We start from the raw sequence: 44,123 nt of genomic DNA, 5'->3' as shown, positions 1-44,123 counted from the left end.
TTTTCCATGAACCATAGCGTTCTTCCGGTAGATCCCGCCAGGCAGCACCACTTCGAGCGATCCATAGAAAAGCGTTAAACATGGTTCGTTCATTTGATTTTGACGGACGTCCTGTTGTGTAGGGTGGAAACATATCCTTAATTTGATCCCACTGTTCATCGCTTAATTTGTACCGTCTTTGAATCATGTTTGCTGCTCCATTCGTTTTTCTCAAATCTTACCATAATATTTAGTTTTCAGACACATTCTAGTTTTCTTATGTATCACATAATACATTAAAGATCATTGATTTCTCAATAATATTTTGAGAGAAATCAAACAGTTTGCACTCAGATGCTAGTTACTAGTCATAAACCACGGCCTGAAGTAAATGTGCGTGGGGCTCAGCACCTCTGGACGCACTGTTTAACTCCATACTCCTCTCCATACTCTGACAATCTTATTCAGTATTACTCCTCTCTCACAAGTACATAGAAAATTCTGCATCAGACCATATATCCCCCTTATATTCCGAAATCCTAATAACATATGTGAGATGTTCAATTTGCGGATATATTAAAATAAGCAACTTCTCTCTTCCTGTTATAAGGAATAATAAAGTAAATTGAAGTCTTGTATAAGATTGAGATCCAAGGACCTACAGATATCTGTACTGTTACTAAACACCGAGGTGAACTGAAATAACTCCCCAACTTCCTAATGCAAGGCGGGAAGACAAGTCACTTGATGATGTTAAATATCAGGAAGTTCATAGTAAACCAACAGATGGTTCCTTATATACAACAGGACTTAATTATAAAAAATTCTCTTCATGTTCTACTTGCTCGATCATGCCGATGGAGATAAGAACCTTCATGTCCTCCACTGTATTGTCGATTTTTTTTGTAATTTGGTATGTTAATAGCGATGTTGCCCTCTTTGGAGAAAAATGAGTGAAGGTGCTTTCTATAACCCCAGGTGATTGCGCCCCCCAACAAGAAGAAGCTATAACTTATATGAAACATAATACCATCAAACGACTGGGGCACCCTAACGAAATTGTCGCTCTACATGCAGCTTGTGCAGATGGATCGTCTACACTTAGTTGGACATAAAAAATAAGGGCTTGTAGAATAAACCTATCAAGTTAAGGAGCGGAACTCTACAATGCCAAAACAACAACGACGTACGTTTACAGCAGAATTCAAGAATCAGATGGTACAACTCTATGAGAATGGAAAATCACGGGCTGCGATCGTGGAGGAATACGACCTCACAGCTTCTGCTCTGGACCGCTGGATCAAGCAGTCTAGTAGCACAGGTTCCTTCAAAGAGAAAGACAATCGGTCCCAAGAAGAAAATGAACTCCTGGCTTTGCGAAAAGAGAATCAACGCCTTCAAATGGAGGTTGACATCCTAAAGCAAGCCGCGCTGATCATGGGACGAAAGTAGCTATCATCCGGAATAACCGCGATAAATACTCGGTATCAGCAATGTGCGAAGTCCTGCAAATCGCAAAAAGTACGTTCTACTATGAAACGAAGGACGAAAAGAATGAAGATGAGCTGAGTGCGGCGATTGTGGAAATCTTCCACAAGAACCGTAAAGCCTACGGCACACGCAAAATCAAAGTAAAGTTGAAGGAACAAGGATTGGTGATATCCAGACGCCGTATTGGGCGAATCATGAAAGAGCAGGGGTTAGTCTCGACCTATACTGTCGCGCAGTTTAAGCCCCATAAGACAGCTTGTAACGACGCAGCTACAGCGAATGTACTGAACCGTGAATTCGAGCAGACGAAGGCTAGGCGCTTTGTCGTAAGTGATCTGACTTATGTAAAGGTTCAGAACAAATGGCACTATATTTGCGTGCTCATTGACCTGTTCAATCGAGAAATTGTGGGACACAGCGCAGGGCCAAACAAGGATGCGGCTTTGGTTTCCCGCGCCTTTGCTACGGTAAACGGCGATCTGAGCCAAATCGAGTGGTTCCACACGGACCGTGGCAGTGAGTTTAACATGAAACGATGGACGAGCTTCTACTAACCTTTGAAATCGGCCGCTCCCTCAGCAAGAAGGCTTGTCCCTATGACAATGCCGTGGCCGAAGCGACATACAAAGTCATGAAAACCGAGTTCGTTAACCAAATGGAATTTCATAGTCTTCGGCACTTGGAAATCGAGTTATACGATTACGTCAATTGGTTCAACAAGCATCGTATTCATGGGACATTGGGTTACCTAACGCCTGTTCAGTATCGCCAAGAAGCCCTTAAAAAAGTTGTCTGATTTACTGTTGACAATCCAATCACTGATCCGTATCATGCCAAATTAGTGGGGTTCTTTTTAAAGAGTGAATGAAGCAGAGGGTGGAAGAACTTAATTAAAGTTCTTGCACCCTCTTTACTTTTTATGGGTGAGTATTTACCAGTTCCCCATTTCGCTCGATCACTTGGGCAAAATGACCATGGATATGAATGGGATGGTCTACTGTATCGTCATTTTGAAGCGTCAATTGGACATACTCCCCCGTCTTGACCTGAAGAGCCGTGCGAGCGATATCCGGCATTTATCAAACGTAAGCGAATCGTATCCCAAGACACTGGCCGTCAAGGGATCGATTAAGGAACCCGGTTTCCCATTAACCGTATAAATGTTATACATCGTGGCCATCATCTCTTCTTCGCTCATCGCTTGAGATGAAGAACCGTGGCGCTGTGGCTGGAGGTTTCCTGCTCTTCCATCCATTCGTCCAAGAGGAGGGTCACATCAAACGAACAAATCGCACAGCAACTCTGTTAAATCGACATTATAATCCAAGATATGATTTAAGTATGGAGGCGATCTCGACATGAACCGAGAGATACAGCAGCTTATTCTGGATTATAAATCTGATCTGGAATCGGTATATCACACCTGGTTTTTAAACAACAGCGATCGGTTAAAGGCTTTTCGGACCATTAAAACCGGTGTGAACGATGTTATAAAAGCAATAGAGACACAGGTTTTTGGAAACGACTTTAAGGGCTCACCACTGGAGGATGTTCTTGCGGCGATTTGTGAACAAAAACAAGTTTTTGAAGGTGCTGCACATGCGTTTTACTGGAAACCTAAACTGCGCATACCCGACATTTATGAAAATGAAGAGAACCAGCTGGCTTTTGGCCGATTTTTGAAGGCCGTGCTACAGGCCTCTGATGAAAAGCAAATATTGACTGAGATCGTAAAACTGGATCAATACCATATCAAAGGCCTTGGTCCTGCAGTAGCTAATATCTTGTATTTTTTGCATCCTACACTTTTCCCCCCGTTCAACACAGCTATCGTGAATGGGTTTAACTCCCTGCTGGATCGTAAGATAAAGCTCGGCTCCTGGCCGGCTTACTTGGAGATGCGCGAGACATTGCTGGACATCAACACGGCTTACCGCTCATCCTTATCCAAGGACCTGGGCGCCATTTCCGGCTTATTGTTTGAAATAGGCTCCGGGCGCCTGATTGTTAGCGGGAATGCTGAGGCGTTTCTTCAAGAGGAGGATAAGAAACGGGAAAAGGGGCGGTATAAGCGGCATCTGGAGGTGCTGAATGATACTAACGAAGAAAGTGAACATTCCGAAATGCAGCTGTATTTGGCGAGACTGGGACGGTCCTTTGGGTACAACGTCTGGATCGCCCAGAACGATCATCAGAGACAGTGGCAGGACGAGACTTTAGGGCGGTATTCCCTGTCTGCTTTTCCAGCCATGGATCTCCCTAAATCTGTTACGGATACGATCGCTTTTATCGATGTTCTTTGGCTCAATGAACGTAATGAGATTGTTTCGGGGTTTGAAGTTGAGAAGAGCACCTCCATCTACTCCGGAATTCTCAGACTGCATGATTTATCATTATCCATAGGAAATGCAACGTCCAGGCTGTATCTGATTTGCCCGGATAAACGGGAAAAAGAAGTGCGTGCACAACTGCTCCGTCCTTCTTTGCAGCGAACGCAGTGTGGCCCTATCTCATACATTCGATTTTCGGATTTACGAAACGACTGCAGCGCCATCTGCAAATACGGAAAATCGGTTGAAGCGCTCGACCCCATTTCGAACATCTGTACTTGCTGAGTTATTGCTTAGGATAAATCGGATACATTTTAATCCTTTTTATACTTGTCCATTTTCGGCTTAAAACAGAAAACCCGCGCTGGGCGCGGGCTCTTGTGGAACTATATTTCTTGTCTTTCTGCATATATCTGCGGCAAACCTCATAAAGAACGTTCCCTGAACACTTTTAACCCTTTGTAGCTCCCGCCGCAATGCCCTTCACGAAATATTTCTGCAGGGCGACGAACACAATCAGCACCGGCACAACCGACATCGCCGTTCCGGCAAAGATCATATCCCAGCGTGAGGAGAACTCTCCTATATAGCGGTATATTTCCACCACCATCGTCTTCGGCTCGCCTGAAGGCAGCACCAGCATCGGCATCAGGAAGTCATTCCAGATCCCCAGCCCGTTCAGCACCACCATACTGGCCGTAACCGGACCCATCAGCGGGAACACGATCCGCCAGAAGATTCCGTAGCGCGAGCAGCCGTCAATTTCCGCCGCCTCTTCAATTTCCTGCGGAATGCCTTTAACGAAGCTGGTGTAGAGCAGGCAGCCAAAGCCGACAGCACCGGCGACATAGACCAGAATCGGACCGGCCAGACTGCCGTACAAGCCGAACATTCTCAGCTCCTTGAACAGTGGAATCATGTAAGCCTGGAACGGAATCATCATCCCGGCCAGGAAATACAGGAACATGAACCTGGTCCAGCGGGCGTTACGCCGCTCAATCGCATAGCCGGCCATCGGAATAATCAGCACCTGGGCCACGATTGACACCAGGGTCAGAATCAGGCTGTTCAGAATGGCGCGCGGAAAGTCCGTCTCGGTCAGCAGATATTTGAAGCTTTCCAGGTAAAGCCCTTTGGGAAAGGCAATCGCGTCCCGCATGATTTCGGCGTTGCTTTTGAAGGCCGACATCAGATTGAAGAAAATCGGGAAAAAGAAAATGACAGCCAGCATCAGCGTGACTATAAACATCAGGATTTCAGCAATTCTTTTTTTCGTCTGAAGAGTCATGCTACATCTGCACCTCCCGTTTCCGGAGGAATTTCACTTGAATGACCGTGATTAGCATAATAATCAGGAACAGCACCATGGCCAGCGCCGTACCAAAGCCCTGCCGCAGCTCGCCAAAGCCGACTTTATAAATAATATAGGTCAATGTCTCGGTCTCAAAGCCCGGGCCTCCATCCGTCATGACCGCAATCTGGTCAAAAATCTTCAGCGCGCTGATCATCGACAGTACCATACATACCGTCATTGAACCGGCCAGCAGCGGGAAGGTAATGTGCCGGAACTGCTGGAAGCCGTTCGCCCCGTCAATGCTGGCCGCTTCATTCAGCTCAGGCGGAATGCCCTGCAGCCCGGCCAGATAGATAATCATGTAATAACCCGCGCCTTTCCAGACTGTAGACAGAATAATCGAAAGCATGGCGTATTTCGGATTGCCCAGCCAGTCAACGACCCAGCTGCCCAGTCCGACCGCATCAAGAATCTGATTGAACACGCCGAAATTATAATTCAGGATCATTGCCCACACAAAACCCATTACGATCCCGCTCAGCAGTGTCGGGAAATAAAAAATGCTTCTGAACAGATTACGGAACCAGCGGACCTTATCCACCAGGATTGCCATGGCAATCGCTGCGATATTTTCCAGGACAACGAGGCTGATGGTCATGACCAGCGTATTTTTCAGCGCATTGTGTACGCGGGGGCTATGCCAGATTTCCACGAAATTGGCGAACCCGATATATCGCATGTCTTCACTGATACCGTCCCATGAGGTGAAGCTGAGATAAATACTGCCTGCTGTCGGTACAATGACAAACAGCGTATAGATAAGAAATGACGGCAAAATAAACATCAGCGCATAGGACTGCCACCGCTTCTTTTTCTTGGGCTTCAGCGCCGCAAGCGGCTTGTCTGTCTGTTGCAATGCTGTAGACATGGATGCTCTCCCTCCCGGAGCCGCTCCCCGGCAAGAGGGTCTGCTCAAGTAGCAGGACTTCCCTCCCCCGGGCAGCTTTTCTTTTTTTACTTATAATCCGGTGCTGCTTATTGCTGGTTCGCTTTCACCTGTGTGTCATATTCGGTATCTGCCTGCTTCATGTAATCACTGACGTTCTCGTCCTTCACGACCAGATCCTGCAGCAGCTTGTAGAACCAGTTGCGGAACTGCGGAGGAATCAGGTTGTCACCCCACCAGTTATTGATTGCCAGCGATTTGGTGACATTCGGGTCGGCTATCAGATCAAGAGCTACCTGCATCTGTTCTCCAGTTTCATAAGTAACCTTCTCTTTCGTGGAAGGAATGGCGTTGATGCTGGCCAGATATTTAGCGTATTGCTCTGGTGCAAAGAAGAAGCGGATAAAATCCTTGATTGCCTCTGTTTTGTCCGCATCCTTGGCAGCTTCAGCAGAGAGCGACCAGCCGGCCGGCGACGAAAGACCGATTACGTTCACTTTGCCTTCGCGGTCAGGAATGGCATAGAAGCCGAATTCAAAGCTTGGATCTGCCTCCTGAATCTGTGTAAACATCCAGGTGCCGGAGTAGAGCTGGGCCGCTTTGCCTGCTACGAGAATGGAAGCCGTCTGGTTATCCCCGGTACTGAGCCAGCCTTTGTCCACATAGTTAGTGAACAGGTCTTTAAAGTCTGTCATCGCCTGTACAACATTGGCGTCCGTGAAGCTGACGGTCTTGGCCGTACGCTTGGAGTTCCAGTCCGGGTCCTTCGAGTACACATCATCAATCAGGAACTTGTTCACCCAGAAGCCCATATGGAAAATATCCTTGCCGCCGACAACAATCGGGGTGATGCCGCTGGCTTTCAGCTTCTCCTGGATCGCGAGAAACTCGTCATACGTTTTGGGAAGCTCGGTAATGCCGGCATCCGCATACGCTTTTTTGCTGTAGATAATGCCTTGCGGCACGTTTACCGACATCGGCGCATTCCACACCTTGCCGTCTACCTGCGGCGGATTGTCGAACAGCTCAGCCAGATCGGCAGGCAGCTCGACGATTTTGCCGGCATCTGCAAACACCTGGGTGTCACGGATTTCAACGAGATCCGGGAATTCACCGACGGCATCTTTCGTTTTGAGCCAGTCCAAATATGCTGCTGAAGACGTTTCGCTGATGTCTTTGATTTTGACGTTCGGATTGGCTTCCATGAAAGCCTTGACGGTTTCTGCAATCGCCTCTTTGGTCGCCGGGTCGCCGGACGCATAGCCGATGGAGAACTGTACTTCTTTTTTCGTATCGGTGGTTGCCGCCGGTGCATTGGTTACGGTTGTGTTATTTCCGTTGTTAGCAGTATTTGAAGCGTTATTGTTACCTCCGCAAGCTGACAGAATGGCCGTTGCGGCCAGAAGGGTTGCGGACAATCCGGTTACTGATTTCTTATACATGTGAACAAGACCCCCTATGTGACTGAAGATGGATTATAGCGGGAAACAGTATCCGATGTGCGCATCATCTTAGAAAGCGTTTCCTTGTGATTACAGGATAGCATTCTGCACTCAAGGGTTGAATGCAGTTTTTTAAGCTCTGTATGCGGTAATTTTAATAGATCTCTATGACAAAAAAAGAGGGAGATCCGCAGATCTCCCTCACGCGACCGCTATTCAGCTGAATTTCTGCTATTCCTTCAAGCCCTCTTCCCGCGCCTGCCGGTCGTATTCCCGGTCCGCTTCTTTCATTGCGCTGCTTACATCTCCATTGCTGACCACGAGCTCCTCCAGCAGCTTGTAGTACCAGTTGCGGAACTGCTGCGGAATGGTATTGCCGCCCCACCAGTTGTTGATCATCCTTGATTTCACAGTCTGCGGGTCGTCCAGAATACGCAGAGCCTCCTGCATCGGTTCACTTACTGGATATACCGGTTTGATTGTGGTGGCGGGAATCCCGTTAATCGCCGCCAGAAAGGTGCCGTACTGCTCAGGACTGAAGAAGAAGTGCAGGAAATCTGTGATTGCTGCCGCCTTAACCGGATCACCGGCGGCTTCCGCCGAGAAGGACCAGCCGGCGAGCGAAGGAAGACCGGTCACCTTCACCTGCCCGGTGCGGTCCGGCACCGCATAGAAGCCGAATTCAAAAGCCGGATCTGCGGCAGCAATCGGCGAGAACATCCACGGTCCCGAGTAGAGCTGGGCTGCTTTACCTGACACAAGGAAGGATACAGTCTGGTTATCGCCGATATTCTGCCAGCCCGGATCAACATACCGGGTGAACAGCTGTTTGAAGTCGCTCACTACCTGGATTACATTGGCATCGGTAAAGCTGGCTTTGCCGGCCGTTTTCTGTGCGTTCCAGTCCGGATCAGCAGCATACACATTATCGATCAGAAATTTATTGATCCAGAACCCCAGGTGAAACAGATCCTTTCCCCCGGCCACCAGCGGTGTAATGCCGGAGGCCTTCAGCTTCTCCTGCACGTCCAGAAACTCATCATAGGTTTGCGGCAGACTGGTAATTCCGGCTGCCGCATAGGCTTTTTTGCTGTAGATGATGCCCTGCGGCGGGGTTTCATACAGCGGAGCGTTCCACACTTGTCCGTACACCTGTACAGGATGGTCCAGGAGCTCCACCAGCTCCTGCGGGAGCGGCGCAATTTTGCCTGCAGCGGCGAAAGCCTCTGTATCACGCATCTCCAGCAGATCGGGAAACTCGCCGACGGCATCCTTTATTTTCAGCCAGTCCAGATAGGCGCTGGAGGAAATTTCACTGACGTCCTTGATCGTCACATGGGGATGAGTCTGCATATAGGCGGCAATAACCGCCTTCAGTGCCTGGGTCGTCGCCATATCTCCGGCAGCATAGGCAATGGAAAAGGTGACCGGCCGGAGAGATTCTTCCTCTCCCCCGCCATCATCCCCGGAGCGGCCCGTGCTACAGGATGCAAGGATTACGAGGGTGAGTATAACCGTTGCCGTTTGTCTTTTGCTAATCTTGTACATACCCCGCTTGCGCTCCCTTACAGTAGACTACGATCTTTGTTCAATAACAGGAAACAGCAGGGTAACGGATGTTCCGATATGCTCCCGGCTGCTGACGGTAAGGCCATACTCATCCCCGAAGCTGGAACGGATGCGTTCATGGACATTTTTCAGGCCTACATTTTTGCTGGGGGCGGCGGGGTCTTCCAGATTCCTGTGAAGCTGTGCCAGTGTCTCCCGGCTCATGCCGATGCCGTCATCATAAATGGTGACAGCCATTATCTGCCCTCTACGCTCAACCGTGATGCCTATTGTTCCTTTGCCCTTCTGGCGCAGACCATGCTGGACAGCATTCTCGACCACCGGCTGCAGCGACAGCTTCAGTACCGGCCAGTTCAAATCAATATCCTGCGGAATCTCCTGCTGAAGCGTATACCTGTTTTCATACCGGACGGAAATAATGTAGAAATAATTATGGAGATGCATAAGCTCGCTGCCGAGGCTGACCCGGTCCTCCCCGTAATCAATCACATACTTCAGCTGATCCGAGAGTGCCAGAATCATATCCGCCACTTCCCCGGCCTCCTTATCCACTGCATTCATGCGGATAACTTCCAGGGTGTTGTAGAGATAATGCGGCCGGATCTGGCTTTTCAGCGCGTTCAGCTCGGTCTGCTTCTGCTTGATCTGGGCCACATAGGCTTCGTCGATATGAATTTTGAGGCGCTCCACCATCCGGTTAAACCCATGGGCCAGCCTGCCCATCTCATCGTTGCTGTTCACTGTCAGCTGGGTATCAAGGTTGCCGGACTCCACCACCGTCATCTGCCTGATCAGCTCCCGGATCGGTGCCGCCAGGCGGCGGGAAAACCACGCCCCCATTACAATCATCACAACCGCGCAGATTGCGATGGCGGTATATACGGTCATCCTTGCTGACAGCAGCTGCTCGAACAGGCTGCCGCGGTGGATTCCGGCGATAATCTGCCCGTCCAGAAAAGGGATCTCCTGACTGAGTGTGATCCGCTCCTTATCATCCAGCACGGGCTGTACTACTGCCCCCGGAGTCATATCCTGATTGCTGAAATACACCCTGCCCTTGCCGTCCAGCAGGTACAGCTCATCCTTGGCGCCGAGGCTGAGCTCCCCGATAAACTGCTGGAACAGCGAGGTGTCGATGTCTAAGAAAAGGGTCCCAACCACCTTGGGCTCCCGGGACACTCTGCCCGAGGTATCGATCAGGTTGCGGCCGATGGTAAACACGGTTTTGTGTGAATCAAAAAAGTAATCATCCGCATGTGCCGGAAATACCGCTGCTTTGGCCGGATCTTTAGCCATGGCTGCCAGCCACTCAGGCCGGGCGAAGTCGCCCTTCACCAGCGAGCGGTTCTCCTTCTGCTGCGAGTATACCTTGCCGTCCGCACTCCTTACAAACTGCACACCGGTAATATAGGAATCGCTGAACAGCAGCGTTTTGAGGAAGCTGTCAATCGGGATGGCATTAATCTGCCCCAGCTCATTGACATTCGCAGTCTGGTTGCGGCTGTAGCTGTCGATGTATCCGTCGTAACGGCCGGTGTACATCAGCTTGGAGATTTCATTGTACTGGTTAAACGCCGAATTCAGATTATAGCCCATATACAGCACCATCTGCTGCAGATTGCTGGCCGTATAGCGCTCCACATAACCGGAAAAGGTCTTAACGGAAAAAAAGCTGAGCGCCAGCAGCGGAATCAGCCCGACCAGCAGAAAGGATGCCGAAAATTTGACGAAAATACTGCTGCTCCTCCCCCGGTTCAGCACGCTTACTCCCCCTTATACTCTATTATCATGCCGTCAAGGCTTCCAGGACTGCTTATACTCCTGCGGCAGCCTGCCGAATTTCTTCTTGAACATATCGCTGAAATGACGGGCATTGTTATAGCCGACCAGCTCGGCGATTTCATAGATCATCAGATTGCTCTGGAGCAGCAGCCGGCGGGCATGGTTCAGCCTTACCTCCGTTAAATAGTGCTTGAAGTTCTGGCCGGTATGCTTCTTGAAAAAGCTGCTGAAATAATACGGGTTCATGTACAGCATCGCGGCCATGGATTCTAGCGTAATATTCTCGGCGTAATGCTCGTCTACATAAGCTTTGACCTGGAGCAGCTGAGGCATTTCTTTGCCGCTCAGCCTGCCGGCCAGCTGGTCGAACAGCTGCTGTACCACACTGCAGAAAGCGGCCCCCAGCGCGGCATAGGTCGGAGCTGCAGTAAGCTGCTCCAGCAGCAGCGGGCTGGGGCCCTGCTGGGCGGCTGCATCTGCACTGTATTCGGCAAGCTCCTGCTCCAGCTGGAGCACCGTATTGTAGATGTGCGATACCGCCTGGGCGGGGCTGCCGCCGGAGAGCTGTTCCACCTGGTCAAGCAGCTCTTTGCAACGGCCGGCGGCAGTCTCCTTCTCCAGCATCTTCAGCGCTTCTATCAGCGACAGCTGAGTATCCGCCAGGATGGCCGGCGAGGACAGGGTAGTCGGAGCCCCAGCTGCGCCGTCATCAGCGATAACCCGGTTCAAGCCGCAGAAATATTTCGATTTGAGCGCTTTCAAGGCGCTGCGGTATGATTCGTCCGCCTCCTCCATTCCGCCTCCCGGCAGGCCCACGCCGATGGTCACCTGCAGCTTGAGATAGCTGTTGATCTTCTGGTGCAGATCAATCATCAGAGCAAGCGGCTGTTCAGCCTGCTCATGCTGCAGCAGCATACACAGCCGTTCCCCCTTGCGGAACACATATCCGCTGCCGCTGCTTTCGACCGTCTCTTTGATAATATTGCTGAGCGCGAATTCTACCAGCTTGCGTTCATGCTCCTCCCAGCGGGAGGAGCCGCCGCTGTATTCATCGATCTCCACTGCACAAACGGTAGCAAAGCGGGTAATGGCCGTGTTCCCCAGCCGGGCCAGCGTGACTGCAGCCCCCTTGTTGCCGTCCGTCAGCTGCTCCAGCAGCTCTTCAATCGTGCCGGAGACATTTTTGCGTTCATAGGATTTCAGCCTCTCCTTGTTCCGCTCCTCCTCTGATTCCTGGCGGATCAGCGCGGCTGCCTTGCCTGCCGCCTGCTCCAGCTGACCGGTATTGACCGGTTTAAGCAGATAGTCCACCGCACCGTACTGCAGCGCCTGCCGGGCATAGGCGAACTCCTGATAGGCACTGATGAACACTACCTTGATGGAGCGGCCTGATTCATGAATCCCGCGTATAATATCAATGCCTGTATAACCCGGCATGCTAATGTCACTGATGATCAGATCGGGAGCAGCGCTGTCAATCAGCGTCTTCAGCTCAATTCCGTCACTTGCTTCCCCGACGATTTCAAGGCCGAGCGACTCCCAGGCGATCAGTTTTTTGAGCCCGCGAAGAATGACCGGCTCATCATCGGCCAGTACAACACGTATGCTTCTGTTCATGCTTGTTCCTCCGTGTATATGACATCTTGCTGCCGCTTCCGGGATTGCCCCACCACTACTGTACCACAGAAACCCGGCAGGGCAGATGCAGCTTTTTAATGGAAAACCGCAGTTTTTTAAGCGGGCTGTCCGTAACCGTCTGTTCCCCTCTCCTTGCGGCCGCATGGCACAATCAAGCTGCAGCTTGTATACTTGTACCAAAAAGGAAAGGCGGTCATCTTTCTGATCTATTTCATTAAATTCCTCTACAGCTTCATTCTGCCGCCGGGCCTGTTCGTCCTGCTGCTGACTGCGGCTGCACTCTGGATCTGGCGCAAAAACCGCCGTCCGGCCGTCACTATGCTGATTATTACCGTGCTGCTCTACCTGTCTATGACACCGCTGATGTCAAATCTGCTGATGGGCAGCCTGGAACGTAAATACAGTCCGCCCTCCCGGATCGACGGCGATGTGATCGTCGTCTTGGGCGGCGGGGCGACAAGCGGAACGCCGGATATTGACGGTGAGGGCAATCTGTATGGGCCCGCGGCTAACCGGCTGCTGACCGCAGCCCGGTTATACAGGGAAACCGGCCTGCCGCTGCTGTTCACCGGCGGCCAGGTGTTCGCCGACAGCGGCAATGAAGCGGACATTGCGAAGCGCCAGCTGATTGGCCTTGGCATTCCGGCAGAGGATATCCTGACCGAGAACCAGTCGCTCAACACCGAGCAGAACGCCGAGTTTACCGCAGCGCTGATGAAGGAGCACGGGCTCAGCCGCCCGGTGCTGGTCACCTCCGCCTTCCATATCGCGCGCGGCATGGAGGAATTCCGCAGCGCCGGGTTATCTCCGCAAGCTTACCCTAGCGATTATAGGATCAGCCGCACGGGCTCTTTCTCCCTCGCCAAGCTGTTTCCTTCACCCGGATCGATGGAGTCTACCGGAGTCGCGCTGAAGGAATACCTTGGCCTGCTGGCAGCCAGGTTATAGACAGCCTGACTCGCATCCGCCCCGGAAATATGGCTCCGGCAGCGGGCCAAATAAAAAGCAGTGGCCAAAGGAATTCCCCCTCGCCACTGCTTTTTTGTGTCCTGCGTCCTATTTGACCAGATCGTAAAATACGGCTTCTGTCATGCCGGCCAGCTCCTGCGGGTCCAGCTCCATCTGCATGCCGATTTTGCCTGCACTAACCGCAATCGTATCATATAGCTCCGCGCTTTCCTCAATAAAGGTCGGATACAGCTTCTTCATCCCGACCGGCGAGCAGCCGCCCCGGATGTACCCTGTCCACTTCAGCAGATCTTTCATAGGAAGCATCTCAATCTTTTTCTCTCCCGCAGCCTTGGCTGCCTTCTTCAGATCCAGCTCCCCGCCTACCGGAATGACGAACACATACAGATTGGGTCCGTTGTGTGCCACCAGAGTCTTAAAGACTGTGTCCGGATCAAGACCGATCTTCTCGGCCACTGCGGTTCCGTGAATCGCCCCGTCCTCGTTATCATAATGATGCACCTCATAGCGTATGCCCTTGGCATCCAGCATCCGCAGCGCGTTGGTTTTGCCGGTCTGCATGTTCCCCTCCCTTTTCTGCCCTGTGACATTTTATAGATTAGTAACCCGCTGATTATGTATAAAAGCTATTATAACACGTACCGTTCACAGTCTATAATAAAACCAGACTCTGCCTATCTCCGTTTCCCGCTTATTGAGAATCAGGGCTTTTTACCTGCGTCCTTCACCTGCTGCTGCCGGACAATAACAAAAACCCTTGGTTGCCCAAAGGTTCAGTTATTGGAATCGTCATCCGGTTAAGCTGTCTTTCCCGGCTAATCACGCGGATAATTCACTGCCATAATATCCATAAACGGAACCTTGTGCAGTTCCCCGTTAGAGCTGACATGCACCTTCCCGGTCCGTGAGTCCATGCCGGTAATCTGTCCGCGCACCTCTTCTTCTTTTCCCCATACGGTCAGCAGAATGACTGACTCCTCCTGCATTGCTTCTGTCAGCTGGTTGCCTAGCTCCTCCAGCACAAACTCATCTCTCGTCGGCCGTTTGGCCACTTTCGCTTTTGCCACGCTTTACCTCCATTAAGCCATTCCTGGGATTCCTTTTAGCAACTGTTCAGCAGCGATAATGAATGCTCCTAAATATTATAACATGTACTCCCCGGGCAGCAACCCGCAGTGCAGCAAAAAGGAACCGGACGGCAGTCCGGTTCCTCTGAATACAGCGTTATGGTATAAACTATTGAATGGTGGCTCCGATGTTAGTGCCGGCTGGTGTACCGGAACCGATCAAATCGCTGCCTGAGGCCAGCTTCAGGAAATTTCCAAGGCTGAATGAGCCGTCAGCATTCCGGATAACCGAAGGAGTCAGGCTCACGAAATCGGCACTGCTCGCTACAAGACCCTTGGCGTTGGTGCTGGCGTTATTCTTCCACCATACGTTAGTGCTGGAAACATCCGTTCCGCTTGTCTTGTCGCTCGAGGATCCGGCAAAGCTCAGGTTATTCGTGAAGACATGGGTACCTGCATCAAAAGCAAAGTTGCTTCCGCCATTGTTCCAGGATGTATTGTTGGTTATTTTGATGGAGCCGGGGTTGCTGTTATAGGTGAAGCCGTGCTTTTTGTTCTGGCAGGCTATGCTGTTCGTTACAATATGGTTCACGGAGATGGATTCCCCGCCCAGTTTGAAGCCGTTGCCGTCACTGTCTGTGGTGGTGTTGCCGTCGGAGGTTTGGCCGTTTTTGTAAGCAATGCTATTCTTAATGGTTACTACGCCGATAGGGCCGGTATCCGTCTTGGTGTACAGGTCCCATCCGTCATCGGTATTCCAGGCTGCTATACATTTATCAAACACGTTACCGGGGCCAATCGTCAGCTTGGCGGCAAATCCGTCCGCATCCTCCCCGTTATCCGGGTCAAAATTGTCATGGGAATATACGCCGATAATCTGATTGTAGCTCGGCCATTCGCTCATGCTGGCGGCAGACGAGGCATAACGGCTGATTTGCAGGCCGGAATCCCGGTTATGATGCGTCTCTACATTTTCGATAATGTTGTAGTTACCGCCGATAAAGATCCCGTTATCTCCGGCTCCCTTGACTTCAAGTCCTTTTACATGCCAGTAATGCCCAAAAATCTGTAAACCGCGTTCCGAGGATGCAAAGGCTTGGGCGGAGAAATCAAAAACCGGCTTTTCACTTCCATAGGCAACGATGGTCTTGCGCGCGCTGGCGGTGCCGCTGTTGTCCCGCTCGATCGTCACTGGTGAAGAGAAGGAATAAGTGCCGCCGCGCAGGTAGATCGTTCCGCCTGCAGCAACCCGGGTCAATGCAGATTGCAGTGTAGTCGGGCTTCCAATCGTACCGGCATTGCCTGCAGCACCGTTAGCCGCAACATAAAGCGCACCGGAAACCGGAGTTGCAGTCGGGACAGCGGTAGGCGCAGGAGTGGGCTCTGTTGTCGCTGTTGCCGAAGGAGTTGCAGTCGGTGTAGGCGCTGCTGTCGGATTGCTGGTTGGTGCCGTTGTAGCGGTTGGCGTGGATGTAGGAGTCGCCGTGGTATCGCTTACAATTACATTGTCAAATTTGGCAGCCGTCTTGTAGGCAATCAATCCAACTCCGCCGGAGGTTAAATTGTTATCGTGTGCATTTAATTGCAGCACATTATTCACATACATGCTGATCGAATCCCCGGCTAGTTCCAGCCGGATGTTGTACACTGTTCCAGTCGTGATCGAGAAGCCGGTCTTCGTTGCAAGTGTAGTGCTTTCGCCGCCGAACTTTTTGCGGATTTCCAGTGTTCCCCCATTCGAATTGGAGATGGAGGCGGCATAGTAATTGTTCCCGTCCTTGTAACGGCCGCACACATACGTACGGTTAGTGCCGTTAAAATTATCGATTTTGACATCAGCCTTAACGCTATAGTCGGCCCAGGAGCCGCTGCCTGCCGAGGTGCGGCCTTCTGAACTGCCGGATTGATAATATACATAAGAGCTGCCGTCTTTTACTACTGACCAGGTACCTGTCGTGCTGGTCCAATTGCCGGCGCTGCCGGACTCAAAATCATCACTGAAGACGTTTGCCGCATGTACTGAGGGTATACCCCATTGCAAGCCGCCAAAAGCGATTACAGCAGAAAGCGCAAGACATGCAGTGAAAGAAAATCTCTTTTTTATTTTCACGTTAACATTAACCTCCAGATTATTTTTTATTTTTTCAGTAGCCACTGCAGCTGTAGCATTCCATGTCATTCTTGCTGTATTTACGGACAACAGTTATTCATCGTTCATCGCATCCCTCCTTATACTTAGAAATGCATATTGCTGCGAAAAACATTTTTCCGCAGGAGTCAACCTAACTTCCACTATAAATCCTTTTTCAGGATTGTACAGATGCTTTTAAGTAAATTTATCACATATATGTGAATACATTTTATTTTCTTTCATACTCGCCTGTAAAGGGATTCGACGTGCTGCCAGGCACGCAAAAAGCTGCCCGGCCGGGCAGCTTTTTATAAACCCCTATTCAGCTATTTCGCACCCGCTCAACCTGTCCGGTATACACCTCATACTGTTCTTCCCATGCTTGCTTGCGGTTGCCAAAACCTTTCCCCTCCAGCAGTGCTCCTATAACATCCAGACAGACATGCCAGCCGGCCAGGTCCTTGGGGTGTGATCCTTGATTATACTTATCGCTTCAATTAGCCGCAGCATGCAGCCTCCCGGCTCGGCTTCAAGCTCAAATCTGACCTTATCCTCACCCCAGGCATACTCCAGCACAGCGGCAGGCTCGTAATCCGAGATGCCCATCATCTCATATATCCCGTCTCCCATATCAAACGTCATGCTTCCGCCAATGCACAGCTCACCGGCCCTAAGCTCAGGAAACCACCTGGACAGCAGCCTATTGTCCGTCAGGTAAGCCCAGACTTCATCTGCTGTATGCTTGTAATGGCGTTCAAACGTTGCTGTAAAGCCCGTCCGGCACTTTCTGTAGTCTGGCAGTCATCTGGATTCCTCCGAATCAGAGTGGGATTGCTCCATTTAAGGCTATTGCTAATCAAACTAATTGTAAATTCGCCACCTAATTCTTAGCAAACTATCGGAAAGCAAGAAACAAGTGGAAAAACGCATCTTAATTCCACATATTTTACACCCAGCAGGGCTTACAGCCCGAAATAAGTGGCGTTTTTCCAACTAGTGCCGATTAATAGTAAGAAACATTGAAATTAGGTGGCGAAAATCCAACTAACGTACCGCATCATAGGAACGAAACAGTAAAGTGAGATATTCTCCCGAAAAGGAGAGCATTTGTAGGGTGCGTTATCAAATATTAAGCCGTTGCTATAACTATACCTTATAGTCTTCCCGGCTTACTGGTTTGCCGTTAATTGAAGCTGCCGGCCCTTTAACTGAACCGGCTTCAAGCCGGAGCAGATCACTACTAAGGCTAGTGTATTCTACCGAGAGTACAGATCCAGCCGAGAACACCGGCTTACGAGCTGACAGAGCAGCGGCAAACTCAGCCAGGCTGCTGATGCCTTTTTCCGCTGCCTCGGCTGCTGCTAAAGCTTCAACCGCTACACCGCCCGGCATTCCTGCCGCTGTTACATCCAAATAATCCTCCCGGCTGGTCAGCTGATACGCCCGGGACAGCCAGACAGCAAAATAAACGCCCCGGACCAGGCCGTAAAGCGCCTGTTCCTGCTCCAGCCAATCTCCCTTCGGCAGCACGCCTACAATCGTGTTCTCTGCACCTTCTGGCACAGGGAACAATGACAGGACCGTCCCCTTATGATACAGCACTTCCATATACGGGCTCTGATGGCGGGGATCGCCTGCATGGTAGCCTTCGCCCGGATGGAAGAAATACAGCCGGTTGACTTCCCCTTCCCCGCTGACCGGCAGTGAATAAGCCCAGCGGAGCTGCTCATTATCAAATTCCTCAACCCGTTCCCACAGGCCGCCTGCCGCATACGCGTCTGTAATATAAGCGTATGAATGCAGCAATGGCTGCTCTTGAGACTCGCCGGGATTTACTTTTTGCATAAGCTTCTTCACTGCTACAGGTTCGCGGCGGTTTAATGCCGCTTGCCGTGCCTGCGCCGGAGCCTCGTAGAACAGAAATCCGGCATATTCTGTACGCGGCATACTCCCGCTTAGCGGGAAATCGCCGAACTGCACATAATCATGCAGCACGTTGCGGTCAGCCGGCACATCATGCGGCCAGCCGCGGGAGTGTGCGCCGACCCAGGCACCGCGCAGATAAAAGTCACTCCGCAACTGCCAGAGGTAGTCTAGCATCTCTCCAAGCAATGCCCGGACTCCGCTGTCCGCCTCAAGCTCCCAGGCGCAGGTGAACGCCTGCACCCAATGCCAGAACCACGGCAGACTGCCGTATTCCGGCATCCCCTTTGCCCGTATATGGCTGAGTGTCTGTTCCAGACTGGCAATACCGTCTGCGCGCAGCTCCTCGTCTCCGAACAGCTGGCCGAAGATCAGCTTGGCGGCTGTATATTTGGCTTCGTGGTGCCCGTAATGCACCACCTCTTTACGGAAAAAGCCGCTGCGGTAAATATGCCCGGTTGCTGTATGCAAAGCTACTCTGAGCGCAGCGCTCAGCAGGCCGTTGTACTGCCTGCAGAACCAGACCAGCAGGCTGCCCATAATTTCTACCGGCAGCTCATGCGGTGCAGCTTCGCGCGGCAGCGGATTCAGGCCAAGCGGCCAGTGGCCGTACAGGCGGGTTCCCGGCTGCCGGTTCTGCAGCAGCACGGTTTCCAGCAGCACCGCCTCCGCTTTCTGCCGGGCCTGCTCCCGCTCTGCTTCCGGAAGCAGCGAATCATCTACAGCAGCCGCGAACAGATAGGAAGCATAATAGAAGTTATTGCGGACGTCATCGTGAAACCAGAGACCGCTATCCAGCAGCGGCAGCGCCTGTGCCTCGAGTGCCACCTTTTGAATGATCTCCCGTTGTCTGTGCGCATAAGGATTATCTAATTTATAGTGTAGCTTAGCCGTCATCATTTTCCCCTCCCAGGGTATTATTTCCATCCTATTGTGCACGCTTTCCATTCATATGGCAATCACAAAAAGCAATAAATAAACTAAAATAAACAGACTAAAAAAGATTATCTCTTGCCAAATGAACGTAAATGGATTAAATTGTACCTATACGAACGAAAATACGTCAGCGAAGGGGATTGAATACGTAATGGAAAGACGTTTTGCATCACACCCGAATGAAGTAAAGCAGTTTGACACAGAGCGCCTGCGCAAAGAGTTCCACATCCCGGTTATTTTTGCTCCGGATGAGCTGAAGCTTGTTCTGACTCACGAAGACCGCATGATCGTGGGCGGTGCCAATCCGGTAAATGAAGATGTGGTACTCACCACTGACTTGAAGGAGCTTGGGGTAACTTACTTCCTGGAGCGCCGCGAGCTGGGTGTTATCAATGTCGGCGGCCAGGGTTCGATCGTTGTAGACGGTACTGAATATGAGATCGGTTTCAAAGAGTGTCTGTATGTGGGACAAGGCGCGAAGGATGTTGTATTCAAAAGCGCTGACAGCGCCAAGCCTGCCAAGTTCTATCTGAACTCCGCTCCGGCACACCAGTCCTACCCTACTACCAAGACTACTCTGGAAGAATCCGAATCCGGCGCACTCGGCGGTCTGGAAAATTCCAACGAACGCACCATTCACCGTTTCATCCATACTAACGGCGTCCAGAGCGCTCAGCTGGTAATGGGTATGACGCAGCTCAAACCGGGCAGCATGTGGAATACAATGCCGTCCCACACTCACCCGCGCCGGATGGAAGCCTACTTCTACTTCGATCTGCCGGATGATTCCATCGTGTTCCACCTGATGGGTGAGCCGACTGAAACCCGCCATATCGTAATGCACAATGAGCAGGCTGTCATTTCCCCAAGCTGGTCGATTCACAGCGGCGTAGGTACACACAACTATACTTTCATCTGGAGTATGGCCGGTGACAACAAACGTTACGATGATATGGACCCCGTAGGCATGAAGGAATTAAAATAGAAGAAAACCAACTACGGAAAGACGAGGCAGGCGGATGAACCCGATACGGCGACACGAGATGATTATGGAAGTTATGCTGAACCAGAAGGATGTAACGGTAAATGAGCTCAGCGACAGGCTGCAGGTCAGCGGAAAAACAATCCGCGAGGATCTCAGCAAGCTGGAGGAGCAGGGATTGATTGTACGGGTGCACGGCGGAGCCGTACTAGCCCAGAGCGATCAGTTCGGCATCCTCCCCGTAAAGAACCCGCTGGATAAATATTCAGACGAGAAAACGGAGATTGCGCTGCGGGCCATTTCCCACATCAATAAGGATGACATCATTGCACTGGACGGCGGAAGCACGACGCTGGAGATTGCCCGGCGGCTGGACAATATGTCTCTGACAGTGGTTACTAATGATGTGTACATCATCAGCGAGCTGGTTCCAAAAGACAACATTCGTCTGGTCGTTCCCGGTGGCTACCGGGTCCGCAATATGCTGGCCGGTCCTGAAGCCGTCGCCTACGTGCAAAAACTAAACATACAAAAAGCATTCCTGTCGGCTACAGCCGTGCATATCGAGCACGGACTGTCTATCTACACCGGTGACTTAATTGACTTCAAGCAGGCGCTTGTATCCACAGCCCGCAAGGTGTTTGCTGCCTGTGACCATCACAAGTTTGGACAGACAGCGCTGCGCACCTTCGCTTCATTGCAGGATGTCGATGTGCTGCTGACAGACAGCGGCCTGTCCCCTGAAACGGCGGAGCAATTCCGTAAGTCAGGCATCACTATTGAAGTCGGCTAAGCAGCCGGATAAAAACCGAAATCTACACCATTCCCTAATTTAAAGGAGCTAATTATATTATGTCATCATTATTCAGTCTTGCAGGCAAAACAGCAATCGTAACCGGAGCGGCACAAGGTCTGGGTCAAGGGATTGCCCTGGCTTTTGCTGAAGCAGGTGCAGATGTAGTCTCCGTCTCCCTCAATGAGAGTAATGAAACAGTAGCTGGCTGTGAAGCTTTTGGCGTTAAAGCCCTGAGCATCTCCGCTGACCTGAGTGACCACACCAAGCTGCAGGCTACATTTGACCAGGCTCTGGAACTGACCGGCAAAGTGGATATCCTCGTTAACTGCGCAGGCATGATCCGCCGTACTCCAGCCAAGGACCACAGTGAAAAAGACTGGTTCGACGTAATCAACCTCAATCAGAACACTGTATTCCTGCTGTCCCAGATCGCCGGCCGTCACTTCCTGGAAAGAGGAACCGGCAAGATCATCAACATCTGCTCGATGCTGTCCTATCAGGGCGGTATCAACGTTCCAGGTTACACAGCAAGTAAGCATGCTGTTGCCGGCTTGACCAAAGCCTTCGCTAACGAATGGGCTCAATACGGCCTGAACGTTAACGCTATTGCTCCTGGTTACATGGCTACTGAAAATACTGCACCAATCCGTGCGGACCAGAACCGCTCCGATTCCATCCTTGAGCGTATCCCTGCAGGCCGTTGGGGAACTGCTGAAGACGTTAAAGGTCCTGCAGTATTCCTGGCTTCGGCTGCATCCGACTACCTGAACGGCCATATCCTGGCTGTTGACGGCGGATGGCTGGCCAGATAATAACTCTTCCTTCCTCCGGATGAAGGAGCTTTCTCACATACACTTACACCCGCATGCCTGTGGCATGCGGGTGTTTGGTTTTCCTCATCTGATTCTAGCTCTGCAGCAGCTTCAGCACACGTCTGATATGCTCCACTGCCTCTATACTCTGATTGTCCTGCGGGTTAATTGTAATTTTATCAGTAATAATGATCAGGCCTTTGTCGTAATAAACCTGCTTGTTCAAAGCATTCACTACCGCTCTTAATGGAACAAAGGTCCGGCCATACAAGATTTCAGCATTAGGAATTACTGTCTTCTGATTCACATATAATATTGTCGCTTCCAGCTTCTTGAGGTCGACCGCTATATTGGCACCAAAATTCGCAGAGATGAACTTCAGCGGCACCATCGTCCGCCCGTTACGGATGTAGGGCTCAACCTTATAATTGTCTTCATCGACCCGGGTAAGCCGGTCTCTCGCCAGTACAACAGAGTCTCCAACCGTCAGCACGACCCCATCCTCCAGGATTGCATCCGTCAGGGCACTCCTTGTTGTCCCCTCTCCGTCAGACTGGCACGAACTGCCCTTATACAGCGACATATAGTCAGTGATAATATCCACTGCATCCGGTCGCATATCTTTGGTTAGCTTCGTATTGTCAAGCACCTGTTCCGTGATTACCCAGCTGCAGTCCATATTATGCTGTGCGGCGGCAAGTGCCTGGATCAGGGCAGCCGTCTGGCTGTCCGGCAATGCCTTCTGCGCTGCAGTAATCCAGGTAATATCCGGCTCCATGTAGTGATCCAGCACCTTCAGGTAGCCAATCACGAACATCTCCTGCGCACTCAGAGCGGACATATCCAGTGATGCAGTTGATTTACCGTACACCAGCTGCGCGTATTCCTCAGCATGCTCCCTGTCCGACCAGGCCAGATCCGAATATAAAGCATTGATTACAGCTGCTTTCACATCCAGCGGGTTGGCCGGCAGGGCCAGATAGTCTGCTACAGTGCGGGTTAGCCCATTTTTCTCGGCCTCAACTACAATATTCACATCCAGGTAGGCTTTGTAAATAGCGGTTGAAGTAACTGGAGAATCCGCATGAACAAGGGCTGAACCGCTGCCGGTAAAAAAGGCTGCGCACATAATAGCCGCCGCAATAATAAGCTTCCCTAAGCGTGAACTCATAAATGTATTCATTTTCATACCTCCCTGATTTTTTGTAACAGAATTTCAGGTAGCTATCTGGGCATAACGCTGCGACCCTCCGGCTAAGCATTGCCTGTGTAACAAAGGCTGTGCTATATTAAGCCGATGAACATCAGGTTGTAAAAATGATCCAAAGGGGTACGGCACATGAACGACGAATTACTGACTACGTTTGATGAACACGGAAATATTACCGGAACGGCTCCCCGCGGTGAAGTGCACCGGCTGGGGCTGTGGCATGAGACCTTTCACTGCTGGCTGGTCAGCCGTGACCCCGGTGCGGGCTTGTCCATCTGGCTCCAGCTGCGCAGCCGGCAGAAACGCGATTACGCCGGTCTGCTGGATATTACGGCAGCCGGGCATCTGCTCTCCCATGAAACGACCGAGGATGGACTGCGGGAGCTTGAGGAGGAGCTGGGAATCACTGTACCTTTTACCGCCTTGCATCCGCTGGGCATTATTCCGTATACCATGGATACTGCAGGCTTCCTGGACCGCGAACGGGCTAATGTCTTCCTGCACGAAACCTCCTTGCCGCTGGAGGCCTTTCATCTGCAGCCCGAGGAAGTAGCAGGCCTTGTTACTGCCAGTTTTGATGATTTCCGCAGCCTGTGGGAGGGCAAGCTCTCTTCCATCCGGATCCGCGGCTTCCGTGTCGAAGGAGACAGATGCATAACGATTGATGAGGAAGTCGGGACCGGCAGCTTTGTACCGCATGAGCAGTCCTATTATTTGAAGATTATTGCAGGCATTGCGGCTGCATTTACTTAATTATACCAAATCACATCCTGAATCATGGAGATTGTTATGACTAGAACACGCCTAAGCAAATCCTTTTACTTTTTATGGGGGACACAATCCGCAGCAAATGCGGCCGATGTCCTTTACATTATGGCTTTAACCGTGCTGGTGCTGGATCATACCGGCAGCCTGATCTCGGCGACACTGGTACCCCTCTTCCGTTCCCTTTCGCAAATGCTGAGCGGCCTGCTTGCGCCGCTGCTGATCGAGCGGTTCAGGCTGTCCCGCCTGCTTTTACTGTCACAAGCCGGCCAATTTCTGTTCTTTGCCGCAATGGCGGTGTACCTTGGGACACAGGGCAGCCATGCTTCGCTGGCCATCGTGTTCGTTCTGATCTTCGCCATGTCCTTTCTGGACGGCTGGACCGTGCCGGCGCGCAATGCACTCGTACCGCGGCTGACTGCCTCCCGGGAAGGGCTGCTCCGGGCCAACGGCCTGCTGTCAGTCAGTGATCAGATCGTACAGTTTGCCGGCTGGGGGCTGAGCGGCCTGATCATCGTCTGGATCGGCACTTCCTATACCCTGCTGCTAACGGCGGTCATCTACGCTCTCGCCGCCCTGCTGACTCTGCAGGTCAAAGAGCCGCAGGCGTCCAGGCCGGCAGGCGAAGGTTCAGCAGTTCATGCTGAATCAGATCCTCCCCTTCCCTCTAGACGTGCTGTACTGTCTGAAGGCTGGAAAATCATCTGGCGCACGCCAAGCCTGAGGGCACTTACCGCCATTGATGCTATTGATATGCTCGGGGGTTCTGTCTGGGTTGGTGCGTTTACCCTGATTTTTGTACAGCAGGCACTGGGACAGGGCGAGGAATGGTGGGGCTTCATTAATGCCGCCTATTTCGCCGGCACCATCGGCGGAGGATTTCTGGTCATCTCCGCAGTACGCAGAATCGGCAGCAGTCTGCTGCGTTATATGCTGATCGGAATGGCCGGCTATGGGTTACTTACCTTCCTGTATGCGGTCAATACCAATCTCATCCTTGCGCTTGCGCTTGTCCTCGTGATGGGGCCATTTGCCGAGCTGAGCATCGTGACCCGCCGGACCCTTGTTCAGCATAGCGTGGACAGCACACAGCTGCCCAAGGTATTGTCTGCCCAGGCGACCGTACTTCACCTGTTCTTCTGCATCTCGCTGCTAGGGATGGCTTGGGCGGCTGAGACGTTCGGTATCGTGAAGCTGTATATTTTCGCAGCCGTTCTGACCTGTTTTGCAGTTGCTGTAGGGATGGTATACGCGAAATCCCTGCGGAAAGTGGCAGAGAGTGAGCTTCACGGACGTTAGACAATTGAAGGTGCAAAAGGCCAGTTACACTGGGCCCATCTGCACCTTCTTTTCGTTCTCCGGTATTAGATTAATGCGTCAAAGTGGCCCTCCGAGTCTACCGTTGCCGTCCGCGGATCCGTCATGCCGATGCCTCTGAGGCCACCCTTCCAATCCATCCGTGAGAGCGGAGCCTGGCTCTGGGGAAAAAGGGATACCACATCGGCGGAAGCGGTGCTCCCGACCTTTTGCGCAAGCTGTGCCTCCAGCACCCGGATTTGCCGCTGCAGCTGTTCACGGCGGCTGGTAGCCCCTGCTCCGCCGTCCTGCGCCGCATTCAGCTTTTCCAGCTCCATCATCAGCCGGTCCCGCCGCTTCTCCAAGGAACTGACATCGCTCTGTGTGTCCCCGTAAGCCGTAAGCGCCTGTACCGAACTGATTCCTGTTACTGTCTGTACCGCCATAATAGCTCCCTCCGTTTCCCTAATATGAAATCCGGCTCATTCAAAAGCTCTTTTTAATGTATTACCCTGCCGGCACCTTCATGACAACCTGAATGCATTAGAGTTTATTATGCAGTATGCTGAAGCCGCCCCTTACGCCCTATCCATTGGCTCCCTTTGAAAAAAAAAGTACGGATACTTCGTTCACGGCATCCGCATGTTCCATCTTCAGGGAATGGCTTGCCCCGGCAATCAAATGAGCCTCATGCAGGATATTTTGGCAAAAAACTTCAGGCTCATTCTATGAAACGCTCCGGCAGGAGCATAAAGCAGCAGCTTTGACACCCGTTCCGGGTATTCCAGTGCAAAATTCAAGGTTAAAAACCCGCCCATCGAATGGCCTGCCAAGTCTGCCCTGCTGCATTCCAGAGCGTCACCAAAACAAGTCACATATGTATCTCCGAAGGCTGTCGCGATATAGCATGACGTTCCTGCCAGCTCAAAGCACTCTAAGCTTTTATCGTAGCAACGATAGTATTCTTCTTCGGCCACACTGCTTTTAAAGATGGATCCCATACGCCACCCCTCATTAGACGAGTTAAATGGTTCTGCTTAGTTTCACTTCAAAATCAGGTTTAGTCACATAGTCCATGTACTGCGTTCTCCCGTCAAAATCCAAATAGGCCTGATAACGCGCGCGGATAGCGGGCGCTGTAATCAGCTCAAGCACCTGATCCCTTGCAACCCAGCGGCAATCCGATGTCTCGTCAGAGGTACGCAGCTGCCCGCCGACAGGATTACAGATAAAATCCAGCATTACTTTGGTTGGTACAGTGGTCACGCCGTCATGCCATTTATGAACGCCCGTGTTGGAGACTACTCCGTATAGCTGTGTAACAATTACGTCTATTCCGCTTTCCTCATTGATTTCCCTAATTAAGGCCTCAATCAGATTTTCGCCGATTTCTACCTGTCCTCCCGGACACACCCAACCGCCGCGATAGGTCTTCACCAAAAGGATCTGCCCCTCATCATTCTCAACAACTCCGCTAACAGCAACGATATGCGTTGGCCAAACCATAAACATCCCTCCAATTCATTTACTTCCTATAATAATTACTGGTATATGAATTCATATTCGTGAACAATTACCAAATATCCTTAGAAATATTATTTCCGTAAAAAAGAAGAACCGCCTCCCTCATCCATTGATGCGGAGTACGGTCCTTCTGTCTGCGCACTGCTGTCCTGCAGAAAGGATGGCTTATACAGCCTTGAGATACAATTTACAGGCTCTCCATTCCCTTATTGACGATATAGGGGCCCGAGCCCAATGTGGAATGCTGATGATCTGCCGGCTGGGCCAGAGTTGGCGCACCGCCCTGCGGCACCGGCTTCGAGACATATTCGAAATGACCGGTTCCATCCGGCAGCGGACCGCTGGCCCAGCTGCCCTCGCTGCTCTCCTCGCCTTCGGAGAGGTTAAGGAATTGGCGGGTCGCCGGCTCCACCGTCAGCTCACGCGGGAAGGAGGCCGGGGTAATGACCCCCTCCATCTGCTCAATTTCAGCGATTGCCGCCTTCCACTGGTTCTGGTGCAGAATGTCGCGGGAGATCATAAAGGAGAGCATATCGCGGATGCCAGGGTCTGTCGTCTGTTCATACAGCCGCACTACCTGGACTAGTCCTTGGGACTCCGCGTTAAGATTGGCCCGGAAATCCGCCAGCAAATTGCCGCTGGAGATAATATATTTACTGTTCCAAGGGTAACCGTTACTGTCGGTCGGAGCTGCACCCATGCCGGAAACGATTAAATGCTGCGGATTGGTTCCGCCAAGCACAGCTGCGAGCAGCGGGTCCTGGGCAGCAGCGTCCAGCTCGGCAGCCGGAGCGCCGTCCAGCAGCTGGGCGATCATTGTACACAACATCTCGACATGACCGATTTCCTCGGTTCCGATGTCCAGCAGCATATCACGGTATTTCTGTTCGGCCCGGCAGTTAAAGCCCTGGAACAGGTACTGCATCATAACCGACATTTCGCCGTATTGTCCGCCGAGCACCTCCTGAAGTTTACGGGCGTACACCGGATCAGGTCGCTCAGGCTTCGCCCGGTACTGGAGTTCCTTGATGTGATAAAACATAGTATGCCTCCTCCTTGTCTAGTTGTGGTGTCTGAATTTTCCTAATTCAATTACCCACTTCACCGGAATTTAACCGGACTGTTATCTAAATTCTGATTTCATCAAACCGCATTCAGTCAAAAAGTGAAGTGAGTCCCAGTAGGGCAAGCAGAAGCACACCAATGCCCAGAAGAATGCCTCCAATAAGGAAATACTTGGCCTCCTGTTGGGATAATGCAGCACCAGGCCCTCCGGGTGCAGGCGGACCAGGCTTGGCAGCTACGCCTTCCAGACCAGTACGCCGGCCGGAACGCCGACGGTTGTAGCCAATGATCAGCAGCACGACACCGAGCAGACAAAAGAAGCTGCCGGGATAAACGAATGCCATCCACAGATCGTCCATGATATACCTCCTTGTGTGGCTGTCTTTTCTTTATACTAAACACTGTCACGCTCAGCCAAACAAGGAACCGTTCGTGTCTCTGTCAATCAGCCAGGTTTTCCGAAAAAATGTTCTCACCATAACGCTCCTGTAATTGATTGGCCATACAAGGAAGCGAGTCTGTACCATAAGCGATTCCATCAAGTACGGTGTGTGCCGAGCCGTAAATGCCCATTATGCTCTCATTCCCCAGTTTATCGAATTCACGGATAAAGTTTTCGGTCATCTTGTTTTCCCGGTATTCGTTATCTTCATTCTGATAAAAAAACCGGCCTTGCTGGATTGCTCCTTTTGTTAAAATGTGCTTCTCCGATCCTGATAGACCGTTAACCTCAAGATAAGCCAGGAAACGGCTCCCGGTCGAATCATACTGGTGTCCAACGTCTGTGCCGTGAAAAATCGTCTCCGGACACTCGCTTTTTATTTGTTTGTAGAAATTTTTGGTATCCGGATTATAACTAGGTGATCCCTTCCAATCCTCATAAATCTCATCCAGAATATCGTCATTGTCCGACTGCATCCAGACATTCAAATATTCGGCGGTAAAATAAGACAGCTCGACAAACAAGTGCCTCATGCCCTCGTTATGATAGTACTGAGACCATAATTCAACTTCCTTGTCCAAAATTTCGGCTACGCCATGCGCTTCACCATACAGATAAATGCTGCCGGATGCTTGGGCTGCGACAATAGTTGCCCTGGCCGGCTCCAGCGGCTCGCTTGATATCTTATCCTCGGCGGAATTGCTGCAGGCCGCAAGCGCGATGATAAGGAGAAACAGCAAAGGGTGTAGAAAAATCGTTTTTACATTTGCTAAGCAGGTAGGCTTTTCGTTGTTCATAGGCAGGATACAACCTTTCATGTAAATTAATTCAATTTTATCCGCCAGCAATTGTACCACATACTGGAAATGTGTATAATGATGAAAGTAATAGAAATTAAGGGCACTACTTCGCTAGCATTGCTAGAGACAACCCCGCTACTTGTAGCCGGGTTATTTTTTTGTTTTCATTACACTGAAAAGGCGGCGATTCCGATTATGACTACAAAGGAAACAAGAGCTCTCCTCACCAAAGAAGACCTCACCAAACAGTTCAAAGACTGCGGGCTCAAGCAAGGACAGACCGTTATGGTTCATGCTTCGTTAAGCAAGCTAGGTTTTGTTATTGGCGGAGCCGAAACGTTCATCCGATCCCTTCTTGAAATTGTCGGAGCAGAAGGAACCCTGATGATGCCGTCCCAAACGTGGAAAAATCTCGACCCTTCCACCGGCGTTCACTGGGAGGAGCCCGCGGAGTGGTGGCCTGCCATCAGAGCACACTGGCCCGCCTATGATAAAGAGGTAACACCGGCTATCGGCATGGGCGTTGTAGCCGAAATGCTCCGCAAATGGCCGGGAGCCAAAAGGTCTGACCATCCGGCACGCTCTGTAGCAGCAGTGGGCAAACATGCGTCGTATTTAACGGAAGACCATGATTTGTGCAATATTTTTGGAGAGGGCTCCCCGCTGGATAAGCTGTATCAGTTGAATGGTCATGTACTGCTGGTTGGTGTTGGTTATGACAAAAACACTTCACTGCACCTGGCGGAAACGAGGGCGGACTTCCCCGGCAAGAAGTTTTCCGAGGAGAGCAGCGCGATGATGGTTAACGGTAAGCGTGAATGGGTTACTTACAGGACTCAAGCCGTGGACGATGAGGATTTTGTCCGGTTGGGGCAGATCTATGATAACGAAAAGAATGTACAGATTCACAAAGTCGGGAATGCGGATGTCCGGTTTCTGGAACAGCGCCCCTTGGTCGACTGGGCAACAGCCTGGATGGAGCGCAACAGGGTATAGCAATAAACATCGATCGTTTTGTCATAATTCAAGTATAAAAAAAGACCCGCTCAGCCATCCACCGGCTGCATTTGTGATACGACTCCCCTTATCGTCATTAGAGCAAAATTAAAAGGCACCCATTGGATGCATTTAGTAGCAGATTTGATTTTGCGTATAAAGTCAAGTAATATAGAGATATCGCAAATCATCAATATCCTTTTTTTCATCAGAAAGGGGCGGGCACCGTTTGATAAATGATGAACAGGCCGTTGAAATTTTCAAAGCTCTGTCAAATCAAATAAGAGTAAATATTCTGCAAATGTTGAAAGAACCTGACAATAATTTTTCCCCGCAGGCCCATGTCATCAAAGAAAAAGGCTTTGATGGCGGGGTTTGTGTTAGTGATATTCACAGCAAAGTAGGACTATCACAGTCCACTACCTCGCAGTATTTATCTATTTTATTGCAAAGCGGGCTCGTGGAAATGAAACGGATCGGACAATGGACTTATTATCGACGCAATGAGGAAACCATTAAACAGTTTGAACAGTATATCGGCTTAAAAATATAACCTTTTAAGGAGGACCAAGAGTGAATTTTCAGGGTTCAGTAATCAGTCTATCAATTGGATAGCCGTGAACGGGGATGGGTGGCTTCAATACCCAAGAAACATTATTCAACAGGCGCAGCTTATCCAGGATTATCGCGCTTAGTTTATCGATTTATCGGAAAATACCGATGAACTGCCTGTCCCCATACCCTTTGGCTATTCCGCGGGAAGAAACTGTTTAGTTGATCTACTTCATCCATTTCAAGCGATTGGTGTCAACCATTTGGCGTTTGTTCTATAACGAAGGATGAATTATGAGTCTTCGCCCATTTTGCCTCCTGTTGATAATATGGACCAGCTTTGGAATGATAATGAACACAGGGGGTTGAAGAACAGCTTTTCACTTCCATCGGAACGGCTGCGCTCTTATGAAATTCCAGCTCAGGCTGCAGTAAATTAAACCAAAAGAAAGAAGATGAGCATATGCCTAAAAATGATACAAAACAAATTACGGATATTCCATTCTCGGTCCTCGATCTCTCTCCAATTGCAGATGGAAGTACACCTGCTGATTCTTTTCGCAATACTTTGGAGCTGGCCCGGCTCGCTGAAAAGCTGGGGTATAACCGATATTGGCTCGCTGAGCATCATAATATGCCATTTATCGCCAGCTCTGCAACATCGGTAGTCATTTCCCATGTTGCAGCAGGAACATCAAAAATCCGGGTAGGTTCAGGCGGCATTATGCTGCCGAATCATGCACCTCTTGTTATTGCTGAGCAATTTGGTACTCTGGAATCCTTATATCCAGGACGTATTGATCTTGGCTTAGGCCGTGCACCAGGCACTGATCAGCTTACCGCACGAGCATTGAGACGTGACTCGAGAAGTTCAGGAGAAGATTTCCCTGAGCAGCTGGCTGAGCTCCGGAATTACTTTGACCCTTCCCTGGCACAGGGACATAGTCATGTTAAAGCAATTCCGGGTGAGGGATTAAACATACCTATTTGGCTGTTAGGTTCAAGCGGATACAGCGCCCAGCTGGCAGGAGAGCTCGGACTGCCGTTTGCATTTGCGAGCCATTTCTCGCCGCTTAACACCCTGCCGGCTATCCAGCTATACCGCCGTTCGTTTAAGCCTTCTAAAGTACTGGACAAGCCGCATGCAATGGTCGGACTAAACATTATTGCGGCCGACACAGATCAAGAAGCTGAGCGGCTTGCTACAACATTGCAGCAGCAGTTCTTGAATTTAATGCGCGGGAAGGAAGTCCCCTTGCCGCCGCCAGTGGATAATATTAGTGATTTAGCGAGCAACTATGAACTAGCTGCCCTTGAGAATCAATTAGGAACTTCAATTGTCGGCAGTCCTCAAACCGTAAAAGAAAAGCTGGAAAAGTTTATGAATGAAAGTCAAGCCGATGAAATCATGGCAATCGCCCAGGTTTACGATCATAAGGCCCGCCTCCATTCCTATGAAATATTGGCAGAAATCACTCGGCTGAAATAGTTCAAAATATAGATACAGAGTCTGGCCGTGCCCGCTCCGATGCCCCAATATATCAAAAGATGCCTGTCCCCTCTTTTTATTGGGTGACAGACATCTTTTGATATTTTTAACCGACTCTTTTATATTCCTGTATAGCCAGAAGCAGTCCTCCGGTTATACCTGTGTCGTCGCCTAATGCAGGCAAGCCTACATACTGATCTATCGGCGGGATTTCCACATAATTGGCTATACGTTCGACCAGTTCCTTCTTCACCTTTGAGAGAAGCTGCCCACTTTTCATGACGCCGCCGCCTAAAATAATGATGTCAGGACTCAGTACGACGGTATAGGCATATAGAGCCTGTGCCAAGTAATGCGCCAAAAAGCTCCACACTTCATGATTCGGGTCGATCTCGTTCCCTTTTTGCTTCAATCTCGCTTCAATCGTTGGTCCTGCTGCCATTCCTTCCAGGCAGTTATGGTGAAATGGACATAACCCTTGAAACCCGTCTCTTGGATGCGACTCGACCTTGATATGTCCCATTTCAGGATGGCTGAACCCCTCCAAAATCTTTCCGCCTACGACCGCACCGCCTCCGATTCCCGTACCAACGGTCAAATAAAGAACGCTTTTTAGTCCTGCCCCCGCTCCTTTCGTTGCTTCACTTAAAGCCGCTATATTGACATCGGTTGACCATCCGATCGGAATTTCATACCGGCTTTTCATTGCGCCAACGAAATTATAATGGGCCCAAGACAGTTTCGGAGTATTCTTAATATAGCCGTAGGTTTGCGAACTCGGATTCACATCAATGGGACCAAAGGAACCGATCCCAATCGCTTTCAGATCGTAGGAATCAAAAAATTCGAATACTTGCTTCATGGTTTCATCCGGTGTTGTAGTAGGAAATGTCACCCTTTTGATAATTTGACCGTCCTCATCTCCCAAGGCGCAAACAAACTTTGTTCCCCCTGCTTCGATCGAACCAAACAATATCATCCGCTCCTTGTATCCCGTACTATTTCAGTATAGTTGCCAGACCTTGCTTGGAATCGATATTTTTCTCCATCGTATCCGCCTGTAATTCCCAATTATCGAATTGTCCATAAGCCGAATAAATCGTTGACCCTGTCGGTAGCTCCGGATGCTCGTTTTCACCATTCGTGCCCCAATTGACCCATCCGGAATCATTACGCTGCACGATTTGGTAGCGGGCCACCACATTGCTTGTATACCAGACCATGGCATAGCCAGTCTCTTCATTTAACTCGGCTGTTTTATTCGCGCTCATCGGGAAGATGGTTTGTTCCGGAGCGCTGTTTACATCGACATATCGATCACACAATACCTGCTCGTTTCTCTCACTTTGATGTACTTGTATATGGGACTCCGGAATAATGGCAGAGATATGGTGTTTGATTTCTTCCGCACTAAGAATTCCTTCTTGTACACAGAACAGCCTCCAGAAATAATCCCATGAAACTTTATTTATATCTTCTCCGATATTATCTTTGTATTGTTTGATGTTCGGGTTATTTTGTTCTTCGGCATGCTCGAGCAGCTCATGCACGCCTTTAGACAAAATGTTAGCGTACAAATCGCCTTCTCTGTAATAAGTCCCGCCATAGGAAGCAAAGGATGTAAAGACCCGCTCCCCCTTGCCGCTCTCAAATTCATCGCCCACCGTAATTTTGTTTACGACAGGAATGCCGTCTACCGTGGTTGAAAAATTGTCTACATCATACTTTCTTCTAAACCACGGGGTATTATAGAAAAACTCCCATGTGATTGTGAATTTTTTTCCCATCAGATTCTCATCCAGCCCATCAGGCACGGTGCCCTTAAACAGATATCTGCAATACAGCGGTCCTTCCTCTTCCACGATACAATCAACCGTAGTATGCTCAGGAGGATTAATCAGCCCATTTTTCGGTGTGAAGAACGGTCCATAGAATCCGCCAATCGCATTGGAATAATCCTTAATCAGATTTTTCCCCTCCGCTTTGGCTTCAAAATATCGGATCCCCCATTTACCGTAAGAGGTTCCGTCAGCCGTTCCGGAGCAAAGCTCCAAGATGTAGTGACCGGTGTCCAATCTTCTAAACCCGTCGCCTTGAGTGACTTCCAGTTTCTCGATACCTTTAAACGCCTTCTCAACCGCAGCAGGCTGTTCATCCGCATACAGCCAGTAAGAGGTAACCAGCTTATTCATATCCACCAGATATACGATCGAGGCTTCTTGAATATAGTTCCCTACCACCCTGGCATCAATCAGCTGAAAAGCAATGGCATTGTCTGCATCGTCATATAAGACCAGACTATCCTTATGAACGTTGTAATCCGTAAAATTCAATTTCGTGATGACAGGCTCCTGTTTTCTTTCCAGATGATCCGGGTTATTGAGCATAATCTGAAATTTGTATTTGAAGCTTTGCTTATTGTTGTTCACAGATAAACCTCTTTTCTTTTGTATTCAGTCTCTGGGAGGATTCGTCTTATTGTTTAGCGGCTTTAAAAGAAAAGTTCAGTTTTTTCCCTTTTTGCGCATCAACCAGGATGGCAATCAAAATGATTAAGCCTTTGACAACGAGCTGCCAGAAAGAGCTTACTCCCAGCAGGTTAAGACCGTTACTGATCACACCGATCACCATGGCGCCAAAAATGGTTCCACTAATTCTGCCTCTGCCGCCGGCCATGGAAACTCCGCCTAATACACAGGCAGCAATGGCATCCATTTCATAACCTGCTCCTACAGATGGCTGGCCGGAATACATTCTCGCGGAGAGGACGATTCCTGCAAAGGCTGCAAGCACACCGGTAATTGTATAGACAGCTATTTCCACCTTTTTAATGGGTACGCCGGAAAGGCGTGCAGCTTCTCTATTCCCGCCAATCGCATAAATATAGGTGCCAAATTTAGTCTTCATTAATAAAGTAGAAAAGATGAAAACTAAGATAAACATATACAGGACCGGCAGCGGAAGAAATCCAAAGAGCTGTCCTGTTCCAATCGAGGTGTAGGCTGCATCTCTAATTCTTACGGATTGACCGCCGCTGTATAGATACGCAATCCCCTGCGCGATATTCATCGTAGCTAATGTAACAATAAAGGCAGGCAGCTTAAATTGGGTTACTATACACCCGTTAACGAATCCGATAGCCGCACCGATTACGAGACCTATTACAATGGCCAGGTAAACAGGCATTCCCGTGGTAACAATTAACCCTACCGTTAAGGTCCCGGATAAAGCGACGATCGCCCCGACGGAAAGATCAATCCCTGCCAGTATAATAACCAGCGTCATCCCAAGAGCCAAAAAGACGTTAATCGAAATCTGTCTCAAAACAGTAATCAAATTGTCCTGGGTTAAAAATACCGATGAAGTGAATGATAACCCGATAAATAAAAGCAATAGTACAACAATAATCCCAATATTCCCTCTAATTACTGACATCACGGGGTTGTTTAATCTCTCCGCTTTCTGAGTCATGCTACATTACCCTCCTGTTGCAAAGCGCATAATATTTTCTTGAGATAGTTCTGACTGGGCTAACTGTGCAGTTAATTTTCCTTCTCGCATGACACAAACAGAATCACACATATTGATGATTTCAGGAAGCTCAGAGGAGACTAAAATAATAGCCAGCCCCTGTTTAGCAAGCTCGTTAATAATGGAATAAATTTCGGATTTTGCGCCTACGTCAACGCCCCTAGTCGGTTCATCAAGAATCAAGAGCTTCGGATTTGTAGCTAACCATTTAGCCAAAACCACTTTTTGTTGATTTCCTCCGGATAAACTGGACACTTCCGCATCAGGCGAAGCCGTCTTTATATTTAAACTCTTGATATAAGTGCTGATTAATGCGCTTCTTTTTTCCTCACTGACAATCAGTTTATTTTTCATAAGGTGCTTCAGCTCAGACAGCGTCATATTAAAACCAACGGAATTCATTAATACGAGGCCTTGATCCTTGCGATCCTCCGGAACCAGTGCAATCCCTTTTTCAATGGCATCACTGCAGCTTTTAATCTTCAGCTCTTCCCCGTTCAGAGAAACAGATCCGTTATCGTAACCATAAGCGCCAAATATAGCAAGCATGAGTTCGCTTCTTCCCGCACCCATCAGGCCTGAGAAGCCAAGGATTTCACCCTTGTGTACGGAAAAGCTAATATCTTCAAAAACATTCTGTTTTGACAGATGGTCGACTTTCAGGACAACCTCATCTTGACGAGAATAGGTTCTTGTATAAAAGTTTTTCAGCTCTCTGCCTACCATCATCGCCACGAGCTCATCAGGGCTGCTATTTTTCGTAATCACGGTTCCGACATACGTACCGTCCCTGATGATGGTAATTCGATCCGTTATGGTAAACAATTCTTCAAACTTATGCGAAATGTAAATCATGCTTACGCCATTTTGCCTTAATCTTTCCATCGTTACAAAGAGATGTTTGACCTCTTCATCCGATAATGAGGACGTAGGTTCATCCATGACTAGAATTTTTATATTAAATGAAATCGCCTTAACGATCTCTACCAACTGCTGGTGAGCTACCGATAACTCCCCGACCAAAGTGTTCACATCAAGGTTTAATCCCAATTCCTTAACCATCTCTTGGGCCTCGGCGTTCATTTGCTTTCTATCGATCAACCCCAGCTTCGTAACAGGCTCTCTCCCCAAAAAGATGTTCTCTGCAACAGTCAGATAGGGTACGAGAACGATTTCCTGGTGAATGACACCAATACCGTGGGCTTGTGCATCGTGAACGCCTTTGATCTGTACCGTATTTCCATTGATCGAAATTTCACCGCGATCGGGTTGATGAATCCCGCCCAAAACTTTGATTAACGTGGATTTGCCTGCGCCATTCTCACCGAGCAAGGCGTGAATTTCTCCAGATTTAAGCTCAAAGTTGATTCCGTTTAATGCCTGTGTTTGTCCAAAGCTTTTAGCAATCGAATGCATTTCCAGGACGTTTTCAACCAATGATGTTCACCTCCGAAAGTAAAAAATGTAGAATGCAGGATAAACCTGCATTCTGTGAGAATGAAACTATACGATTTTAAGGGCTATATCGCTCAATTACTGCCACTCGCCAGCTGTTTCTTCAGCCATTTCTTTGGTTACCACATGTGAAGGCAGCAGCATTTCTTTCTCAATTTCTTTTCCTTCTAATAAATCAAGAGCGGCATTGAACGATTGTTCGGCGATTTGAATAGGCACCTGAGCCGCTACCGCTTTAAGGGATCCATCCACTATTGCAGCTTTTCCGTCTGGAGAAGCATCGATGGAGTACACGCCAATGTTTTTACCGCTTGCTTCTACTGCTGCGGCCGCACCCAGTGCGGAAGGGTCATTGATCGCAAAGATGGCTGCTAAATCAGGATGGGCTTGAATGATGTCCTCAGCGATTGGCAAGGAAGCATCCAATGCGGCTTTGCCGTCTTGCTGTGCAACAATGTTAAATTTCGACTTGTTATCCCCTAGACCCTCCATGAAGCCGGCAACACGCTGAACGCAGCTTTCATTGGAAGGGAAATCCAGAATCGCAATTTCTCCGCCGTCCGGAAAATCTTTCACCATTTGCTCGCCCATCAATTTACCCGCCATGAAAGCATCGGTGGCGATTACACTCGCAACTAAATCCCGGTCATCTTCGATTACCGCTGTATCCACGTTAAATACCGGAATATTTTTATCATTAAGCTGTTCTAATCCTTGACGAATTCCTGCAGAGTCAACCGGAATGACGAACACCGCATCAAATCCCTGGTTTGCAGCGTCAGACATTTGATTCATCTGTTTGTTCAAGTCATAATCCGGATCCAGCATGGTGAACTTTACGCCTTTTTCTTTAGCCAGTTTTTCGTATGTTTTTGTCATGGCTGTCTGGAACGTATTATTTTGCGTGTTTGGCAGGAAAGCAAAGCTTAACGTGCCATCACCCTTTGGAGTATTGCCGGCATTACCAGTATCCGCTTTGTTGTTAGCGCTGCCACAAGCGGTAAGAGATAAAGCCAAAACTGTCACTGAAAGTGCTTTAAAAATTTTTTTCATCCTTATAACCCCCTAAGATTTAACTAAGTTATTTTTTTAGCTAAGAAAGCGTCCGAAAAGCAGATACATACATCTGTTAATAACGGATAGTCAATATTGAACCGCTTTCATGCTATTGATTACGTAAAATATAGCACACTACTGTTTTTTAAGTCAACGCTTTCAATAAAATTTTATGAATTACAGGTGTTCCGTGCTTTTTTTACGTAAATTTATCCAAAATAAGGCTCTCTATCTCCGGCGGAGCCGGCTCAAGTGTTATATCCTTCCACGCCTTCAACAAATTGTTCGACTCCACCAGATACGGTTGTACGCCGATATATTTATAATCATCTTGTCCCAGCAAAGCTTTTGCCGTCGCTAATCCGACCGCAATGCCTTGCTGATAAGGCCTTTGAGTAGAAAGCCCCTTCACCATTTCTTCTTTAGCTAAATAAGTTGCAATTTCAATGTCCAAATCAAAGGTGAAGATCGATATATCTTCTCTTTTTAATTCCTTTAGTGCTTTGATCGCTTCAAGTGACGGCCTATCCCAGGATATATACAGCCCTTTAATTTCAGGATTGGCCCTCAGCATTTCTTTGCATATTTCATAAGTGTTTTCAATCTTATGGAAATACTGCTCATTCACAATTTCAATGTTTTTAAAACTCGTTGTAATGACCTCTTTCGCCACAGCATCTCGCAAATGAGTCCCGTAAAACGGAGCGCCGTGACCAATAAAACCGATTTTGACATCCTTCTCATTCTTAAAGTAGTTCCCTAACAGCAAAGCTACATTTTGACCGCTTTCCCGTTCATTAACGGATACACAGGATGCATACTGGTCCTTGTTCATTCCTTCAGGAATATTACTCATAAAGATAAGCTTGACTTGTTCCGATATACTGTGGAATTTCTTTGCCGTCACCTCATCATCAACAGGTATAGCGATGATCGCATCCGGCTGTTGAAGCCTTAAACCTTCCAGCTGGTTGACTTGTAATATAGGATCAAAGTGCGCATTGGTAATGGAAAGAATTGATATTCCATACTTATCGAGGGTGTTGCGGATTCCATTCTCATACAGCCTTGCCCATGCCGTACCCCCATAGTGAAAGGAAATTGCAACCTTATAATTGCCCGCCTTCAGTTGATCCGCCTCTGCTTGGGAAATGGTCAATTCCTCCGGGGAGATCGTTTTTTCTCCGAATGGACCCTTACCTATAACTTGGGTCGACCGCCGTATAGAGAGCTCCATAGGAATCTGAATTTGTTCAGCAAAATTTGAAAGCTTTTCTATTTGTTTAAGCAAAAGCTTGACTTCCTGGATTCCTATCTCCTTTGTATCGTGCTTAAGCATGGTTAAAGGAGGGGTCACAATTTCCGACCACTCTTCATCGCCGAATCCGATAACCGACACATCTGCCGGACACTCCAGCCCTAATTTGTTCAACACCTTTAACAGATTTAATGTCATCCGATTGCCGCTTGCAATAAAAGCTGACGGCTTAATACGGACCCATACGTCTTTAACCTTTTTTTCGATATCCTCATAACTGTTATTGTCTGCGTCCAACACCATTTCGCCTCTAAATGGCAGCTTGTACGAACTCAGAGCGTCCTGGTAACCTTTGATCTTGCTCTCCGATGAGGAAAACCGGCCTCTCTCAATAATTAATGCGATCTCTTCATGCCCGGATCTCAACAAATGCATGGCCGCTTGATACATTCCGCCTTCACCATCGGAAAGTACAGAGCCGGCCCCTGTATTTTTAACCGTTCTGTCTAAAAATACGAAAGGAATACGATGCTGCACTAGTTTATCAAACTGCTTGCCTTCCGTACTTACAGGAACAATTATGGCCCCGGCAATCCGCTTATTAAAAACGATATTCGTTATGATATCTTTTTCCTGAGCAACCTTGTCATGATGAAAATGAACAACCGGATTATACCCTTTTTCAATTAAATAACCAGAAATCTCAGAAACCAATTTCGGATACAAAGTGCCGCATAAATCAGGGATGACGATTGCGATTTCGGAGCTTTTGCCGATTTTCAGCTTGCTGCTTTTATTTTTTAACTTTTTATCATAACCGGTCCTTTTAATGATCTCCTCTACTCTTTCAACAAGCTCCGGACTTACATACCTTGATTTGTTTATTACGTGGGAAACCGTAGCAATCGAAACCCCGGCTTCTTTAGCGATCTCGTTAATAGTAGCCATCAAATCACAACTCCTGATATTTTTTACGTAAATTTTTAATGATTGTATCACTTTTCAATACCAGGGTCAACGAACTGCAGTTTTGAAAGGACTTTCATCTTAAAAGTCAATCCATCAACCCCTTGAGTTTACGTAAATATATCATCCAGCGAGGCGAGGTTGTTATACCTCCCAAACAGGTGCCCTGGCCGCACCTATAGAAATAGGGCAGATACTGTTTAACCAGTACCTGCCCTTGGCAAATAATATGAAATGATTACATTACTCTATATCTAGTGAAAGACCAAGACCAACGTTCAGCATGCGCATGATCATAAGTAGCGATTGTGCTCTAGTAGCCTGTGCATTAGGTTTGAAGGTTCCATCACCTGCGCCCTTTACAATGCCGCTATCTGCCAGTTGGTTAATTGCACTCTCTGCCCAGCTGCCTGAAACATCACTAAACGCAGTCAGTGTCGAAGCGGGAGCCGGGTTCGCTACTTTGGAAAGCATGGACACGATTTCTGCTTTAGTGATATTCTGATTCGGCTTGAACGTTCCATCTAAATAACCGTTAATAAGACCGCTTGATTGTAATGCTCCAATTGCAGCTGCCGCCCAGTGACCTTGAGTGTCCGAAAAGCCGGAACCGCCTGCAGTCTCCAGACCCAGTGCTTTCACTAACATTGTTGCAAATTCTGCTCTAGTTACTGCAGCATTAGGATGGAATGAGCCATCCGCATATCCATTAACGATTCCAAGCTTGGCCGCTAACGTAATGGTTTTAGCTGCTGGTGAACCGTTCTGCACATCCGTGAATGTAATCGCAGTTACAGCGTTTGCTTGTTCCAGCATAGTTCTGATTACATCCAGGTTAACCTTTTCATTGAAGAACGAATATGGCGTTGCAGTTGGTACTGGTGTAGCAGTTGGCGACGGCGACGGAGTAGCTGTAGGTATTGGTACTGTTGGGGTTGTTGGCGTTGTTGGCGTTGTTGGCGTTGTTGCTGGTTCGACCATTAAATGGTAGAGGCCTTTCCATTCACCGTATGTTGCAGTGATGACCGTTTCTCCGGGACTTAGCGCTGTAACCTCTCCGCTGTCATAGACGACCGATGCCACCGTAGCATCGCTGCTCGTATAATATACTCCGGAAGGTATGATCTGCACCGAAGAATCATGATAGGTCGCCGACACGACCGACTGTCTGGTCTCCCCGACCTTTAACGATCCCGTATCCTGGAAATAGAGAACTTTCGGACCGTACAGGTCGTTATACAGTTCAAGTGCTGCCCGGTCTACCTCTCGCTGTGTCGAGAAGTTGCTTGTGTATACGGCAAGTGCGGTGTTGTACACATTGCCGCTTGCATTCAATGCTGCAGCATCGTCAATCAGCGCCTTGAGCTGGTCCTTTACAGCCATACCTGGAGCAATGCGGGCTTTGGTAGCCTGCTCGAATGCATATCCCATTTGGATAAGCTGTTCTTCAGTGAAGGCATCGCCCGTAATCTGGAGGTTAATCGGCGATCCATTGCTGCTAGCGAGTGTACGATACCCCGCCGGTACCGTAATGCTTGGATAACCCGCCTTGGCGGCAATGCCTGTTGTGGCACCGTTCATCCCGATGAGTGCATCCAGATTGTACTTGCTCATGAGATAGTTGATCCCATTCTTTCTGGACCATTCGATATCAGCTGCTCGTTGAGACAAGTATTTCTGGTAATCTGCAGAGCCCGGTGTCATATCATACGACTGGCTTTCGATCAGAATGCTCTGCCCGTATTTCAATACATCCGGACGGGTGCTGTTATAGTTAATGACATCCTGCAAATTCGTGATCACTGTTCTATTGTCGGCCGCCCTAATCGGATTGGGCTCAGATGCCAAGTAATGATTAATATCCTGCTTGAAATCGTAATACAGCACTTTCGACGCTGGAGCAGAAGTCACTTCGCTGGACAATCCGCCGCCATTGATCGACGAATAGACGATTGTCGCACCCTGAGCTTCAAGAACCTGGATCGCTTGTTGGAAGGCGGCATACATATCAGGCTGACTATTAGCGTTAGGAATACTGTACACGCCGAGGACTTTGCCTTGAAGGCCATCCTCCTTCAAATAATCACTGTAGTTCTCCATGTGTGCATCCAGATAGGATTCATCGACTACAATCTCATTGTCAACGCCCATATTGATATGGATATCGTCAGGATCATATCCCTGCATGGCCGTAAGCAGAGCAGCCACATCGGAAACGTTGCGCCCCATCGGTCCTGCCGTATCTTGGCTGTGCGAAAGAGGGATGATCCCGTTCCGGCTTACGAGGCCGACAGTCGGCTTCAAGCCTACCAGCGAGTTATTGGTAGAGGGTGACAGAATCGAACCGGAGGTCTCTGTTCCGACGGTAATGGCGGCAAGAGCTGCTGCAGCACCTGCCCCGGAACCGGATGATGAACCGGAGACATCAATCACACCAGGCTTATAAGGGTTCAATACTTGACCATTCAGAGTAGAATAGCCGCTTCTCATACCCGAGGCAATAAAGTTGGCAAACTCAGAAAGATTGGCTTTTCCCAGAATAATCGCGCCTGATTGCTTAAGCTTATCCGTCATAAACGAATCTTCCAGTGTGAAATTCTTCGCCAGTGCGACGGAGCCTGCCGTAGTCGGCATGCCATCAGTACCCGCAACGTTGATATTATCTTTGAGGAGGACAGGAATGCCGAACATGCCGGTGGCTTTGGAAGGGTCTGCCGCAACCGCTGCGTCACTTTCCCTGGCTAGTATGAGGGCATTCGGATTAATGATGGCAACCGAGTTTAATTTGACGGTATGCAAATCGTATAAATTAATTCGGGCCAAATACATGTTGACCAGTTGCTCGTAAGTGAGCCTCTTAGCCCTCACCATAGCCTGTATGTCTTCAATCGTCGATTCCTGTAAATCAATGGTCAGCGTATCGAGTGCGACTCGCAGCGTGAGGGCGGCTACATTAATTTTCTCAACCGTGTTGTTTGGGGTGATGGACTCCGCAACGGACAAGGCATACTTCACATTATCCACATAGATGGCTGGATAATTATTCAGATCAATAGCCATGGCTTCTTGTACGACAGCTCTCAAATTATTTATCGCCGCCGTTGTAGTCGTGGCATTGCTAATCATACCGTTCCACTCGAATGCAGAAGCCGTATAGGTATTGCCCAGCAGCATACCACACAGCAGCGATGTTACCACTACCTTCTTGCCAATCCGTTTACCAGTAAATAATCTCATGCCTACCCCCCCTAGATGATTATGTTAAATTATATAACATTTAAAATTTTAATAGATAAAATATTAAATTGTCAAGTGAATTAACATGCCGTAATAAGCCGTACTTGAGCTCGACAGTAGCGATTGCGATACTATATATAACATTAATTGTGATATAAATTCCGCGCTCGATGCCGTAACTCCGTGCTAAAAACTTTCCCTCACCGTCTCCTGCGTTGCTCGAAGTCACCGTGCGGCTCATACAACTGCAATTTCAACATTCATATGTATAGGAATTATTCATTGCTCTGAAAAAAGATAATCGAGTAGGAGGGGGCGGCAAGCCCCCGTCCTCTCACACCACCGTACATGCGGGTCCGCATACGGCGGTTCCAAAAGGTTAACAAAGCTCCAA

36 protein-coding genes and 2 pseudogenes are annotated in these 44,123 nt (G+C 49.2%); 11 read left to right on the top strand and 27 right to left on the bottom strand.

Going from position 1 to position 44,123, the window contains the following annotated elements; all coding sequences use genetic code 11:
* A partial coding sequence (locus tag M2108_RS28535) for a transposase (protein WP_277472755.1) occupies nucleotides 1–187 on the bottom strand: 187 nt, incomplete at its 3' end.
* 959 nt (nucleotides 188–1,146) lie between these two features.
* On the opposite strand from M2108_RS28535, the pseudogene M2108_RS28530 reads away from it, so the two are divergent.
* Nucleotides 1,147–2,266 (top strand): annotated as a pseudogene (locus M2108_RS28530) (IS3 family transposase).
* A gap of 121 nt (nucleotides 2,267–2,387) precedes the next feature.
* Here the strand turns inward: M2108_RS28530 and M2108_RS31720 are convergent.
* Nucleotides 2,388–2,546 carry a multicopper oxidase domain-containing protein gene (locus tag M2108_RS31720; protein ID WP_481856961.1) on the bottom strand — a complete coding sequence of 53 codons (159 nt, stop codon included), beginning with the start codon at nucleotides 2,544–2,546 and terminating at the stop codon, nucleotides 2,388–2,390.
* A 282-nt stretch (nucleotides 2,547–2,828) separates the two neighbouring features.
* On the opposite strand from M2108_RS31720, the gene M2108_RS28525 reads away from it, so the two are divergent.
* Nucleotides 2,829–4,085, top strand: coding sequence for a hypothetical protein (locus tag M2108_RS28525; RefSeq protein ID WP_277472756.1), 1,257 nt, complete (start codon nucleotides 2,829–2,831; stop codon nucleotides 4,083–4,085).
* Between the two features lie 166 nt (nucleotides 4,086–4,251).
* On the opposite strand, the gene M2108_RS28520 is transcribed toward M2108_RS28525, so the two are convergent.
* The 6 genes from M2108_RS28520 to M2108_RS28495 form a co-directional block, all read right to left on the bottom strand.
* The gene (locus M2108_RS28520) at nucleotides 4,252–5,088 is read right to left on the bottom strand and encodes a carbohydrate ABC transporter permease (protein ID WP_277472757.1); all 837 of its coding nucleotides are present in this window, start codon (nucleotides 5,086–5,088) and stop codon (nucleotides 4,252–4,254) included.
* Nucleotide 5,089: 1 nt separating this feature from the next.
* Nucleotides 5,090–6,022 (bottom strand): carbohydrate ABC transporter permease, encoded by a 933-nt coding sequence (locus M2108_RS28515; RefSeq protein WP_277472758.1) that lies wholly within the window; start codon nucleotides 6,020–6,022, stop codon nucleotides 5,090–5,092.
* Between the two features lie 107 nt (nucleotides 6,023–6,129).
* Entirely contained in the window at nucleotides 6,130–7,482 is a 1,353-nt protein-coding gene (locus M2108_RS28510; protein ID WP_277472759.1) for an ABC transporter substrate-binding protein, read from the bottom strand.
* 231 nt (nucleotides 7,483–7,713) lie between these two features.
* Nucleotides 7,714–9,030 (bottom strand): ABC transporter substrate-binding protein, encoded by a 1,317-nt coding sequence (locus M2108_RS28505; RefSeq protein ID WP_277472760.1) that lies wholly within the window; start codon nucleotides 9,028–9,030, stop codon nucleotides 7,714–7,716.
* Between the two features lie 27 nt (nucleotides 9,031–9,057).
* Nucleotides 9,058–10,812, bottom strand: a complete 1,755-nt coding sequence (locus M2108_RS28500) for a cache domain-containing sensor histidine kinase (RefSeq protein ID WP_277472761.1) — start codon at nucleotides 10,810–10,812, stop codon at nucleotides 9,058–9,060.
* A gap of 33 nt (nucleotides 10,813–10,845) precedes the next feature.
* The gene (locus tag M2108_RS28495; protein WP_277472762.1) at nucleotides 10,846–12,450 is read right to left on the bottom strand and encodes a response regulator; all 1,605 of its coding nucleotides are present in this window, start codon (nucleotides 12,448–12,450) and stop codon (nucleotides 10,846–10,848) included.
* 222 nt (nucleotides 12,451–12,672) lie between these two features.
* Here M2108_RS28495 and M2108_RS28490 point away from each other — a divergent pair, with 222 nt between their 5' ends.
* On the top strand, nucleotides 12,673–13,419 hold the full coding sequence (locus tag M2108_RS28490; RefSeq protein WP_277472789.1) for a YdcF family protein: 747 nt from the start codon (nucleotides 12,673–12,675) through the stop codon (nucleotides 13,417–13,419).
* A gap of 108 nt (nucleotides 13,420–13,527) precedes the next feature.
* Here M2108_RS28490 and ybaK read toward each other — a convergent pair whose 3' ends face one another.
* From ybaK to M2108_RS28465, 5 genes and pseudogenes are all read right to left on the bottom strand, one after another.
* A complete protein-coding gene (ybaK, locus tag M2108_RS28485) occupies nucleotides 13,528–14,001 on the bottom strand; it encodes a Cys-tRNA(Pro) deacylase (protein ID WP_277472763.1) in 474 nt (157 codons plus the stop codon).
* A 254-nt stretch (nucleotides 14,002–14,255) separates the two neighbouring features.
* Nucleotides 14,256–14,507, bottom strand: coding sequence for a YolD-like family protein (locus tag M2108_RS28480; protein WP_277472764.1), 252 nt, complete (start codon nucleotides 14,505–14,507; stop codon nucleotides 14,256–14,258).
* Nucleotides 14,508–14,676: 169 nt separating this feature from the next.
* A pseudogene (locus M2108_RS28475) lies at nucleotides 14,677–15,930 on the bottom strand (right-handed parallel beta-helix repeat-containing protein); the annotation flags it as partial.
* 1,131 nt (nucleotides 15,931–17,061) lie between these two features.
* On the bottom strand, nucleotides 17,062–17,334 hold the full coding sequence (locus M2108_RS31490) for an SRPBCC family protein (protein WP_346780625.1): 273 nt from the start codon (nucleotides 17,332–17,334) through the stop codon (nucleotides 17,062–17,064).
* Between the two features lie 450 nt (nucleotides 17,335–17,784).
* Nucleotides 17,785–19,458 carry a hypothetical protein gene (locus tag M2108_RS28465; protein WP_277472766.1) on the bottom strand — a complete coding sequence of 558 codons (1,674 nt, stop codon included), beginning with the start codon at nucleotides 19,456–19,458 and terminating at the stop codon, nucleotides 17,785–17,787.
* A gap of 190 nt (nucleotides 19,459–19,648) precedes the next feature.
* On the opposite strand from M2108_RS28465, the gene kduI reads away from it, so the two are divergent.
* From kduI to kduD, 3 genes are read left to right on the top strand one after another with little or no spacing between them, the layout of a single operon-like run.
* On the top strand, nucleotides 19,649–20,482 hold the full coding sequence (gene kduI / locus M2108_RS28460) for a 5-dehydro-4-deoxy-D-glucuronate isomerase (protein WP_277472767.1): 834 nt from the start codon (nucleotides 19,649–19,651) through the stop codon (nucleotides 20,480–20,482).
* A 34-nt stretch (nucleotides 20,483–20,516) separates the two neighbouring features.
* On the top strand, nucleotides 20,517–21,272 hold the full coding sequence (locus M2108_RS28455) for a DeoR/GlpR family DNA-binding transcription regulator (RefSeq protein WP_277472768.1): 756 nt from the start codon (nucleotides 20,517–20,519) through the stop codon (nucleotides 21,270–21,272).
* A 59-nt stretch (nucleotides 21,273–21,331) separates the two neighbouring features.
* On the top strand, nucleotides 21,332–22,087 hold the full coding sequence (gene kduD, locus M2108_RS28450; protein ID WP_277472770.1) for a 2-dehydro-3-deoxy-D-gluconate 5-dehydrogenase KduD: 756 nt from the start codon (nucleotides 21,332–21,334) through the stop codon (nucleotides 22,085–22,087).
* A gap of 94 nt (nucleotides 22,088–22,181) precedes the next feature.
* Here kduD and M2108_RS28445 read toward each other — a convergent pair whose 3' ends face one another.
* The gene (locus M2108_RS28445; RefSeq protein WP_277472771.1) at nucleotides 22,182–23,270 is read right to left on the bottom strand and encodes a stalk domain-containing protein; all 1,089 of its coding nucleotides are present in this window, start codon (nucleotides 23,268–23,270) and stop codon (nucleotides 22,182–22,184) included.
* A gap of 156 nt (nucleotides 23,271–23,426) precedes the next feature.
* On the opposite strand from M2108_RS28445, the gene M2108_RS28440 reads away from it, so the two are divergent.
* Together M2108_RS28440 and M2108_RS28435 are read left to right on the top strand one after the other, a co-directional pair.
* Nucleotides 23,427–24,050, top strand: coding sequence for an NUDIX hydrolase (locus M2108_RS28440; protein WP_277472772.1), 624 nt, complete (start codon nucleotides 23,427–23,429; stop codon nucleotides 24,048–24,050).
* Nucleotides 24,051–24,086: 36 nt separating this feature from the next.
* Complete coding sequence (locus M2108_RS28435) at nucleotides 24,087–25,361, top strand: MFS transporter (protein ID WP_277472773.1); 1,275 nt, start codon at nucleotides 24,087–24,089, stop codon at nucleotides 25,359–25,361.
* Nucleotides 25,362–25,426: 65 nt separating this feature from the next.
* Here M2108_RS28435 and M2108_RS28430 read toward each other — a convergent pair whose 3' ends face one another.
* From M2108_RS28430 to M2108_RS28405, 6 genes are all read right to left on the bottom strand, one after another.
* Nucleotides 25,427–25,804: a FlxA-like family protein gene (locus M2108_RS28430; RefSeq protein WP_277472774.1), complete on the bottom strand. Its 378-nt coding sequence runs from the start codon at nucleotides 25,802–25,804 to the stop codon at nucleotides 25,427–25,429.
* A gap of 231 nt (nucleotides 25,805–26,035) precedes the next feature.
* Nucleotides 26,036–26,359 carry an alpha/beta fold hydrolase gene (locus M2108_RS28425; protein WP_280777287.1) on the bottom strand — a complete coding sequence of 108 codons (324 nt, stop codon included), beginning with the start codon at nucleotides 26,357–26,359 and terminating at the stop codon, nucleotides 26,036–26,038.
* 22 nt (nucleotides 26,360–26,381) lie between these two features.
* Entirely contained in the window at nucleotides 26,382–26,864 is a 483-nt protein-coding gene (locus tag M2108_RS28420) for an NUDIX hydrolase (protein ID WP_277472776.1), read from the bottom strand.
* A gap of 205 nt (nucleotides 26,865–27,069) precedes the next feature.
* Nucleotides 27,070–27,924, bottom strand: coding sequence for a manganese catalase (locus tag M2108_RS28415; protein WP_277472777.1), 855 nt, complete (start codon nucleotides 27,922–27,924; stop codon nucleotides 27,070–27,072).
* A gap of 112 nt (nucleotides 27,925–28,036) precedes the next feature.
* The gene (locus tag M2108_RS28410) at nucleotides 28,037–28,306 is read right to left on the bottom strand and encodes a hypothetical protein (RefSeq protein ID WP_277472778.1); all 270 of its coding nucleotides are present in this window, start codon (nucleotides 28,304–28,306) and stop codon (nucleotides 28,037–28,039) included.
* An 82-nt stretch (nucleotides 28,307–28,388) separates the two neighbouring features.
* Nucleotides 28,389–29,186: a hypothetical protein gene (locus M2108_RS28405; RefSeq protein ID WP_277547431.1), complete on the bottom strand. Its 798-nt coding sequence runs from the start codon at nucleotides 29,184–29,186 to the stop codon at nucleotides 28,389–28,391.
* 198 nt (nucleotides 29,187–29,384) lie between these two features.
* Here M2108_RS28405 and M2108_RS28400 point away from each other — a divergent pair, with 198 nt between their 5' ends.
* The 3 genes from M2108_RS28400 (at nucleotide 29,385) to M2108_RS28390 (ending at nucleotide 32,226) form a co-directional block, all read left to right on the top strand.
* Nucleotides 29,385–30,185, top strand: a complete 801-nt coding sequence (locus M2108_RS28400; protein WP_277472780.1) for an AAC(3) family N-acetyltransferase — start codon at nucleotides 29,385–29,387, stop codon at nucleotides 30,183–30,185.
* A 229-nt stretch (nucleotides 30,186–30,414) separates the two neighbouring features.
* Nucleotides 30,415–30,738 carry an ArsR/SmtB family transcription factor gene (locus tag M2108_RS28395; RefSeq protein ID WP_277472781.1) on the top strand — a complete coding sequence of 108 codons (324 nt, stop codon included), beginning with the start codon at nucleotides 30,415–30,417 and terminating at the stop codon, nucleotides 30,736–30,738.
* A 462-nt stretch (nucleotides 30,739–31,200) separates the two neighbouring features.
* Nucleotides 31,201–32,226: an LLM class flavin-dependent oxidoreductase gene (locus tag M2108_RS28390; RefSeq protein ID WP_277472782.1), complete on the top strand. Its 1,026-nt coding sequence runs from the start codon at nucleotides 31,201–31,203 to the stop codon at nucleotides 32,224–32,226.
* Nucleotides 32,227–32,332: 106 nt separating this feature from the next.
* Here the strand turns inward: M2108_RS28390 and M2108_RS28385 are convergent, their stop codons facing one another.
* From M2108_RS28385 to M2108_RS28355, 7 genes are all read right to left on the bottom strand, one after another.
* Nucleotides 32,333–33,202: an ROK family protein gene (locus M2108_RS28385; RefSeq protein WP_277472790.1), complete on the bottom strand. Its 870-nt coding sequence runs from the start codon at nucleotides 33,200–33,202 to the stop codon at nucleotides 32,333–32,335.
* Nucleotides 33,203–33,224: 22 nt separating this feature from the next.
* On the bottom strand, nucleotides 33,225–34,655 hold the full coding sequence (locus M2108_RS28380; RefSeq protein ID WP_277472783.1) for a hypothetical protein: 1,431 nt from the start codon (nucleotides 34,653–34,655) through the stop codon (nucleotides 33,225–33,227).
* A 46-nt stretch (nucleotides 34,656–34,701) separates the two neighbouring features.
* Entirely contained in the window at nucleotides 34,702–35,697 is a 996-nt protein-coding gene (locus tag M2108_RS28375) for an ABC transporter permease (protein WP_277472784.1), read from the bottom strand.
* A 6-nt stretch (nucleotides 35,698–35,703) separates the two neighbouring features.
* Complete coding sequence (locus M2108_RS28370; RefSeq protein WP_481856962.1) at nucleotides 35,704–37,173, bottom strand: sugar ABC transporter ATP-binding protein; 1,470 nt, start codon at nucleotides 37,171–37,173, stop codon at nucleotides 35,704–35,706.
* 117 nt (nucleotides 37,174–37,290) lie between these two features.
* Nucleotides 37,291–38,265, bottom strand: coding sequence for a sugar ABC transporter substrate-binding protein (locus M2108_RS28365; protein WP_277472786.1), 975 nt, complete (start codon nucleotides 38,263–38,265; stop codon nucleotides 37,291–37,293).
* A gap of 202 nt (nucleotides 38,266–38,467) precedes the next feature.
* Entirely contained in the window at nucleotides 38,468–40,474 is a 2,007-nt protein-coding gene (locus M2108_RS28360; protein ID WP_277472787.1) for a LacI family DNA-binding transcriptional regulator, read from the bottom strand.
* A 261-nt stretch (nucleotides 40,475–40,735) separates the two neighbouring features.
* Nucleotides 40,736–43,729: an amidase family protein gene (locus tag M2108_RS28355; RefSeq protein ID WP_277472788.1), complete on the bottom strand. Its 2,994-nt coding sequence runs from the start codon at nucleotides 43,727–43,729 to the stop codon at nucleotides 40,736–40,738.
* Nucleotides 43,730–44,123 lie beyond the last annotated feature (394 nt).

The organism is Paenibacillus sp. PastM-3 (genome assembly GCF_029893965.1).
Classification (GTDB): domain Bacteria; phylum Bacillota; class Bacilli; order Paenibacillales; family Paenibacillaceae; genus Paenibacillus_AQ.
This window is presented reverse-complemented; position numbering and strand designations above follow the sequence as displayed.

Bases quoted from the DNA above. Each gene is read 5' to 3' on its own strand.
- M2108_RS31720 (WP_481856961.1), bottom strand. From the start codon at position 2,546: ATGCCGGATATCGCTCGCACGGCTCTTCAGGTCAAGACGGGGGAGTAT.
- M2108_RS28525 (WP_277472756.1), top strand. From the start codon at position 2,829: ATGAACCGAGAGATACAGCAGCTTATTCTGGATTATAAATCTGATCTG.
- M2108_RS28520 (WP_277472757.1), bottom strand. From the start codon at position 5,088: ATGACTCTTCAGACGAAAAAAAGAATTGCTGAAATCCTGATGTTTATA.
- M2108_RS28515 (WP_277472758.1), bottom strand. From the start codon at position 6,022: ATGTCTACAGCATTGCAACAGACAGACAAGCCGCTTGCGGCGCTGAAG.
- M2108_RS28510 (WP_277472759.1), bottom strand. From the start codon at position 7,482: ATGTATAAGAAATCAGTAACCGGATTGTCCGCAACCCTTCTGGCCGCA.
- M2108_RS28505 (WP_277472760.1), bottom strand. From the start codon at position 9,030: ATGTACAAGATTAGCAAAAGACAAACGGCAACGGTTATACTCACCCTC.
- M2108_RS28495 (WP_277472762.1), bottom strand. From the start codon at position 12,450: ATGAACAGAAGCATACGTGTTGTACTGGCCGATGATGAGCCGGTCATT.
- ybaK (WP_277472763.1), bottom strand. From the start codon at position 14,001: ATGCAGACCGGCAAAACCAACGCGCTGCGGATGCTGGATGCCAAGGGC.
- M2108_RS28465 (WP_277472766.1), bottom strand. From the start codon at position 19,458: ATGACGGCTAAGCTACACTATAAATTAGATAATCCTTATGCGCACAGA.
- kduI (WP_277472767.1), top strand. From the start codon at position 19,649: ATGGAAAGACGTTTTGCATCACACCCGAATGAAGTAAAGCAGTTTGAC.
- M2108_RS28455 (WP_277472768.1), top strand. From the start codon at position 20,517: ATGAACCCGATACGGCGACACGAGATGATTATGGAAGTTATGCTGAAC.
- kduD (WP_277472770.1), top strand. From the start codon at position 21,332: ATGTCATCATTATTCAGTCTTGCAGGCAAAACAGCAATCGTAACCGGA.
- M2108_RS28445 (WP_277472771.1), bottom strand. From the start codon at position 23,270: ATGAATACATTTATGAGTTCACGCTTAGGGAAGCTTATTATTGCGGCG.
- M2108_RS28440 (WP_277472772.1), top strand. From the start codon at position 23,427: ATGAACGACGAATTACTGACTACGTTTGATGAACACGGAAATATTACC.
- M2108_RS28435 (WP_277472773.1), top strand. From the start codon at position 24,087: ATGACTAGAACACGCCTAAGCAAATCCTTTTACTTTTTATGGGGGACA.
- M2108_RS28430 (WP_277472774.1), bottom strand. From the start codon at position 25,804: ATGGCGGTACAGACAGTAACAGGAATCAGTTCGGTACAGGCGCTTACG.
- M2108_RS28425 (WP_280777287.1), bottom strand. From the start codon at position 26,359: ATGGGATCCATCTTTAAAAGCAGTGTGGCCGAAGAAGAATACTATCGT.
- M2108_RS28420 (WP_277472776.1), bottom strand. From the start codon at position 26,864: ATGGTTTGGCCAACGCATATCGTTGCTGTTAGCGGAGTTGTTGAGAAT.
- M2108_RS28415 (WP_277472777.1), bottom strand. From the start codon at position 27,924: ATGTTTTATCACATCAAGGAACTCCAGTACCGGGCGAAGCCTGAGCGA.
- M2108_RS28410 (WP_277472778.1), bottom strand. From the start codon at position 28,306: ATGGACGATCTGTGGATGGCATTCGTTTATCCCGGCAGCTTCTTTTGT.
- M2108_RS28405 (WP_277547431.1), bottom strand. From the start codon at position 29,186: ATGAACAACGAAAAGCCTACCTGCTTAGCAAATGTAAAAACGATTTTT.
- M2108_RS28400 (WP_277472780.1), top strand. From the start codon at position 29,385: ATGACTACAAAGGAAACAAGAGCTCTCCTCACCAAAGAAGACCTCACC.
- M2108_RS28390 (WP_277472782.1), top strand. From the start codon at position 31,201: ATGCCTAAAAATGATACAAAACAAATTACGGATATTCCATTCTCGGTC.
- M2108_RS28375 (WP_277472784.1), bottom strand. From the start codon at position 35,697: ATGACTCAGAAAGCGGAGAGATTAAACAACCCCGTGATGTCAGTAATT.
- M2108_RS28370 (WP_481856962.1), bottom strand. From the start codon at position 37,173: ATGCATTCGATTGCTAAAAGCTTTGGACAAACACAGGCATTAAACGGA.
- M2108_RS28365 (WP_277472786.1), bottom strand. From the start codon at position 38,265: ATGAAAAAAATTTTTAAAGCACTTTCAGTGACAGTTTTGGCTTTATCT.
- M2108_RS28360 (WP_277472787.1), bottom strand. From the start codon at position 40,474: ATGGCTACTATTAACGAGATCGCTAAAGAAGCCGGGGTTTCGATTGCT.
- M2108_RS28355 (WP_277472788.1), bottom strand. From the start codon at position 43,729: ATGAGATTATTTACTGGTAAACGGATTGGCAAGAAGGTAGTGGTAACA.